Here is a 57,671-nt window from a genome sequence, read left to right as displayed (position 1 = left end):
CAGTTAATATGTGATAAACCCCTTATTTGAGTACTACAACCCGCCACAGCTTATAAGTTGTTGTTTATTGCAACAACTTATCGGGATATAATCACCCATTATTTACATTGGTTTAACAGTTGCTCTTTGCTGGTTAAAGCCAAAACACCCTTCCAACACTATAAATTGGTAAGCATGTACTTACCTTGGGAATGTAAAGTGAGTTTAATGGATATGTCTCGTCGAATTTTAAGCGTTGTCATCGCAGTTTTAACCTTTTCAACTGGCGCAATGGCTGCAGGCCTTAGCGAAGCGGAGCAAGATGCAATTGCTGAACGCATCAAACCAGTTGGCCAAGTTTACCTAGTCGGCAGCGAGCCAGTAGCCGCAGAACCAACAGGCCCTCGTGATGGCGCAGCAGTTTACGGTACCTTTTGTATCGCTTGTCACGCATCTGGCGTAAGTGGCGCACCTAAAACAGGTGATGCTGGAGATTGGGGCCCTCGTATTGCTCAAGGTCGCGACATCCTAGCTGACCACGCAATCAACGGTTTCAATGCGATGCCAGCGAAAGGTTCATGTATGGACTGTTCAGACGATGAAATCAAAGATGCTATCGAGCACATGATTGCCGGTCTGTAATTTACCGATCTGTAATTAAAAATGCCAGATTCAAAAAAGGTGACCTCATGGTCACCTTTTTTATTGGCTTCTAATATAGTGCTATTAAAGCTGAGCTTTATTTCTTGTTGAACATCGCACGAATATTCGCAATGTGTGCCTGCCCTTTTTCCATTCTTTCTTCAGCGGATTGAGGCTTCTTAACGCTTTCCCACTCAACGTCCTCATGTGGCAACTCGTCTAGAAAGCGGCTTTGTGTTGGCTTAATCAATTCACCATATTGACGACGTTCACGACACTTAGTAAAGGTCAGCTCTTTCTGAGCTCGAGTAATCCCAACGTACATAAGACGACGTTCTTCTTCTACGTTGCCTTCATCGACACTGGTTTGGTGTGGCAAGATGCCCTCTTCTGCACCCATCAGAAATACATACGGGAACTCTAGGCCTTTCGATGCGTGCAATGTCATTAATTGAACTTGGTCTGCGTCGTCATCATCTTCACCACGCTCCATCATGTCACGCAGCGTTAAACGTTGAACCACCTCACGTAGGGTTTTCTCTTCTTTATCGTAGTTGTCACCCTCAAGATCGGCCACAATCCAACCATAGAGATCAGAGACGTTCTTCATTCGCATTTCAGCGGCTTTCGGGCTCGCTGAGGTTTCGTACAACCAATCTTCGTAGTTGATGTCACGAACCAAAGAGCGAACGGCTTCAACCGTATTACCACGCTCAGCATTATCTGAGATACGAACAATCCAGTCACCGAAACGGCGCAGGTTTTCTAGACCACGTCCCGTCAGGGTCTGCTCCAAGCCCATCTCAAAGCTGGCTTCAAACAGGCTCTTACCACGCATGTTGGCGTAGCTGCCTAACTTCTCAAGCGTCACCGGACCAATCTCACGACGCGGTGTGTTTACAATACGTAGGAAAGCGTTGTCATCATCAGGGTTCACCAACACACGTAGGTAAGCCATGATGTCTTTAATTTCTGCTCTAGCAAAGAAAGAAGTACCGCCAGAGATCTTGTAAGGCACACGGTTCTGCATCAAGGCTTTTTCAATCAAGCGAGATTGGTGGTTACCGCGGTAAAGCACTGCGTAATCTTTGTATTCTGTACGATTCAAAAACTTGTGTGCGATGATCTCACCGGTAATACGCTCGGCCTCATGCTCTTCATTCTTAGCATTCAGTACCTTGAGCTTTTCACCGTCTGGGATCTCTGAGAACAGTGACTTTTCATAAACGTGTGGGTTGTTGGCGATCAAGATGTTCGCCGCACGTAAGATTCGACTGGTTGAGCGATAGTTTTGCTCGAGTTTGATCAAGCGTAGGTTCGGGTAGTCCTCACCAAGCAGCACCAAGTTTTGCGGTTTTGCACCACGCCATGAATAGATAGATTGGTCATCGTCACCTACGACCGTCAAACGACCACGCTCTCCCACCAGTAAACGAACCAACTCATATTGGCTGGTATTGGTATCTTGGTATTCATCGACCAGTAAATAGCGGATACGCGACTGCCAGCGCTCACGCACCTCTTGATTAGTTTTCAGTAGTAATACCGGCATCGCAATCAAATCATCAAAATCGAGCGCGTTGTATGCCTTCATCTGTTTCTGGTACATCTCAAAACAGAATGCAAAAAGCTGTTCTTGTTCGCCTTGAGCTCGAGCCTTCGCCTGATCTGGCGTCAGCATGTCATTCTTCCAATTCGAAATCGCACTCATCAATGCACGCAATAAATCTTTATCGCCATCGATCTGTCTCTCTGTTAGCTCTTTTAACAGAGCTAACTGGTCTTGGTCATCAAACAGAGAGAAGCCAGCTTTTAAGCCCAGTGCTTTGTACTCGCGACGAATAATAGTTAGGCCCATGGTGTGAAACGTCGAAACAATCAGTCCTTTCGCTTCCCCTTTACCCAGAGTTTGTCCAACACGCTCTTTCATCTCACGTGCCGCTTTATTGGTAAAGGTTACCGCTGCAATATTACGCGCCTTATAGCCACACTCTTTAACCAAGTAAGCGATCTTATTCGTGATAACACGTGTTTTACCGGATCCAGCGCCCGCTAATACTAAGCAGGGGCCCGAAACATATTTCACGGCTTCATCTTGTCTTGGGTTCAGTTTCATTTGATTCTCAGTTTGGTCTAGAGGGGCGAATTCAATTGCGCGCCTATAATAATGCTGCAACAGCACGAATGCTACGTTCTCTTATACAAGATTTTTACGCTGAGTATGTAAAACTTTGTTGCACATGTGTGTGGTTATTAGGCTATAATGAATGAACGTTCATTCATTGGTGGTTGAAATATGACAACTCATGCACCTCGGGATAAACGCCAGCAAATACTTTCTGCAGCTGAAAAGCTAATTGCAGAGGTCGGTTTCCAAGGCCTTTCAATGCAAAAATTAGCCAAAGAAGCGGGAGTGGCTGCAGGCACTATCTATCGCTACTTCGATGATAAAGAGCACTTGATAGAAGATGTTCGAATGCTCGTGACTCAAAGAGTAGCTGATGCTGTTCAAGAAGGGGTTAATGATTCGGATCCAATTAAACAACGCTACCGTACTATGTGGTTGAACATATGGAACTTAGCAGGAACGAATTTAGCCGCAATAAAAAATCGAGTTCAGTATGACTCTCTACCCATCACAAATAGCCTAAACTTCAGGGAACTAGAACGTAAAATGTTTGCCCAAGTTGAGCTGCTATTTAATGAGGGTAAAGAACAAGGATTGTTTAAACCACTTAACAATGAAGTATTAGGTGGATTGAGCTTGGCGGCTAGTGTTTCTCTAGCACGCAAGCATTCTTTAGGATTTTACCAACTTGATGAGGCAGAACTAGAATCTGCAATCGAAGCCAGTTGGGACGCAATAATTAAACACTAGATCGGAGTTTTGACCATAATGAAAAAGTGGACTTTCTTCATGTTACTCATCGCTGTACTACTTTTCGGCAGCGTTATTGGGTTTAACATGTTCAAACAACAAAAAATTGCTGAGTATATGGCCAACCGCCCTGAACCAGAGTTTCCAGTAACGGTAACTGAAGTTCAGCCGATCGACTGGGTTCCAGTGATTGAAGCTATCGGCTTCATCGAACCTAACCAAGGTGTGACACTAGCGAACGAGACCAGCGGTGTTATTGACCAGATCTCTTTCGAGTCAGGTACTGATGTTAAGAGTGGTCAGCAACTGGTGCGTCTTGATTCTGACGTAGAGAAAGCAAACCTAAAGAGTTCTGAAGCTCGTTTGCCTGCTGCGAAAGCAAAATACAAGCGTTACCAAGGTCTATTCAAGAAAGGTTCTATCTCTAAAGAAGCGTACGATGAAGCAGAAGCGAACTACTTCTCTCTATCTGCTGACATTGAAAGCCTAAAAGCATCGATCGAGCGTCGTGAAATTCGCGCGCCATTCGACGGTACTGTTGGTATTCGTAACGTATACCTAGGCCAATACCTACAATCGGGTACAGATATCGTTCGTTTAGAAGATACCAGTGTGATGCGCCTGCGCTTCACAGTTTCTCAAACTGATATCTCTCGTATCAATGTTGGTCAGGCTATCGACATCTTTGTTGATGCTTACCCAGAGACACCGTTTGAAGGATCTATCAGTGCAATTGAACCAGCTGTAAGCATCCAAAGTGGTCTTATCCAAGTTCAAGCAGACATTCCAAACAATGATGGCAAGCTTCGTAGCGGTATGTTCGCTCGCGCTAACATCATTCTGCCTAAATTAGAGAACCAAGTAACTCTGCCTCAAACAGCGATTACTTTCACTCTATACGGTGACAATGTTTACATCCTGACTGAAGAAGACGGCGTTCAACGTGTTGCTCAACATGTTGTTAAAGTAGGTGAACGTACAGCTGATATTGCACACATCCTTGAAGGCGTTAAAGACGGCGATACGGTTGTAACTTCTGGCCAAGTACGTCTAAGTAACGGTGCCAAAGTTAAGGTTGTTGAAAGTGATGCAATCACTCCACCATCTGAAACACCTAAGCTGTAACTGGAGGCACAATGCGCTTTACTGATGTTTTTATTAAACGTCCAGTTCTAGCGGTATCCATCAGCTTTTTGATTGCGCTGCTTGGCTTACAAGCAATCTTCAAAATGCAGGTGCGTGAATACCCTGAAATGACGAATACCGTCGTAACCGTAACCACGAGTTACTACGGTGCAAGTGCCGATCTTATCCAAGGCTTTATCACCCAGCCCCTCGAACAGGCTGTGGCTCAAGCGGATAACATCGACTATATGACTTCTTCTTCTGTGCTCGGTAGTTCTACTATTACCGTGAACATGAAGTTGAACACCGACCCGAATGCGGCGCTGTCTGACATACTAGCCAAGACTAACTCGGTGCGTTCTCAGCTTCCTAAAGAAGCCGAAGATCCAACCGTAACCATGTCTACCGGTTCAACGACAGCTGTACTCTACATTGGTTTTACCAGTGATGAGTTGGTGTCGAGCCAAATTACCGACTACCTAGAGCGTGTAATCAACCCGCAACTATTCACGGTAAATGGTGTATCTAAAGTCGACCTTTATGGTGGTATGAAATACGCACTGCGCGTATGGCTAGATCCATCAAAAATGGCAGCTGTTAACCTAACTGCTACTGATGTTATGTCGGTATTGAATGCCAACAACTACCAGTCAGCGACAGGTCAAGCTACTGGCGAATTCGTTCTTTATAACGGCAGTGCCGATACACAAGTATCAAACACTGAAGAGTTAGAGAACTTAGTCGTTAGAAGTGGTGAAGGTGAGATTATCCGTCTGTCTGACATCGCTAAGGTTTCTCTAGAGAAAAGCCACGACGTTTATCGTGCAAGTGCGAACGGTCAGGAGGCGGTTGTTGCAGCAATTAATGCGGCACCAAGTGCGAACCCAATCAACATCGCTGCAGATGTACTTGAGCTTCTTCCTCAGCTAGAGAAGAACCTTCCAAGCAACATCTCAATGAACGTAATGTACGATTCAACCATTGCGATTAACGAGTCAATTCAAGAAGTTATCAAGACAATTCTTGAAGCGGCATTAATCGTATTGATCGTAATTACCTTGTTCTTAGGTTCATTCCGAGCGGTACTGATCCCTATCGTTACTATCCCACTGTCGTTGATTGGTGTAGCAATGGTAATGCAGGCAATGGGCTTCTCTTGGAACCTGATGACGCTACTGGCAATGGTACTCGCCATCGGTCTGGTGGTTGATGATGCGATCGTAGTACTTGAGAACGTCGACAGGCATATCAAGCTCGGGGAGTCCCCTTTCCGCGCTGCGATCATCGGTACTCGTGAAATTGCGGTCCCTGTTATCGCAATGACACTCACGCTAGGTGCGGTATACGCTCCAATCGCGATGATGGGCGGTATCACGGGCTCGCTATTTAAAGAGTTCGCATTAACCCTAGCCGGTTCTGTATTTGTATCGGGTATCGTGGCACTTACGCTGTCGCCAATGATGTGTTCAAAAATGCTAAAAGCTCACGCTGAGCCGAGCAAATTTGAGCAGAAAGTTCATAGCGTTTTGGATGGCATGACTAACCGTTACGAGCGTATGCTTGGCGCGGTTATGAACCACCGCCCAGTATTCATTGGTTTTGCGATCATCGTATTTGCAAGCTTGCCGATGCTGTTTAAGTTCATCCCTAGTGAATTAGCACCTTCAGAAGATAAAGGTGTAATCATGCTGATGGGTACGGCACCATCTAATGCGAACTTAGACTTCATGCAAAATACCATGAACGACGTAAACAAGATTCTGTCTGATCAGCCAGAAGTAGCTTACGCGCAGGTGTTCACAGGTGTTCCTAATGCAAACCAAGCGTTTGGTATTGCATCTATGGTTCCTTGGAGTGAGCGTGAAGCAAGCCAATCTGAGGTAGCAAACCGGGTTGGTGGTTTGGTGAAAGATGTACCTGGAATGGCAGTAACAGCCTTCCAAATGCCAGAGCTTCCAGGTGCGGGTTCAGGTCTTCCAATTCAGTTTGTTATTACAACGCCAAACAGTTTTGAGAGCTTGTTCCAAATCACCACTGACATCTTGACTGATGTAGCGACAAATCCACTATTCGTATACTCGGATCTCGATCTAAACTACGACTCAGCAACGATGAAAGTACACATCGACAAGGATAAAGCGGGCGCATACGGCGTAACCATGCAAGATATCGGTATCACGCTAGGTACCATGATGTCAGATGGCTACGTAAACCGTATCGACTTGAATGGTCGTTCTTACGAGGTTATCCCTCAGGTTGAACGTAAATTCCGTTTGAACCCAGAATCGATGAATAACTACTACGTACGTGCTGCGGACGGTAATGCTGTACCACTAGGCAGTTTGATTACGATTGATGTTGTGGCAGAGCCTCGCTCTCTTCCTCACTTCAACCAATTGAACTCAGCTACGATTGGTGCAGTACCTGCTCCAGGCGCTGCAATGGGTGATGCAATTGCATGGTTTGAAGACACGGCGGCGAATAAGCTTCCAAGTGGCTACAACCACGATTACATGGGTGAAGCACGTCAATACGTAACTGAAGGTAGCGCACTTTACGCGACCTTTGGTCTAGCACTGGCTATCATCTTCTTGGTACTAGCGATTCAATTCGAATCTCTGAAAGATCCATTGGTTATCATGGTATCTGTTCCACTGGCGATCTGTGGTGCCCTAATCGCTCTGGCTTGGGGTGCGGCAACGATGAATATCTACTCGCAAGTGGGTTTGATCACCTTAGTCGGCCTAATTACCAAGCACGGTATCTTGATCTGTGAAGTTGCAAAAGAAGAACAGTTGCATCATCACAAGACTCGTATCGAAGCGGTAATGGAAGCTGCGAAGGTTCGTCTTCGTCCAATCCTGATGACAACAGCTGCGATGATCGCGGGTCTAATCCCACTGATGTACGCAAGTGGTGCGGGTGCAGCTCAGCGCTTTAGTATTGGTATCGTAATCGTTGCTGGTCTAGCGATTGGTACTATCTTCACGCTATTTGTACTGCCAGTGATTTACAGCTACTTGGCTGAAAAACACAAACCTCTACCTGTATTTGTAGAAGACAAAGACCTAGAAAAGCTAGCTCGCGTCGATGAAGCAAAAGCAGCACACAGAGAATTAGCTGATAATAAGTAATCGCTAAGTCGTATTAACAATAAAAAGGCTACTTCGGTGGCCTTTTTTTATACGCCATAGGCGACATCTCAAGTGTGATTAAATAGAATAGTGGTAAATATTCAGGAGTTTTAATTGATATGTTTGATCCAAAAAAACTAGAGCAGATTGCTAAGCAGATCCACGATTCTATGCCTCAACCAGTAAAAGAGCTTGGTTCAGACGTAGATCAAAAAGTTCGCCAAGTTATCCAAGGCCAACTAAACAAGCTAGACGTTGTGAGCCGTGAAGAGTTTGATGTTCAAACACAAGTACTGCTTCGCACTCGCCAAAAGCTAACTGAAATGGAACAAAAGCTAGCTGACTTAGAAGCAAAGATTGCCGATAAGTAAGCGCAAAGCAAGAAAACTGAAAGGGTTGGTGTGAAAACGCCAACCCTTTTGTATTTCTGAGGATCAATCAAGACCTGAAAGTCGACGAAGACTGATCAAACAATATTCATTTGATTGATTTTTAAGACTTTGTTACTAAAAGCAAAAAGGCTTGGTCAACGGCGACCAAGCCTTTTTATTAGATGTTGTGTTGCTTATTTATAACTCAAACCTGTAAGGAGTTAGTGATACTGCTTCGCTTTTTCTGCAAATTTATCAGTATCTAAGCGACTAATTAACCGCCTACAGCGATACGCTTCATGTCGCTCATGTAGCTACGTAGCTCTTCACCAATGTACTCTACAGGGTGGTTACGGATAGCTTCGTTTACTTCAATTAGCTTAGCGTTATCAACTTGGTTAGATGCTTCACCTAGACCGCGGCCGATTACGTCAGTTGCTACTGAAGGCATGAACTTCTCACGTAGTAACGGTGTTGCTACGTTAGCGAATAGGTAGTTACCGTACTCAGCAGTATCTGAGATTACAACGTTCATTTCGTAAAGACGCTTACGAGCAACTGTATTTGCGATTAGTGGAAGCTCATGTAGAGATTCGTAGTAAGCAGACTCGTCGATGATACCTGATGCAGTCATAGCTTCGAATGCTAGCTCAACACCTGCACGAACCATAGCAACCATTAGGATACCGTTGTCGAAGTACTCTTGCTCTGAGATTTCTACGTCAGAAGCTGGGTAGTTTTCGAATGCCGTTTCGCCTGTCTCTTCACGCCAGCCTAGTAGGTTCACGTCATCGTTCGCCCAGTCAGCCATCATTGTGCTAGAGAAGTGACCAGAGATGATGTCATCCATGTGCTTGTTGTAAAGCGGACGCATTAGATCTTTAAGCTCTTCAGAAAGCTCAAACGCTTTAACTTTAGCTGGGTTAGATAAACGATCCATCATGTGAGTTACGCCACCAAACTTAAGTGCTTCAGTGATCGTTTCCCAACCGTATTGTAGAAGTTTGCCTGCGTAGCCAGGTTCGATACCGTCAGCAATCATCTTCTCGTAAGATACGATAGAACCCGCTTGTAGCATGCCACAAAGGATAGTTTGCTCACCCATAAGGTCAGATTTAACTTCCGCTACGAAAGAAGACTCTAGGCAACCTGCACGGTGACCACCAGTACCTGCAGCCCAAGCTTTAGCGATATCCCAGCCTTCACCTTTAGGGTCATTCTCTGGGTGAACAGCAATCAGTGTTGGTACACCGAAACCACGCTTGTACTCTTCGCGAACTTCAGAACCAGGACACTTAGGAGCAACCATTACAACCGTAAGGTCAGAACGTAACTGCATGCCTTCTTCAACAACGTTAAAGCCGTGAGAGTAACCAAGTGCAGCACCTTCTTTCATTAGAGGCATTACAGTTTCAACAACATTTGTATGTTGCTTGTCTGGAGTAAGGTTGATTACTAGGTCTGCTTGAGGGATTAGCGTTTCGTAGCTACCTACAACAAAGCCATTTTCATCAGCATTTTTGAATGATTGACGCTTTTCATCAATTGCTGCTTGGCGTAGAGCGTAAGATACGTCTAGACCAGAATCACGCATGTTTAGACCTTGGTTTAGGCCTTGAGCACCACAACCAACAATTACGATTTTCTTACCTTCAAGAAATTCAGCTTCTGTCGCGAATTCTTCACGATCCATAAAGCGGCAACGACCTAGTTGGTCTAGTTGTTCACGAAGGTTTAATGTATTGAAATAGTTAGCCATTCTAGGGCACTCCTTTAAAAATAAGTCCGTAAGGTCGATATCTCTCTATCGAATGACTTCATACTAAAACAGACACTCCATTGCTGAAAGTGATATATTCACAATTAGTTATTGCAATAAATGCAACATGGAAACGATCGCAAAACATGAACATAAAATCTCTACAATTATTTATACATTTATGTGATAGCAAGAGTTTCAGCAAAACCGCTGCTGCTATGCATGTCAGTCCTTCAGCGCTGAGCCGTCAGATACAAAAGCTTGAAGAAGAAACAGGACAAGAACTGCTTATCAGAGACAACCGCAGTGTTGATCTCACCCCAGCAGGAAAACACCTATTGCCTGTAGCATTACGCATCGTTGGAGATTGGCAGCAATACAATCTTCATTTGAAAGGTGGAGAGCAAGAGCTTAAAGGTGAGATCCGTATATTTTGTTCAGTAACAGCTAGCTACAGCCACTTACCCGAACTAATTACTGAATTCAGAGCCATTCACCCGTATATTGAATTCAAGCTCTCTACGGGCGATCCTGCTCAATCTATCGACAAAATATTAAATGATGAAGCGGATATTGCTATCTCGGCGAAGCCGGACATCCTTCCTTCAAGGTTAGAATTCGAAACGATTAGCGATATACCACTATCCGTCATAATTCCATCAGGTGTCAGCAGCTTTAGCCAGCAACTTCAGTCTGACAAGCCAAACTGGAATGAAGTGCCTTTTATCATCCCTGAAGCGGGCACGGCGCGTGAACGTGCCAATGCATGGTTCAAAAAGATGAAGATAAAACCCAATATTTACGCTCAGGTTTCAGGGCATGAGGCGATAGTGAGTATGGTGGCGCTAGGTTGTGGGGTAGGAATTGCACCTGATGTGGTAATTAACAATAGCCCTGTAAGAGATAAAGTCGACCGTTTAAAGATAGAACCCATCAAACCCTTTGAGTTGGGTGTTTGCTGCAAGAGAGCACAGTTAGATAACCCATTAATTAGAGCATTTTGGCAGGTCGCCGAAGGAAAATATCTGCAAGACTAAAGAATATATAAGTGGTAACAAACGGGGATAGAGTCACAGATAAAGAGCACGTTAGTGCTCTTTTTGTTTTTCTCGACAGATATGAAAAAAGCCCGCTGATTTCTCAGCGGGCTTTTCAATGGTGGTGGAGGGATAGGGATTTGAACCCTAGAACCGCTATTAACGGTTGCCGGTTTTCAAGACCGGTGCTTTCGACCACTCAGCCATCCCTCCAACAAATTGTCATCAACAGATTTGCGCACTGTTGAGGTTGTTACTTGCTATGCAAATAACGAAATTAAAGCCTGGCGATGTCCTACTCTCACATGGGGAAGCCCCACACTACCATCGGCGCTATTGTGTTTCACTTCTGAGTTCGGCATGGAATCAGGTGGGTCCACAATGCTATGGTCGCCAAGCAAATTTTGCTTTTACTTTCAGTTTTTAAAAAACTGAAGGCAAAATAATCTGGAAAACTGATTTAAAAGTCTCTTCAAACTCATTCAAGCGTTTGGTATTTCTTTGAGTCCACAAAACCCCTTGGGTGTTGTATGGTTAAGCCTCACGGGCAATTAGTACAGGTTAGCTCAATGCCTCGCAGCACTTACACACCCTGCCTATCAACGTCGTAGTCTACGACAACCCTTTAGGACGCTTATAGCGCCAGGGAAAACTCATCTCAAGGCTCGCTTCCCGCTTAGATGCTTTCAGCGGTTATCGATTCCGAACTTAGCTACCGGGCAATGCCATTGGCATGACAACCCGAACACCAGAGGTTCGTCCACTCCGGTCCTCTCGTACTAGGAGCAGCCCCTTTCAATTTTCCAACGCCCACGGCAGATAGGGACCGAACTGTCTCACGACGTTCTAAACCCAGCTCGCGTACCACTTTAAATGGCGAACAGCCATACCCTTGGGACCGACTTCAGCCCCAGGATGTGATGAGCCGACATCGAGGTGCCAAACACCGCCGTCGATATGAACTCTTGGGCGGTATCAGCCTGTTATCCCCGGAGTACCTTTTATCCGTTGAGCGATGGCCCTTCCATTCAGAACCACCGGATCACTATGACCTGCTTTCGCACCTGCTCGAATTGTCATTCTCGCAGTCAAGCGGGCTTATGCCATTGCACTAACCACACGATGTCCAACCGTGTTTAGCCCACCTTCGTGCTCCTCCGTTACTCTTTGGGAGGAGACCGCCCCAGTCAAACTACCCACCAGGCACTGTCCGTAATCCCGATTCAGGGACCAACGTTAGAACATCAAAACTACAAGGGTGGTATTTCAAGGACGACTCCACCACATCTAGCGACGCGGTTTCAAAGTCTCCCACCTATCCTACACATGTAGGTTCAATGTTCAGTGCCAAGCTGTAGTAAAGGTTCACGGGGTCTTTCCGTCTAGCCGCGGGTACACTGCATCTTCACAGCGATTTCAATTTCACTGAGTCTCGGGTGGAGACAGCGTGGCCATCATTACGCCATTCGTGCAGGTCGGAACTTACCCGACAAGGAATTTCGCTACCTTAGGACCGTTATAGTTACGGCCGCCGTTTACCGGGGCTTCGATCAAGAGCTTCGACCGAAGTCTAACCCCATCAATTAACCTTCCGGCACCGGGCAGGCGTCACACCGTATACGTCATCTTACGATTTTGCACAGTGCTGTGTTTTTAATAAACAGTTGCAGCCACCTGGTATCTGCGACTCTCGTCTGCTCCATCCGCAAGGGACTTCACTGATAAGAGCGTACCTTCTCCCGAAGTTACGGTACCATTTTGCCTAGTTCCTTCACCCGAGTTCTCTCAAGCGCCTTGGTATTCTCTACCCGACCACCTGTGTCGGTTTGGGGTACGATTCCTTACAATCTGAAGCTTAGAGGCTTTTCCTGGAAGCATGGCATCAATGACTTCACTACCGTAGTAGCTCGACATCGTATCTCAGCGTTAGTAGCGGTCCGGATTTACCTAAACCACCCGCCTACGTACTTGAACCTGGACAACCGTCGCCAGGCCCACCTAGCCTTCTCCGTCCCCCCATCGCAATTGTAAGAAGTACGGGAATATTAACCCGTTTCCCATCGACTACGCCTTTCGGCCTCGCCTTAGGAGTCGACTTACCCTGCCCCGATTAACGTTGGACAGGAACCCTTGGTCTTCCGGCGAGGGAGTTTTTCACTCCCTTTATCGTTACTCATGTCAGCATTCGCACTTCTGATACCTCCAGCAGCCCTTACAGACCACCTTCAACGGCTTACAGAACGCTCCCCTACCCCACATACCCTAAGGTACGTAGCCGCAGCTTCGGTGTATAGCTTAGCCCCGTTACATCTTCCGCGCAGGCCGACTCGACCAGTGAGCTATTACGCTTTCTTTAAATGATGGCTGCTTCTAAGCCAACATCCTGGCTGTCTGAGCCTTCCCACATCGTTTCCCACTTAGCTATACTTTGGGACCTTAGCTGGCGGTCTGGGTTGTTTCCCTCTCCACGACGGACGTTAGCACCCGCCGTGTGTCTCCCGGATAGTACTTACTGGTATTCGGAGTTTGCAAAGGGTTGGTAAGTCGGGATGACCCCCTAGCCTTAACAGTGCTCTACCCCCAGTAGTATTCGTCCGAGGCGCTACCTAAATAGCTTTCGGGGAGAACCAGCTATCTCCAGGTTTGATTGGCCTTTCACCCCTAGCCACAAGTCATCCGCTAATTTTTCAACATTAGTCGGTTCGGTCCTCCAGTTGATGTTACTCAACCTTCAACCTGCCCATGGCTAGATCACCTGGTTTCGGGTCTAATCCTAGCAACTGTACGCCCAGTTAAGACTCGGTTTCCCTACGGCTCCCCTAAACGGTTAACCTTGCTACTAAAATTAAGTCGCTGACCCATTATACAAAAGGTACGCAGTCACACCACGAAGGTGCTCCTACTGCTTGTACGTACACGGTTTCAGGTTCTATTTCACTCCCCTCACAGGGGTTCTTTTCGCCTTTCCCTCACGGTACTGGTTCACTATCGGTCAGTCAGTAGTATTTAGCCTTGGAGGATGGTCCCCCCATATTCAGACAGGATATCACGTGTCCCGCCCTACTCGTTTTCACTGATGATGAGATGTCGATTACGGGGCTATCACCCTTTGTTGCGGCACTTTCCAGAGCCTTCATCTGTCTCATTAAAAGCTTAAGGGCTAATCCAATTTCGCTCGCCGCTACTTTCGGAATCTCGGTTGATTTCTCTTCCTCGGGGTACTTAGATGTTTCAGTTCCCCCGGTTTGCCTCCTGTTGCTATGTATTCACAACAGGATACTTACTTATGTAAGTGGGTTTCCCCATTCAGGAATCCCAGACTCAAAAGGTTATTACTACCTAATCTGGGCTTATCGCAAGTTATTACGCCTTTCATCGCCTCTGACTGCCAAGGCATCCACCGTGTACGCTTAGTCACTTAACCATACAACCCGAAAGGGTCTTAGTGTATGGCAACTAACCAAGGTTTTTGGTTGTCATTAAGAAGGGTTAATTCTCAATGACTGTTTGCCGGACTCAATTGTGAATCAAACTATGTTTGATTCGAATACAAGACACTTGAATGTGTTTGTTGTGTTTACCATAAAGGTAAACATTGAGAACTTTTAAATTTGATTGAATTACTCGTAAGTAATCAATCAGTCAGCTTTCCAAATTGTTAAAGAGCAAGAGTTTTTCAAGTTTTAAACTTTCAAAACCATTTTTAAAAACTCTCCGAAGAGAATGCTTAAAGATGGTGGGCGATACCGGGCTCGAACCAGTGACCCCCTGCTTGTAAGGCAGGTGCTCTCCCAACTGAGCTAATCGCCCATAAAGTTTCCTTTTGTCTTCACTTTTTAAAAGTGAAAATAAAAGCCATTCTTATGGAAGGAATGGTGGAGCTATGCGGGATCGAACCGCAGACCTCCTGCGTGCAAGGCAGGCGCTCTCCCAGCTGAGCTATAGCCCCATATTTTTATTTCCTTGGGAGGAAATGGTGGGTCGTGCAGGATTCGAACCTGCGACCAATTGATTAAAAGTCAACTGCTCTACCAACTGAGCTAACGACCCAATGGTATCCCGTAGGGGAGTCGAACCCCTGTTACCGCCGTGAAAGGGCGGTGTCCTAGGCCTCTAGACGAACGGGACACTGGATTGAAGAACTTGGGAGTTCTTCGTCTCTTTGCTTTTCTAAACCTAATCAATCTGTGTGGACACTTATCGTGAATATCTTCGTATAAGGAGGTGATCCAGCCCCAGGTTCCCCTAGGGCTACCTTGTTACGACTTCACCCCAGTCATGAACCACAAAGTGGTGAGCGTCCTCCTCGAAAGGTTAAACTACCCACTTCTTTTGCAGCCCACTCCCATGGTGTGACGGGCGGTGTGTACAAGGCCCGGGAACGTATTCACCGTAGCATTCTGATCTACGATTACTAGCGATTCCGACTTCATGGAGTCGAGTTGCAGACTCCAATCCGGACTACGACGCACTTTTTGGGATTCGCTCACTATCGCTAGCTTGCTGCCCTCTGTATGCGCCATTGTAGCACGTGTGTAGCCCTACTCGTAAGGGCCATGATGACTTGACGTCGTCCCCACCTTCCTCCGGTTTATCACCGGCAGTCTCCCTGGAGTTCCCGACATTACTCGCTGGCAAACAAGGATAAGGGTTGCGCTCGTTGCGGGACTTAACCCAACATTTCACAACACGAGCTGACGACAGCCATGCAGCACCTGTCTCAGAGCTCCCGAAGGCACACCTGCGTCTCCGCTGGCTTCTCTGGATGTCAAGAGTAGGTAAGGTTCTTCGCGTTGCATCGAATTAAACCACATGCTCCACCGCTTGTGCGGGCCCCCGTCAATTCATTTGAGTTTTAATCTTGCGACCGTACTCCCCAGGCGGTCTACTTAACGCGTTAGCTCCGAAAGCCACGGCTCAAGGCCACAACCTCCAAGTAGACATCGTTTACGGCGTGGACTACCAGGGTATCTAATCCTGTTTGCTCCCCACGCTTTCGCATCTGAGTGTCAGTATCTGTCCAGGGGGCCGCCTTCGCCACTGGTATTCCTTCAGATCTCTACGCATTTCACCGCTACACCTGAAATTCTACCCCCCTCTACAGTACTCTAGTTCACCAGTTTCAAATGCAGTTCCGAGGTTGAGCCCCGGGCTTTCACATCTGACTTAATGAACCACCTGCATGCGCTTTACGCCCAGTAATTCCGATTAACGCTCGCACCCTCCGTATTACCGCGGCTGCTGGCACGGAGTTAGCCGGTGCTTCTTCTGTTGCTAACGTCAAGAGATAGCGCTGTTAACACTACCCCCTTCCTCACAACTGAAAGTACTTTACAACCCGAAGGCCTTCTTCATACACGCGGCATGGCTGCATCAGGCTTTCGCCCATTGTGCAATATTCCCCACTGCTGCCTCCCGTAGGAGTCTGGACCGTGTCTCAGTTCCAGTGTGGCTGATCATCCTCTCAGACCAGCTAGGGATCGTCGCCTTGGTGAGCCATTACCTCACCAACTAGCTAATCCCACCTAGGCATATCTTGACGCGAGAGGCCCGAAGGTCCCCCTCTTTGGCCCGTAGGCATTATGCGGTATTAGCCATCGTTTCCAATGGTTATCCCCCACATCAAGGCAATTTCCTAGGCATTACTCACCCGTCCGCCGCTCGACGCCCATTAACGCACCCGAAGGATTGTTAGTGTCGTTTCCGCTCGACTTGCATGTGTTAGGCCTGCCGCCAGCGTTCAATCTGAGCCATGATCAAACTCTTCAATTTAAGATTTTGTGACTCAACGAATACTGACTTCAAAACTAATATTCATGTAAACATGAACATGTAATTCTAAAGCTATTACCATTCCAACAGAATGATAATGAATTGACTGTGCCGAATAACTACAAGTAGTTAAACGTATTGGTCACTCAGTTCATTGAAATCAATTTTGATTCCGAAGAATCTGTTTTATCTAACGATAAAACGTTTTGATATTCATCAACGAGTGCCCACACAGATTGATAGGTTTAAATTGTTAAAGAGCTTTTCCTTTTTGAGCTTCGCTCAAATCGGACGGCCATTTTAGCGATTTAAGTTTTAGTGTCAACCACTATTTTCAAAACTTTTTTCAAGCGCTTAGCTTGGCTAATTTGACCTACTGATTCGTTTTGGTTTCTGTTGAAGCCATCCCGTGTCAGCGAGGTGGCATTATAGAGATTTCGATCACACTGGCAAGCCCTTTTTGAAGTTTTTCTCGTTTTTTTATTCGTTCGATTAAAAAGAACTCAAAACGCCTCAAAAGTAGGCTTTTCTCTTACATCTCTTGCAGTTTCTTAGAGAATAAAGAGACTTTTTCCCAGTTTGTGTACTCAACTTCCTTGGTTGTATCCGTTTCTCCGCCTGTCATATTCATAATGAAGCGAATCATAGTTCTATCGAACCAGTTATAACGTGGGTAATAGAGGGCACCCGCGAATACACCGATCAAAGTTGGCTGCCACGGTGACTTAAGAAGAAACTTCTTAATATAAGCGCTACCTTCAGGGGTATCTTTACCTTGGTCTTCTTTACGAGCCGTTAAGTTAACGCAGAAGAAAGCGACCTTGTTTGATTGTAACTGAGTAAGGTTGGCATCAATGAACTGATATAGCTTCTTATTAAGGTGGCCATAGCGAATAGATGCGCCAATCAATACTCTGTCGTATTGAGCAAAATCGACACTAGTAATAGTGTGCAGATCTTGAAGCTCACATTCGAACTCATTCATTTCTTCTTTTATATAGTTCAAGATTTTCTTGGTCTGCCCTTCACGGCTTGAATACAAAAATAGAGCTTTTGCCACAATGTTGTCCTTAGCTACGCCAAAACGTAGGGGTCAATAAAATTAATAAGGTGAATATCTCTAAACGACCAAACAGCATAGATACGATCAACACCCACTTAGCCTTGTCATTCACATCACCGAAGTGCATTGCCACTTCACCTAAGCCTGGGCCAAGGTTATTCAATGTTGCGGCTACGGCAGAGAAGGCGCTCAGCTCATCCATACCGGTTGCAATAAGCGCCAACATACAAACCACAAACACCAATGCGTATGCAGAAAAGAATCCCCAAACCGCATCCACGACACGTTGTGGTAATGCAGAACCGCCAACCTTAATGGTATAGACAGCGCGCGGGTGAACAAGACGCTTCATTTCACGAGCACCTTGCAGCGTAAGGAGTAATATTCGGATGACTTTCATACCGCCACCGGTTGAACCTGCACATCCCCCTATAAAAGAAGAGAACAAAAGCAGAACCGGTAAAAATAGCGGCCACTCGGAGAAACCAGTAGTAGTGAAGCCTGCTGTCGTAGATATAGATACAGTTTGGAACAATGCTTGGTCAAAGGCATCGTAATACGAGTCATAAGAGTGATGGTTAAGCAGCAATAAGAAGCATACTAAAAACAGTAGCGCTTGAATAAAGATAAAGGCGCGGAACTCAGGATCTTTCCAATAGTATTTAGGGTGCACACCACCTGAAGCAAAAGCGGCAAAGTGAAGAGAGAAGTTACATGCTGATATAAGCAGGAACACGACGGTAATCATGTTGATCGCCGGGCTATTGAAATAACCCATACTCGCATCGTGAGTCGAGAAACCACCAATCGCAATAGTAGAGAAGCTATGGCTGATCGCATCAAAGAAACTCATCCCTGCTAGCCAGAACGCCACTGCACAAGCAATCGTTAGACTCAAATAGATGTACCAAAGTGCTTTTGCCGTTTCAGCAATACGCGGAGTCATCTTACTGTCTTTTACTGGACCTGGAATTTCAGCACGGTACAGCTGCATGCCACCGATGCCCAGTACAGGAAGAATGGCTACTGCCAATACGATGATACCCATACCACCAAACCACTGCAGAAACTGGCGATAAAACAAGATCGCTTTAGGTAAATCATCAAGGCCAACGATCACCGTCGCACCTGTAGTGGTTAATGCAGAGAAAGATTCGAAGAAAGCGTCTGTTACCGAAACGCTCGGGTTATCAGCGATCAAAAACGGTAAAGCACCCGCACTGCCGATTACCGTCCAGAACAAAACAACAATCAAAAAGCCATCACGCGCTTTCAATTCATGCTTATAACGTCGGTTGGGAAACCAGCAAGTTGCTCCACAGAATAAGAGAACGAAGAAAGTCGTCACAAATGGCACACCCGCACCGTCTCGATAGATCAGTGCGACGAGCGCAGGAGCAAGCATTGATACACTAAAAAGTGCTAATAATAATCCGACGATTCGAATAATTGAGCGAAATTGCATGAGCTATTGAACGAAGCGAAATGCTTCACACTTCCTAGTTGTCTTTGACTTTCGTTACCAGTGCCTTAGCACCGCTTTTATTGATCATGGTTTGGGTAAACGAATCTACCTGCAGGAGCTCTATTTCAATAATAAGCTCAACTTGAACACCATAATCCGCTTGGACTTCAACAGCCTGATGCTGAGCCATGATGGATTGTGCGATTGGCACAAAGCCATAGTCTAACTCTAGCCGTAATTTTGTGGTTATTTTTTTCTCGATAGTTTGAAGCAGCTTGAGAGCTTGTTGCACTCCACCACCGTAAGCCTTGACTAAACCACCGGTACCAAGCTTGATTCCACCAGAATAACGAGTGACGACAGCCGTTAACTCTCCAACACCAGACCCAGACAGTTGTGCCAATATGGGCTTACCAGCAGTCCCAGAGGGTTCACCATCGTCACTAAAGCCCCATAGCATTGAATCTTCAGGTCGCCCAACCACAAACCCCCAACAGTTATGTCGTGCTGAAGAATGCTCTTTTTTTACCTGCTCTACGAACTGTTTAGCAGTTTCTACACTTGGAGTATGAGCAAGATGCGTAATAAAGACGCTCTTTTTTATCTCTTCTTCAAACAGAGCTGACGCTGACGGTATTAAATAGGGCTGTTCATTCATATCGTTAACTTAGTAAATAAGAGCGGAGAAGTGTATCACGCGTGAATAATAAGGGTTAGAGGATCTGTGCTATCGCACAATGTTAAACAATTGTTTAAAAAATGTATTGAAATTAATCTGGCAGAGGTACAGACTAAGATAACTGGTCTTACCAGGTATTCTACAATAATAGAAAGATAACAAGATTCTCTCAAACAATCGTGGATTGTATGTCATGGAGATAGACAATGATTTACCAAGCTAACACCCTACAGGTAAAGGAATTACAAGATGGTATTGCGGAATTAAGCTTCTGTGCTCCAGCCTCTGTAAACAAACTCGACCTTGCTACTTTAGAATCACTAGACAAAGCGTTAGATGCTCTTAATGCTCACGCAGGATTACGTGGTTTAATCTTAACTTCAAACAAAGACGCGTTCATTGTAGGCGCAGACATCACTGAATTCCTTGGCTTATTTGCTAAGCCAGAAGCAGAACTTGATGAATGGTTAAGATTCGCTAATTCAATCTTCAGCAAGCTAGAAGACCTTCCTGTCCCAACTCTTTCAATGATGCGTGGCCATGCCCTTGGCGGCGGCTGTGAATGTGTACTCGCTACCGATTTCCGTATAGGTGACAAGACCACCAGCATAGGTCTGCCTGAAACCAAACTCGGTATCATGCCTGGTTTTGGTGGTTGTGTGCGCCTGCCTCGTGTTATCGGAGCAGACAGCGCAATGGAAATTATCACTCAAGGCAAAGCATGCCGTGCTGATGAAGCGCTAAAAGTTGGCTTGTTAGATGCGATTGTAGAAACAGACCAGCTGCTAGAGTCGGCAATCAACACCGTATCTCTGGCTGCCAATGAAAAACTAGACTGGCAGTTACGCCGCAAACAGAAAACATCAGCATTGTCGCTTAGCAAACTAGAAGCGATGATGAGCTTTACCATGGCTAAGGGCTTAGTCGCTCAAAAAGCCGGACCTCATTATCCAGCGCCAATCACTTCTGTGATTGCAATTGAAGAAGCGGCACGAAGCGATCGTGATGCTGCACTCGATATCGAACGTAAGCACTTCGTCAAGCTAGCGAAATCAGAAGAAGCTAAAGCACTAGTCGGCTTATTCCTAAATGACCAATACATCAAAGGCCTAGCGAAGCAAGCGGGTAAGTCAGCAAATAAAGCAACTGAACGTGCTGCGGTACTTGGCGCAGGCATCATGGGCGGCGGTATTGCTTACCAATCAGCGTTAAAGGGCGTGCCAGTGATGATGAAAGACATCGCACAGGCGTCTCTTGACCTTGGTATGAACGAAGCTTCTAAGCTGTTGAATAAACGCTTATCACGCGGTCGCCTAGATGGATTCAAGATGGCAGGCATTCTGTCTTCTATTACTCCAAGTCTGCATTATGCAGGTGTTGAACAATCAGATGTGATTGTGGAAGCGGTTGTAGAAAACCCTAAAGTAAAAGCAGCAGTGCTGAGTGAAGTTGAAGGTCTCGTGGGTGAAGACACAGTTCTTACATCAAACACCTCAACGATTCCGATCAACCTGTTAGCGAAATCTTTGAAGCGCCCAGAAAACTTCTGTGGCATGCACTTCTTTAACCCAGTGCATCGCATGCCTTTGGTTGAGATCATCCGTGGCGAGCATACTTCAGAAGAAACCATTAATCGCGTAGTCGCTTACGCAGCGAAGATGGGCAAATCCCCTATCGTTGTTAACGACTGCCCAGGCTTCTTCGTAAACCGTGTACTTTTCCCTTACTTTGGCGGTTTCAGCATGTTGCTACGTGACGGTGCTGATTTCACTAAGATCGATAAAGTGATGGAGCGTAAGTTCGGTTGGCCAATGGGCCCAGCTTACTTGCTAGACGTTGTGGGTCTAGACACAGCACACCACGCACAAGCTGTAATGGCACAAGGTTTCCCTGAGCGTATGGGTAAAGAAGGTCGTGATGCGATCGACGCACTTTACGTTGCTGAAAAATACGGTCAGAAGAACGGCAGCGGTTTCTACACATACAGCGTAGACAAACGCGGTCGTCCTAAGAAGACCTTCTCTGAAGACATTCTTCCTATCTTGGCTGACGTATGCCAACAACCGCAAGACTTTGATGACCAAACAATTATCCAGCGCGTGATGATTCCAATGATCAACGAAGTGGTGCTTTGTCTAGAAGAAGGCATTATCGCGACACCGCAAGAAGCGGATATGGCACTGGTTTACGGTTTAGGCTTCCCTCCATTCAGAGGCGGCGTATTCCGCTACTTAGACAGTGTGGGCATTGGTAACTTCGTTGAAATGGCGAAAGGCTACCAAGACTTAGGTGCAATGTACCAAGTACCTCAGCTATTGCTTGATATGGCAGCGAAGGGCGAAAGCTTTTACGACAGCCAACAAGCCAGTTCTCTGTAACCCACATTTGGAAAAGGAATAGCAAAATGAAAAATGTAGTTGTTGTTGATTGCCTTCGTACCCCAATGGGACGTTCCAAAGGTGGAGCTTTCCGTCACACTCGTGCTGAAGATCTGTCGGCACATTTGATGAAAGGCATTTTAGAGCGCAACCCAGAAGTAAACCCTGTCGAAATTGAAGATATTTACTGGGGTTGTGTACAACAAACGCTAGAGCAAGGCTTCAACGTTGCACGTAACGCTGCCTTGCTTGCTGGTCTACCGATTGAGATTGGTGCGGTGACGGTCAACCGTTTATGTGGTTCATCTATGCAAGCTCTGCATGATGCAACTCGCTCTATCATGGTTGGTGATGCTGAAATCTGCCTGATCGGTGGTGTGGAGCACATGGGCCACGTACCAATGAACCACGGTGTTGATTTTCACCCTGGCATGTCGAAACACGTAGCGAAAGCTGCCGGTATGATGGGCCTAACCGCTGAGATGCTAGGTAAAATGCACGGTATTAGCCGTGAAGACCAAGATGCATTCGCAGCACGCTCACATGCTCGCGCTCAAGCAGCAACAGTTGAAGGTCGTTTCAAAAATGAAATCCTGCCAACCGAAGCTCACGCAGCAGATGGTTCTCTATTTACCCTAGACTACGACGAAGTGATTCGTCCTGAAACCACGGTTGAAGGCCTATCCCAACTGCGTCCTGTATTTGACCCAGCAAACGGTACGGTAACAGCAGGTACTTCATCAGCATTGTCTGATGGTGCTTCTGCAATGCTTATCATGAGCGAAGAGAAAGCCAACGCACTTGGCCTTAAGATTCGTGCTCGCGTGAAGTCGATGGCTATCGCAGGCTGTGATCCTTCAATCATGGGTTACGGCCCAGTACCAGCAACCCAAAAAGCACTAAAACGTGCGGGCCTAACCATTGAAGATATGGGTGTAATTGAGCTAAACGAAGCGTTTGCTGCTCAATCTCTTCCATGTGCGAAAGACCTAGGTCTACTGGATGTGGTTGATGAGAAAGTAAACCTTAACGGCGGTGCGATTGCTCTTGGTCACCCACTAGGCTGTTCTGGTTCTCGTATCTCGACGACCCTAATCAACCTGATGGAAGCACAAGATGTGAAATACGGCTTAGCGACCATGTGTATTGGTTTAGGCCAAGGTATTGCAACGGTATTTGAACGCCCATAGCGATCACTGACGGTAATACTTGAAGGGTAATCTTTTGTGCAGCTATATTTATATAGCTGCACTTTTTATTACTCGACATCCAACAATACATTGATTCGTTCAGCGAACTTAGCGAAAGAAAATCACTACTTACATCTATGCATAAAACGCATAGATTCAATGTTGATGTTTCATTATTTTTTCTCGGATGATTCAACTAAAGTTACTTCAGTTTCCTAATATTCCTCCACGGAGCAGATCATGTTTAAAGCACTTGTACTAAACCAAGAAGACAAAAAAACTATCGCGTCAGTTTCTCAAATTGAAGAGTCTCAATTACCAGAAGGTAACGTGAAGATTGATGTTAGCTACTCTTCTTTGAACTACAAAGATGGTTTGGCGATTACAGGTAAAGGGCGCATTGTTCGCAACTTCCCTATGGTTCCGGGTATCGACCTTTCTGGTGTGGTTTCACAATCTGATGACCCACGCTACAAAGCGGGCGACGAAGTTGTTCTAACGGGTTGGGGTGTTGGTGAAGGTCACTGGGGCGGCATGGCTGAGAAAGCAAGCCTAAACGGTGATTGGTTAGTACCAATGCCTGCAGGTCTTGACGCTAAGAAAGTAATGGCGATTGGCACAGCTGGTTTCACTGCGATGCTTTGTGTGCAAGCTATCGTAGATGCAGGCATCAAACCTGAAGACGGTGAAATCCTAGTAACAGGCGCAAGTGGCGGTGTAGGCAGTGTATCTATCACTCTACTAAACCAACTGGGTTACAAAGTCGCAGCAGTTACTGGCCGTGCTTCTGTAAACGGTGAACTACTTAAATCATTAGGCGCGACACGTATTGTAGAGCGTGCTGAACTAGAAGAACCAGCGAAACCACTAGAGAAACAACTGTGGGCTGGCGCTATCGATACCGTAGGCAGCAAAGTGCTTGCGAAGGTATTGGCGCAAATTGATTACAACGGTGCAGTTGCGATGTGTGGTCTAGCAGGCGGTTTTGACTTACCAACAACGGTAATGCCATTCATTCTGCGTAACGTTCGCCTACAAGGTGTGGATTCAGTAATGTGCCCTCGTGAAAAACGTATTAAAGCGTGGGAGCAACTGGCTGAGCTACTACCAGAATCTTTCTACGCTCAAGCAACCAAAGAAGTGCCTTTAGACGGTGCAATTCAAGCCGCAGAAGACATCACTAACGGTCAAATCACTGGTCGCGTAGTCATTAAACTATAGATTCTCAATCACAAAGTTATCAAACCTTAAGCGCCAGCGTTAGGCTTGGATAACCCAAAACAACAAAGGGCTGATTTATATCAGCCCTTTTGCGTTTTTGTCATTTGGGTCGAGTGAATCTAAACCAAGTCTTAGCTAACCCAAGCCGACATCCGCAATCCGTTTTTGAATCAACTCACCACATTCCTCTTTGACCACTCTTCTCAACCATTGTTGTGAAGCAGAAGAGTCGCAACGCGAGTGCCAGATCAGTGAGTAATCAAACGGCATAAACTCGAATGGCAGCGGCTTGACGACTAAGTCATAACGCTCAGCCACCAAATAAGCCAAATCAGCAGGTACAGTGATCACCAACGGCATTCTATCAACAATCGCCAATGCGGCTTCAAGGTGATAAGCACGCAACACCATTTTTCGAGGCTGTTGATTAGCTAACGCGTTGTCTAATAAAGCCTTAACACCATCACTGATCGCAATCATCGCATGCGGGAGTGATACATAGTCTTCAAGGCTTAAAGGCTGGTCCGCCAATGGATGGTTTTTAGATAACAGACACGACACACCAACCGGCCCTAAGACCTCTTGATGAAGTGGTGCAATGCTGCCACTCGGACGACAGATCGCCATATCAACGCGTTCGGTGCTGAGTTGCTTAAACAAATGTTCATGCTGCAGCGGTGCAAACTCCAAAGAGATGTTCGGCGCTTGCTCATAAATCTTCGGTAGTGCATAAGGTAGGATGGTTTGCATCGCGTAGTCAGTGGTCGCAATCAGGAAACGCTCGCTACAATAATAAGGGTCGAAATCACTCGGGCTAAGCAGTTGACGGAATGATTCTAAAGGCTGATCAATGCGTTGGCTGATCTCAAGTGCTTTTTTGGTGGGGATAAGGTGCTGACCTTGGCGCGTAAACAAAGGATCGTTGAGTAACTCTCTTAAGCGCCCTAATACTCGGCTGGTTGCCGACTGACTTAAGTTAAGACGAATCGCGGCCTGGCTAACACTACCCTCTTCAATCAATACCTTTAAAGCGACCAATAAATTCAGGTCTCTACGATAGATGTCTTCTAATTCCACACCACTTACCTAGCTGTATACGATTGTCATTGATCACTAAGTTGTTTATAGCATGCTTTAGATAAAAAAAATCCCGCAATTACGCGGGGAAGCCCAAGAAAATCTGGGGATAGTGTCGGAATGTTGTCGTATCGGAATTTGCTTGTTGTATTCGGGTTAGTGCTCTCGCTCTTCGGCTATACCTTGCCAACGGCGCATCTCCACCCAAATACCAATAATCGTTGCTACTATGCCAAAAATAGGCATCAGTGAGGTCTCTGTCGATGAACGTAGTACTAACGCACAAAAAGAAATAAAACAGAGAACCGAATAAATTGTTAATCTATCTAATCCTGTCAACATCGCCACTCCTTAGCTAGTTGCCTTTGTTTCAAGTTGTTATCAACTTGTTAACTAAGTTATAGGAAATGATTCTGTTTGCCAAGCACTTATTGCATATTTTTTCTGCAGACGTATTATTCACTCGTTAGATAGATATAGAGATACAAACCATGACATTCAAACCTGAACTGGCAACCCATACTTTAGAAGCTGAAGGCCTGCGTTGCCCAGAACCAGTAATGATGGTCAGGAAGACAATTAGAAACATGCAGGATGGCGATGTGTTACTGGTAAAGGCTGACGATCCTTCGACAACTCGAGATATTCCGAGCTTTTGTCGATTCATGGATCACCAGTTGGTAGGCCAAGCAACAGAAACGTTGCCTTACCAGTATTTGATCAGAAAGGGATTGGAGGCGTAGCGCCCCACCGACTATCAAGTATCAAAAAAGCCGCTGGTACCTTATGTTCTTAAATAGAACTCAGAGTACCAGCGGCTTTTTGTTTATTCGCTTCTAGACTTGTTTTGCAGATGCTCCAGCTGATGCTGAATTTCTCGGATATCTTTGCGCATCGGAATAATATGCGCGACCCGAATCCAAGCCTCTACCGCAAGCGCAGTCATGATGATGGCACCCGCGACCATTGGTAGCCACATGTCCGTCAACACCATGCCTAATAGTGTAAGTGCAAGACCAAAGGTAAATAGATAACTTTGGCTTTGTGGAGTAATACCCATATAACGCGTCAACATAATCATGCCCTCGTGTTCTTAACTCACAAGATTAAAATATCATGACAAGTATGACAGTTATATGTCCGTTCGCTCGATAACCCCCACAATACTGTAAGAGTATGACCTACAACACATTACTCTACTAATTGAGTATAATTAGCCTCAATACCACCTATTAATAGAAAGCCGCAGCAATAGCCAAACCAACGAACAACAAGGCCGTGATCTTACGAATCAGGTCAAGCGGCATCTTATCCGCCGACAACTTACCGATGATCACCACAGGCACATTCGCCAGCAACATACCAATGGTTGTACCCAGAATCACCCACGCTAATGCATCCGCATATTGAGCCCCTAGGATAGAGGTCGCAATCTGGGTTTTATCACCGATCTCAGCAATAAAGAAAGCGATAAAGCTGGCGACAAACGGGCCTCGGTTTGAGATCTGTTCATCGTCATCTAACTTATCCGGAATCAGAATCCACCCCGCCATCGCAATGAAACTGACCACCAGCACCCACTTTAAGACTTCAGGAGATAAGTAATCTGCGACCACAACCCCGAGCCATGCTGCAAGGGCATGATTGGCAATGGTGGCAAAGAAGATAGCCGCGATGATAGGTATCGGCTTGCGATATCGACTGGCTAATAAAAGAGATAGCAACTGAGTCTTATCACCGATCTCGGCTAAGGCGACAGTTGTAATTGAAATTGCTAAAACGCTCACGACATGCTCATTTGGGATGGAGATTATTATATTTAACCAAAGACAAACCTCGCGCCCCATCCCGGTTCACGATGCTTGTCTAAGGTCTTGCTAAGCGCCACCAAGGTGGTGGTTGCCTCGAACGCCATGATGATTTTGCATCAATTATGTTGACGAACGAACTCATTCAATAGGATATGAATAAGTAAGCTACTCCCCAAAGACCGCGAGATTTTAATCACCCACGCTTTCAAACACAAGTGTCAAACTTATCAAAATATCCACTTGTGCCGAAAAACAAACATTAAAGGCAAAAAAATCCACTAAACGACATTTTAGACCACTAATTAAACAAGATTACCCCTACTCGCTTTACGAATATCTCGGTATACTCAGAGGTTATTTTTCTCATTCATTTAAAAGAATCGCGCGAACCTGACTATGCAAAAATACGATATCAAAACCTTCCAGGGAATGATCCTCGCGCTGCAGGATTACTGGGCTCAAAACGGTTGTACCATTGTTCAACCTCTAGATATGGAAGTAGGTGCAGGCACCTCTCACCCAATGACATGTCTACGAGCACTTGGCCCAGAGCCAATGTCTACAGCTTACGTTCAACCTTCTCGTCGTCCGACCGATGGCCGTTACGGTGAAAACCCTAACCGTCTGCAGCACTACTACCAATTCCAAGTAGCGCTAAAACCATCGCCAGACAATATCCAAGAGTTGTACCTAGGCTCCCTAGAGGTTCTTGGTGTTGACCCACTTGTTCACGACATTCGCTTCGTTGAAGATAACTGGGAAAACCCAACACTAGGCGCATGGGGCCTTGGTTGGGAAGTATGGCTAAACGGCATGGAAGTAACACAGTTTACTTACTTCCAACAGGTTGGCGGCCTTGAGTGTAAACCTGTAACAGGTGAGATCACTTACGGTATCGAGCGTCTAGCAATGTACATCCAGGAAGTAGATTCTGTTTACGACCTAGTATGGAACGTAGCACCAGACGGTTCTAACGTGACTTACGGTGACATCTTCCACCAAAACGAAGTTGAGCAATCAACCTACAACTTCGAGCACGCAGACGTAGATTTCCTATTCACTTTCTTCGATCAGTGCGAAAAAGAGTGTAAAGAGCTACTTGAGCTTGAGAAGCCACTTCCGCTTCCTGCTTACGAGCGCATTCTAAAAGCAGGTCACGCATTCAACATCCTTGATGCGCGCAAAGCTATCTCTGTAACAGAGCGTCAACGTTACATCCTTCGTATCCGCAACCTGACTAAATCAGTTGCTGAGGCGTACTACGCGTCACGTGAAGCGCTTGGCTTCCCAATGTGTAAGAAGGACAAATAATCATGGCGAAGAATTTTCTAATTGAACTGGGTACGGAAGAGCTTCCACCAACAGCACTTCGTTCTCTAGCAGAAGCATTTGCTTCTAACTTTGAAGCAGGTCTTAAAACAGCTGAGCTTTCTCACGAAGGCATCAAGTGGTACGCAGCACCTCGTCGTCTAGCACTTAAAGTAACTGCACTGGCTGAAGGCCAAGCGGACAAAGTGGTTGAGAAACGTGGTCCTGCTGTTTCTGTAGCATTCGATGCAGAAGGCAACGCGACTAAAGCAGCACAAGGTTGGGCTCGTGGTAACGGTATTACTGTTGAGCAAGCTGACCGTCTGAAAACAGACAAAGGCGAGTGGCTTCTTTTCAAACAAGAAGTAGCTGGCAAACCTGTTCAAGAATTGGTGATGGACATCGCTGCGAAAGCACTAGCTGGCCTACCAATCCCTAAAGCAATGCGCTGGGGTAACTCAGACATTCAATTTATCCGTCCAGTGAAAACACTGACAGTACTACTAGGTGATGAGCTTGTTGAAGGCGAAATCCTAGGCGTAGCATCTGCTCGTACTATCCGTGGCCACCGTTTCATGGGCGAACAAGAGTTCACAATCGATTCTGCTGACCAATACCCTGCGATCCTAGAAGAGCGCGGTAAAGTAATGGCGGATTACGAAGCGCGTAAAGCGATCATCCTTGCTGACTCTCAAAAAGCGGCAGCAGCGGTTGGCGGTAAAGCTGACCTAGAAGATGACCTTGTTGAAGAAGTAACGTCTCTGGTTGAATGGCCAGTAGTACTTACAGCGAAGTTTGAAGAAGAGTTCCTAAAAGTACCTTCAGAAGCTTTGGTTTACACCATGAAAGGTGACCAAAAGTACTTCCCTGTTTACGACGAAAACAAGAAGCTACTTCCTAACTTTATCTTCGTATCAAACATCGAGTCTAAAGAGCCTCGTCACGTTATCGAAGGTAACGAGAAAGTGGTACGTCCACGTCTTGCTGATGCTGAGTTCTTCTTCAACACAGACCGTAAGCGCCCGCTGATCGACCGTCTTGCAGAGCTAGACCAAGCTATCTTCCAGAAGCAGCTTGGTACTATCAAAGACAAAACAGACCGCATCACAGAACTTGCTGGCTACATCGCTGAGCAAATCGATGCTGACGTTGAGAAATCTAAGCGCGCAGGCCTACTGGCTAAGTGTGACCTAATGACATCTATGGTATTCGAATTCACGGATACACAAGGTGTAATGGGCATGCACTACGCGACTCACGATGGTGAAGACGAGCAAGTTGCACTAGCACTTTACGAGCAGTACATGCCTCGTTTCGCTGGTGACGACCTACCAAGCACGGGTATCTCTTCAGCAGTTGCAATGGCAGACAAGCTAGACACTATCGTAGGTATCTTCGGTATTGGCCAAGCACCAAAAGGTTCTGACCCATTCGCTCTACGTCGTGCATCACTAGGTGTGCTACGTATCATCGTTGAAAACGGCTACAACCTAGACCTAACGGATCTGATCGGTAAAGCGAAAGAACTACTAGGCGACAAGCTGACTAACGAAAACGTAGAAGCTGACGTTATCGACTTCATGCTAGGTCGTTTCCGCGCATGGTACCAAGATGCTGGTTTCAGCGTTGATATCATCCAAGCGGTACTAGCACGTCGTCCAACTAAGCCAGCTGACTTTGACCAACGTGTTAAAGCGGTTTCTCACTTCCGTGAACTGGAAGCAGCAGAAGCACTAGCAGCAGCGAACAAGCGTGTAGGTAACATCCTTGCGAAATTCGATGGCGAGCTACCAGCTGAAATCGACCTAACGCTTCTTCAAGAAGACGCAGAGAAAGCACTGGCTGAAAACGTTGAAGTAATGACGGAAGCACTAGAACCAGCATTCGCGACAGGCAACTACCAAGAAGCCCTAAGCAAACTTGCTGACCTACGTGAACCCGTTGATGCATTCTTCGATAACGTAATGGTTATGGCTGATGACGAAGCGCTTAAGAAGAACCGTCTAACGCTACTGAACAACCTACGTAACCTGTTCCTACAGATTGCTGACATCTCTCTACTGCAAAAATAAGCACGAGTGAGACAGTTGCTCTCAGTCATACTCTGAGCAACCAAAGGTAAATACCCAAAGGGAAGCGAAAGCTTCCCTTTTTGTTTTTGTGAACCAAGCATTTGTTTGTAGAGGTGTTATTGATTATCTGAATGAATCAGCGCTCAGACTGTAGAGGGCATTGTTTGCTATAACTGACCTGTTTATTCAGGGGAAGGGAACAATGAAAAAAACAGTACTCGCGCTTTCAATACTCGCACTCAGCGCATGCAGCCAAACCAGTGATGACAGCTTATTGCTGACGATCGATAACAACACTGTCGTATTTGAATCGACAGGAAAAGGCACTGTTATCGCTGAACAGGAACTCGCTAAAGGTAGCTATACCTTCTCTATCAGCGATACTCAAAATACCTGTGGCACTAACTATGCGCTGGCCGAAGAGAGTCGTATCAAGTTCAATAAACCCCTTCGCCTAGACGACTGCACCGATAAATCTGAAATCGCTATTAAAGTCTTTCGCGCTAACACCTATCAATTTACGCTCAACCCACAGACCAATGAACTCACGGTTCAGGTAAAGCCAAAGCAGAAGCAAGTACAAAGCTTTGCCTGTCCAGTACCCAGTGACCAACCAACCACCATAGATGTTACTCAAACCTTTGATGATGGCACCGTGGTAAGAGACGCTCTTTCAGGCAAACAAGTCACAGTGACTAATGGCAGCGTCACCATGCAACCTGCAGAAAACAGCCAAGGTGTTCTGCTGCTGGAGAGAGTAGAACCAGAAACCAAGGCTGACTTTAGTTGGGACAACGCTACGGTCTACTTCGTCATGACCGACCGTTTCCACAACGGCAACCCTGATAACGACAACAGCTATGGTCGCAGCCAAGACGGACAAGACGAAATCGGCACCTTCCACGGTGGTGACTTGGCAGGCTTAACCGAAAAACTCGATTACATAGAATCACTCGGTGCTAATGCTATCTGGATAACGTCTCCGTTAGAGCAAATTCACGGCTGGGTTGGCGGCGGTGATCGCGGTGATTTCAAACACTATGGCTACCATGGTTACTACCACCAAGATTGGACCAAGCTTGATGACAACATGGGTACCGAAGACGAGCTGAAAACCTTCATCGATACCGCGCACAGCAAAGGCATTCGTGTTGTTTGGGACGTGGTAATGAACCACACGGGATACGCGACGCTTGCCGACATGCAAGAGTTCGACTTTGGCAAACTCAACCTAACTGATGAAGAAGCCAAACAAACGCTTGGCGAAAACTGGACGGACTGGCAACCAGAAGCTGGCCAGAACTGGCACTACTTCAACAACTACATATCTTACAGCGACAAAGAAGCGTGGGAAAAGTGGTGGGGCAAAGCTTGGCTGCGCAGCGATATTGGCGCTTATGACTCTCCAGGTTACAACAACCTCACCATGTCTTTGGCGCACCTGCCCGATTTCAAAACAGAATCGACAGAGACAACCGGGCTGCCTAACTTCTATCGCAATAAACCCACCAGCGCGACTGATGAACTCAAAACACCTCGTGAACATCTGATCACTTGGTTGTCTGACTGGGTGCGCGAATATGGTGTTGATGGATTTAGGGTCGATACTGCCAAGCACGTTGAACTGGACGCCTGGGCAGAGCTTAAAGAGAGCACTAACCAAGCACTAGCTGAGTGGAAACAGAACAACCCAGACAAAGCCTTAGATGATTTACCTTTCTGGATGACTGGCGAAGTGTGGGCACACAGCGTAGTCAAATCAGATTACTTTGCTAACGGCTTTGATTCGATCATCAACTTTGAATTCCAGAGCGACATCGCCCCTAAGGCGCTGAAGTGTCTATCCGATCTTGATGCTGATTACCTTCGCTACGCAGACAAGATCAACAGTGACAGCGAGTTCAATGTGTTGAGTTATCTCTCGTCTCACGACACCTCACTATTCTGGACACAGCACGGCAGCGACTTTGCCAAGCAGACCAAAGCCGCGAATGCACTGATGCTTGCTCCGGGCGCGGTACAGATCTATTACGGTGATGAAATAGCCCGTGACTTTGGCCCAACAGGTTCCGATCCAATGCAAGGCACCCGTTCAGACATGCCTTGGGATCAAATCTCCGGCGAACGTGCAGAGTTGCTAGAACATTGGCAAGCGCTTGGCCAATTCCGCCAACGCCACCCAGCTGTCGCGCAAGGTAAGCACATCACCCGTAACAGCAAGGGTTATTACGCCTTCGAACGCCAATACAAAGATGACAAAGTATTGGTTGTTTATACCGGTTCTAAGTAAACGCCGAGTGACATAAAACAGCAGAAACTCAAGGAGAAGCTTAGGCTTCTCCTTTTTTTTATCCTAAGCTAGTGTAAGCTCTATGTAGTTGAATCTTATTGTATATAGGGATATTGAATGCTGGTTGTTTTGGTTGAAGATAATGAGATATTAAATCATCACCTCTCGTCTCAACTTGGTGATCTTGGCCATACCATTTACGCAGAGAAAACTGCATCAGCCTGTCTACAAACCATTCAAAAACAACCCAATACCGATGTCATGATCATCGATCTTGGCCTGCCAGATTTCGACGGCTTTACGCTGATTAAGCAGATACGCCGCAAAGAGATTACAGTTCCTATTCTGATTTTAACCGCTCGCGGTGACTGGCAGGATAAAGTTGAAGGGCTCAACTGTGGCGCCGACGATTACCTAACCAAGCCATTTCAATTTGAAGAACTGCTCGCCAGACTTGAAGCACTTGTACGTCGAAATCAAGGATTTGCAGCCTCTCAAATCAAGGCGCAATCACTGACTCTTGATACTCAAGCCAAAAGCATTACCTACAATGAAATGCTGCTCGACCTCACGGCACTCGAATACCAAATCTTCGAGTATCTAATTCGTCATAGTTTGAAGATCGTCTCCAAGCAACAAATCTTGGACTCGCTATACGACCAAGGAGAAGGCATTCAGCTTAATAACATTGAAGTGATCGTTTCGCGGCTGCGTAAAAAGCTTGCTCAACATACCGAAGAAAAACTGATCAGCACGGTTCGAGGACAAGGCTATCGATTCGAAATAGAAGCGAAATGATATGAAAAGACTGTATAAAACCCAGTTTAGACGACGTACCTTTGCCACTGCTGCTTCCATTCTTTTTACTATGGTACTGACTAGCACTTGGTTCTATTACAACACCCAAAAACACCAGCTGTTTGAAGACTATTCTAAAAACACGCTCCGAGAGTTACCTTCAATTGTCAACGAACTCCTCTCCTCGGGTGAGATCCCGCCACTCACTGAGTGGAATAGCTTTTATGCCAAAGAGTCACCTAATACCAGCGTCATCTTATGTGACCACAACAGCCATCAAGTTTGGACTTCAATCGACGTTGAGCGAAGAACCAAACAGCTGGCAAAGTTAGGTATCTCACGTCCTCAAATAGACAACCTGTGTACTGATCTCAATTTTCCAATCGATACAATTCGGCTAGTAGAGAAACCGAGTGGGGCCGCGTTTATCGTCCACACAATGCTTTGGAAAGGGTTTAAAGATCAAGAAGATGGAAAGGTAATCCTTACTCAAAGAGTCGAACATAAGATGGAACCAATAAAGCAACTAAAATACACCACGATAGGTGTATTGATAGTAGCCCTGACATTAATCAGTGCCCTGCTTTTACTCTTCTATCGCATCAGCTTTGCCCCCTTTGTTCGCTTAGAAAAAGAGCTGCACGAAATAAAACAGGGTAAGCAGAACCAGCTAGCAGAAAGCTACCCAGAAGACCTGCACAATGTGACTAGTGCACTGAATGAGCTATTGTTCCAGCAAAAGGAAAATCAGGAACGTTATAAACGGTCACTGAACGATCTCGCCCATAGCTTGAAGACTCGTGTTGCTGTATCCCAAGCACTACTAGACGATTCATCACCCACTAAAAACCATCAAATCAATCAACAATTACTCGAAATGGATAGCCTTATCCAAGGTCAGCTAAAGCGAGCATCATTAGGAGTGAAAGGTATCACCACCAATGACACCCTACTTAAGCCTGTATTAGATAGCTTGGTTGGTATGTTCACCAAGATTTATACTGACAAGTCGATCCAATTTGTCTCTGACTATCCAGATAACCAAACCCTGCCATTAAGTAAAGATGACCTAATGGAAATAATGGGTAACATATTAGAAAACACCTACCGTTTTGCTGATCAGTCGATCTTGTTCAAGGTTACTAATATTGATAATCAGATTATGGTTGAGATCAGTAATGATGGCCCAGCTATCGACAGTAATACTAGCCAGAGCTTATTTCAACGAGGTGTAAGAGCTGACCAACAAAACCCAGGCACAGGGTTAGGCTTGGCACTATGTGATGAGATAATTCACAGCTACAAAGGGGCAATTTGGTTTGAGACACCAGAAGACCCATCCATGGGTGTCTCGCTGAGGATTTTACTTCCGCAGCCCTAGCTATAAGCCATAAATTAAAGATAGGTTAAGATTGAATATCGACTCTACGATTCAGATGACGGCCAGTCTCCAAGTCATTACTTTGAATCGGAGCTTTCTCACCTTGCGAGGTTACCGTAATTTGTTCAACAGGAACCCCATGCTCACGCAGATACGTAACAACTGACTCTGAACGCTTTAAACCCAAGCTCAAATTGTATTTCCCCGATCCTTTCGAGTCGGTGTTACCCACAACACTCAATTCGGGCACCTGTTGCTCTAACTTCGCTCCGAGCTTAAGTAACAAATAGCGCGACTGTTTATTCAGTTCATCCTTATCAAAGTCAAACAACACTCTGGCAACCAGATCACGGGTTTGATTTTCATCTTCGATGACGGCTCTGCTCAACAGAAACTGAGTACAGCTATTGCTGAGATCAGATTGAGTAAGCTTGCCTTGAATTAACTCAACCAGAGCCTGATTATCAACCGTTGCCGATACCTGCATGAAAGGCCCCTGATGGTACATAACCTTAGTACCTTGCCCAACCGTAACCGACTGCTCAAATTCGGAGCTGCCAGTATCACAGTATTGGTAAAGCAGTTCGTTCGTATCGAGTTTCGGTGTTGCTGCCATAACCGAAAAAGGCAGTGCCAATAACAATGTTATCGATATAAATTTGTTCATTCTAATTCTCTGGATATTCATCAACTATCTGATCGACCAGACACAACATTACTGCGCCAAGTGACCTACTTCTTCAGTTATCAGGGCTAAGATCTTATTCAAGATATCTTGCTTATTTTCAGCCTTAAAAACGTTGTCTTTACCAACGCAATTAAGTAGTCCTGTGTTGGCATGCAAATCATAATCAAAGCCGATCACCGACATGCGCGCATTCATCGCCTCGCCCCAACTCGTAAACTTACCCGGGCTCACTCCATCAACAACAGCGACATCATCATTAAGATTATCTGCTGAGACCTTGCCGCCATTTATCATATTCTTAATGTTGGTACACATACCCTTGTTCACGAGCTTGTTCGTTTGTCCTGCGTAGTGATTCCAATCCTCACCATCCGACAAGATGATAATCAGTTGGTTCGGGTTCTTGGCCAATGACGTCACAATCTGCCCTGCGCGAATGATTCCTTGTAGTGAGGCAGTACCACCAGACGCCTTGAAGGTTCTGACTTTTTTCATAAATCCATCAAAATCCTCGGTATAGAAAATATCGGTAAACACCGCGTCACCATCACCATTGGGGATTCGTTTGGCAGCACCCTTCACCTTAAATTGTTGCTCAATGGTCTTGTTAAAGTTCACAACATCATCTTTGTCATACTCACCCATTTTGGTAACGATGCGTTGATCTCGAAATACCAGTTTGCCAGCAGTATTAGCGTTCACGGTACGTCGGTTATACCCTGTGAGAGAAACTCGGTGCTTTATACCTGGCGTCACCGCATTAAATTTTCCTAGTTCATCAGTCACCAGTTCTAGCGTGTCTTTGAGGTCTTCAATCTTACTTTTTTTACCGCCACTCCAGTCATCGTTCATTGATGCAGAGAAATCGACGACAAAGGTGATATCAACAATCTTGCTTTGAAACTTTCGAGCCTTTGAAGAACCAGTCACATCAAAGGTGTCACCAAATCCCACGATCACACCTTGCCCCGGAAACCACGATTGGTGCTGCGTTCGACCGGCAACTCGGTATTCAAAATAGCGAGCTCCACCTTGTTCAGCCTGCTGGGTACAATCTGCAATTTGATCGCACGAGAGCTTATTGACCTCAACATCAAGCAAGGTATCCATATCGTAGAGGTAGTGATCGATATAAGACTGAGCCAACGAGTGGTTTTCACTGTCTTCTGCAGATACCGCCAATACTGCCGCTTCTGCTGCTTCTTCTAATCTCGCTTTTGTCTGTAAAGCACGTGCGCCATCAGAGCCCAACATAAACACACCAAATAACACGGGGATACATATCGCGAACAAGATCGCAGCATGGCCAGACTGTTTAGCCAAAGATAGACTCATGTTTACCTCCCAATCACGACAGAATCTGACATCACGTCGGTAAAGTCAGTACCAACCAGTTCACCAAACCAGTTATTAGTTCGATAGCAGAGCGTTACACGATAAAGAGGCATCTGGTGCCCCCAAACACTCACCACAGACAGATGCTGTAATTCACTAATGGGCTTGGCAACACTGCAGCTTAGATCTCCACGACGTTCCCGAATGCTCGGTGAAGCTTGGCCAATCCCAGTAAAGCTTTGCTCTTCAACCAACAAGCCATAACGCGAAGCGTCATAATTACCAAAGGTACGTTGTAAGGAGTGACGAGCTATCGTGTCTATTTCATCAACCTGCTTAGAGGTTAAGAGCACACTAGAGTCATAAAGCTGCGTGCGTTCTTTGACAACATTCACCAGCGAATAGGACAAACGATCCAACTTACCTTTAACGGAAAGCTTGATGATCACGTCACCACTGAATACCAACAGCAAACTAAAAAAGAACCCTACAATGGCAAACTCGATACTGAATATGCCTTGCTGACACTTTCGCGAGTTAGACTTCAAACTTAGATCTTTCATACTCTTGAACCACGACCATTTCTCGGCTTAGTAATCCGTCTAGACCTAAGAAGTAACTAAAAATTGGGGTGAATGGATAGGTGAGTCGATAAATAGCCAACGACGAGTTCTGCTCATCACCACACTCTTTATAGGACTCACCCGGTGCTATCTGGCACTGATTGGTGACTTTCACCAACTCATCCACCGATGTGAGATAGTGCATGGTTACCTGAAAATCATCACCATCAATCACACTATTCCACATGCTGCCGTCTCTATGTAAAACTTGCTCTACCGTAGCCAAATAATCGTGTGAGCCTTTCTTGGCTTCACGGGCAACTTCCGATATAGCAAGATCGTTAATAGATGAAATGTAAGACATATAGCTCATCTCCACCCACGCCATACACATCAGCCAGAAGGCAAAGAAGCCCATAACAAACTCTATGCTAGCGACACCACGCTGCTTATTTTTCATATTGAATGCTCGACAGCGTATCTAAGCGGCTATCAGCACTCATAGGTTCGAACTTCTGCAGTGAACGATAGATCTTTTCTATTTGGTGCTGACTGTAGGTATCACTTAAGACCTGTTGTACAAACGCATAATGGCCTTGTTTAGCCATGCTAAGCGTCAGATTTGCCATAACCATTTCATCCGCTTGGTGACTCTTATACAACGGCATTAAACGCTTGGCCGCAGTAAGATAATCACCTTCAGCGATGTCCAGTACAGCAAGGTTATTGTTTACTGTGACACCGTCATAGAAGTGATCACGAGCGCGTTCAAAGTAGCGTCTCGCTAGCATCGTTTGAAAGCTGTAACCATAGTAGGTGCCGAGTAAATTCTCAGTGCGGCTATTACTCGGATCTAACTCCAATGCCAGTTTCGCTGCAGCGATTGCTGCTGGATATTGGCCCATATCACCGTATGCCTGCGCTTGGATTTGGTAAGCTTCAAGTGAGGCTTTCTCACTCTCTATAACAGGAGTTATGTAAAAAAGAGCGGATTCTGCATCGGCCAATTTTAAATAGCTACTCGCCAGTTTTTGCCTAATTTCGGCGATATCTTCACGTTGGAGCTGAACTTTATACAGAGCAACCAGTTTTGTGTGATTATTGGTTTGTTGGTAAATCGCTTCCTTCGATTCTTCTTGCTGCCAGTTATTAGCAGTTGAACTACATGCCATTAACCACAATGGCAGCATACATATCAGAAATTGTTTAAACACTTTGCATTAACCTCATCACCCCAGGAGCGGCGATAACGAATACGATCGGAATCAAGATGAAGACAATCAATGGTATCGACATCTTGGCGGCTAACTTCCCTATCTTTTCTTCCAGTTCGAGCATTTGTACTTCACGCACATCACTCGCCAATACAGTTAACATGCGATAAATCGACGAGCCGTGTTGAATGCTTTGAGTCAACGTCATCACAAAGCTACGCATTTCACTGCTTGGCACCTGTTGATAAAGCTCTTCAAGCGCCTCTTCCATCCCAACAACTCGAGCGCGATGATTGGTTTTATTCAGTAGATAAGCCAAGTCACGATCAAAGCCTTGCATCTCTTGTGCTAAATACTTCAGTGAAGCTTCAATCGTCATCCCGCTTTGCACACAGATCGCCGTTAGGTCGATCAAGTAAGGCAACTGACCCACTAATTTTTGATGTCGCCACTTAGTTCGCTGAGCGAGTACCATATCGGGCAGCGCAATAGAAACCATTGCCCAACCACATATCAGAGCGACAGCCTGATTAATAGCGACACCGGACCACCAGCACACACCAATGACCACCACTTCACCTATCGCAAGAACCAGATATTTGAGTGGCATATACATGGAGCTATAGCGTGTTTGATAAATACCCGCACCAATAAAGCGCTGCTGCATCTGTTGGTCGGACGCATTAACCAATTGTGTCAGCGGACATAAGAGGCTATCGATTTGTAACTGTCGTTGACTGCGTTGTTGAGTCATCGATTTAAACTGGCTAGCGATACTAGCCAGCTTTTGCTGCGCGATGTACTGCGTGATTAACCAATAACAGAGCAACAACACACCAAATGACAGGCAAGTCCAAATCAACAATGACTGCAACTGAGGCTTGATTAAAATCGAAATAATATTGGCCATTACCTCACCCTCTTCATCAACATCCAAATGATCGCTAAACCAATACTTTCGCTGATCAACAGGTAATATAGAACCGGGCGACCTTCGTCGGTAAACATCAAGAAATCAAAATTCTCAGGGCTCAGTATTGGCAGCATTGAGATAAAGACAAACGGCGTTGCACTGACTATCTTTGCTGAAATACGCGCCTCTGAAGTCATCGCAAACTTCTTTCTTTCCATCGCTCTAGCTTCGAACATCTGACGGTTCAGACGCGACATGACCTCTTTCAATTGCCCACCACGCTGCATGTTGGCACGTAGGGTAATCACAAAGAAATGAAATGACGGATAAGGAAATCGCTGGCAAGACTTACGAAAAACATCGTCCAGCGGCTCACCTAGCTTCAAGCGTTCTGCCATTCTTTTAAACTCTTTGCCAACCTCACCAGGAAGCTTGTTGCCGACAAAACCAATTCCTCGACCAATACTCTCTCCGGCAGATAGAGAGCTAGCCAACATGTTCAATGCATCAGGAAAGCTCTCTTCAAATTGCTTACGGTCACGCTGTTTTAACCACAAGAAGCCCCATACCCAAGTTACAACCAATGCGCTACCAAGGACTAGCCAAGCTGGGAAACCGAATAGGTAGCGGTTCACTGCACCAGCTAAAACACTCACACAACCACTAAGTAAAACCACCTTTACACCAGCAAAAGAGCCCAACTGTCGCTTAACTTGATGAAAAAGGCTTGCTATCGAAGACCAACCTAAGCCATTGGATATCTGACTAAGTTGAATCGCTTGGCGAGGGGCTGTTGACGCTGTTTTTGTCTTATCATTTGATGGAAAATAATCATCAATTGAGTGACTCTTATTAGAAAAAATTACAACCAGCAGCAGGACAACGCCCCAAAACATTAATAGCCAATACACACTGCTACCCCACTAATTCGATCGCATGAATCAACTGCTGTAGTTGTTGTTCACACCCAAAAAAGTGCGCTTTTTTAAAGAGTACCGAGCGGCTCATGACCCCTGAAGTGACATAGCGTCCCGACAACTTTCCATCACTCAACGCACCCTCGATTTGGAAGGTAAATAGTTCTTCAAGCACCACGCTCTCTCCCTCAAGGCCTACAACTTCGGAGATACTGATAATTTTTCTTGAGCCATCATGCAATCGAGTAACTTGCACGATGATATCGACTGCACTCACCACAGAGCGACGAATCGCATCGATAGGCAAATTGTTGGTCGCCATCATTACCATCGCCTCAACACGTGATATTGCGTCTCGAGGACTATTGGCATGCAATGTCGACATCGAACCATCGTGTCCCGTATTCATCGCTTGCAGCATCTCAAAAGCTTCCGGGCCACGGCACTCACCAACAATGATGCGATCAGGACGCATACGCAGTGAGTTAATCACCAAATCTCGAGAAGTGATGGCACCAGTGCCTTCGGTTCCTGCAAGTCGAGTTTCCATTCGAGCAACATGAGGCTGCTGTAATCTTAGTTCTGCGGTATCTTCAATCGTGACAATTCGCTCAACCTCAGAGACGTGCTGTGACAACGCATTGAGCAAGGTTGTTTTACCAGAACCCGTACCGCCAGAGATTAAGATATTCAAGCGACAACGAGCAGCCAATGCCAATAGTTGCGCCATCTCTTCACTAAGCGCTCCTAGCTCCGTTAACTTGTCCAAGTTAATCGCTTGATGGCGAAACTTACGAATAGAAATCAAGGTTCCATCAAGAGCAATCGGCGCGATCACGATATTAACGCGACTGCCATCTTCCAAGCGGGCATCACATGTTGGTGAAGACTCATCAATACGACGCCCTACTCGACTTGCAATGCGCTTAGCAATCTCGATTAACTGTTGTTCATCAATAAACTGCACCTGTGCACGCTCTACCAAACCATTGCGTTCAATAAAGACCTGTTGATGGCCATTGATCATAATATCGCTGATGCTGTCGTCATCCATCAGCACTTGAAGTGGCCCTAAACCAACGAGCTCATTGATTAAACTGGTGACATACTCTTGCTTAGCCAATGTTGAAACAGGAAGCTGTTCACGATTAACCAACACCTCAATGGCGTGGCTCAGCTGCTTCTCTAACTCTTGAGTGGATAAAGACTCAATTGCACTCGCGTCCAAAGCTTCAAATATTTGCTGACGAAGTTGAAGATAGACTTGTTTTGACTGTTGCATGCGAACTACCTCTTAAGCCAAGAGAGCCATGACGTTTTGCTTTTCTGGACGACTTGCTCACCAAGAAGTATCGCCACCAACTGCGTTAAACCCAATTGCATCTCAGATCGAGTTTCAGTGATCAATTCGCCCTGAAGAAGGTATTGATTGGCCTTGTGATCGAACTCAACGTGGCAATTAGCGGCTTGTCCAAAGTGCTTCTCAACATCGGCTTTTGATACCGAGGCGGCATTACTCGGACGAGTGTGATTCATTACCGTCACTATGGTCATTGTTGGCAATTCAGCTTGTACACTGCCAACAATTCGATTGAGCTCTCTCAACGATGAAACGGTAGCATCAAATAGGCTTTGTTGCGTAATTCAATGGAACTAAATCCAGAGCCTACGATCTGATCAGTTACATCCACTATCTCTCGTAGCCTCATGCCTAAACCTCTTTACAAAACAACCAACTGGAAGCAATACAACCAATCACTCATTAATCGAGGCTCTCTGACCTTTTGGATTGATGAAGAGGCGATAAGCGGGTGGGCGCAAAGCAAACAGAATAAGCGCGGGAGACCACGTCGATTCAGTGACTTAGCTATCACGACAGCGCTCATGGTAAAACGAGTTTTTTCTATGCCACTGAGAGCGCTGCAAGGATTTATCGACTCGGTATTTAGACTTGCCCATGTTCCATTGAGTTGTCCACATTACACCTGCATCAGTCGTAGAGCCAAGCAAGTTGAGGTCTCATTTAAGAGTAAAACGAGAGGAGCGATACAGCACTTAGCCATTGATGCGACTGGCCTTAAGGTTTATGGCGAAGGTGAATGGAAAGTCAAAAAACACGGGGCAGATGGCAAGCGGAGAGTTTGGCGAAAGCTGCATATTGCAGTCGATACAAGCACTCACGAGATCATTGCAGCCGAGCTAAGTTTATCGACGGTTACAGATGGAGAGGTCCTCCCGAATTTACTGAAACAAACACGCCGAAGTATCCTTGAGGTGTCTGGTGATGGCGCTTACGACACGAGAGCGTGTCACGCTGCTATTAAGATTAAGCGAGCCGTTGCGCTTATTCCCCCAAGAGAAGGGGCAGCCTTCTGGGAGCGCGGTCATCCTCGAAATCTCGCAGTGGGTTGCCAGAAGTTATACGGCTCAAATAAGTATTGGAAAGAGCGGTATGGATACCACAGACGTTCACTCTCAGAAACCGCGATGTATCGAGTTAAACAGTTACTAGGAGGACGATTGAGCTTAAGAAATTACAATGCGCAGGTGGGTGAGACTTACGCGATGATAAAAGCGTTGAACAAGCTCACTGGGTTAGGGATGCCTGAAACTTGTCGTATTGACTAAGAAATACCCGAAACGGGGTAGCTCTATCTTTAAATATAATTACGCAACAAAGCCCATCAAATACCAAAACTAATGAATCAACATCAGCCAGTGCTCGAGACAACTCTTGTTGGGTCAGCGCACTGTGCGAATAGTCTTCAATGATGAATGAACTGTTCTGCTCTACTTGCTTAGTCAGTGCTTGAGTGTATTCATGCAATTCGCCACGACTGAAGTCTTGGGACTCGACCGCCAAAATAGAAAGATTGTTCTCTAAGCTCTGCACCAAATTCGAAGCCAAAGCCGTATCAACCGCAGAAACTAACGTCCCTTTTTGTACGTTACGCTTTTGGAATTTTTTCAAACCGAGCATTACGTCTAGGTTGCTGCCGGTATAGGTGTGGTCAACCAACAAAGTTGGTAGTGAGTGCTGCTTGGCTAAACAACGAGAAACTTCACTCGCAATCAATGAGGTGCCCACTCCGCCTTTCACCCCAACAAAAGCAATTTGCTTAGCCTTACGGTTTCGAGCCACACCTTGACGCTGCATATGATTGTGCAAAACACTTCGGTAAAAATCGGTCACCTCGACTTCGCTGGCAGGCCAAAATAGATAGTAGAAACCTAAGTCCTTTAAAGCACGAATAGTCGTGATCGCATCTTCACTACCAATAACCACAACCGACAAGTGTGTCGGAAGTTGTAAGGCGATCTGCTGAGCATCTCGAACCACATTGTCGCTATCGTTGAGATCAATCATCACCACTTTTAAATTCACGAATTCAGCCAGCTTTAAAGCACTTGCCGGTTGGTTTTCAAAAGCGACAGGCTCAGGCAGGCCTTCAAAACGAAAGGCTTTGTATAAATGAGCTCGGCAATCTTCGCTCTGAAACAGCACGGCACAATGGTTATCTACTTGAGGAGTTTGCTCATCCTTAGCACTCAACTTATCGACTAAATTAAACATATTCGTAAACCTAAAACTTATTCAAGGAGCTGTAGTAAACGGAGTTACAGTGATTTTTCAGGGTTAACCATTGATTGCCAGCGGTTACCGTCGGTATAGCAACCAAGTTTGCTATACCCATAATGCCCGACCTTTTGTTGCTGACAGACCTCTAGACGAACCTGCATATCCGTTGCAATCACAGACACGCTAAAACGATTTGATGTGTTGTTAACTTGATGCTCCACCTGTGACAGAGCTATATGGTTATTGGCAAGTACCTCATCCAGCACTGACACTAGCGGTTGAGGTAATGAACCATTCACGATAATTTGCCACTGAGCAGTACTGCCCTCTAATTGATAACGCTGAATAAAGGCTTCAAAGCGCTGCTCAACTAAAGTGTGATCCTGACTCTGTGCATTAAATTGATAGTGAATCGGCACCACTTCGATAGAAGTACCTTCAGGTTCAACAACATGGTCAGCGCATCCGTTGATGCCAAAGGCACATAACATTCCTAGTAAATAACGTTTCACTGTTTAAAGCCTCCGGCAGATAAAATTTCGCTCGCCCAACGCTGTTCGGCTTTGTCATATTCACTGTCTAGCGCTAAGAAGCGCTTCAAAGTACCCGTTTTTTCCATTATCGGCAGTTGGATCTGATTCGCTTTAACGGGTTGAACTAAGTTGACCGTCGCCACTATTACGAGCTCGGTCTTATTACGTTCCGTTCCTGTGTGTCGGAATAACGCACCAAGAATTGGGATGTCGCCAATAAACGGGATTCGAGTCAGCGATTCGCGCTCTTCACTATTCAGCAAACCACCCAGTACAAAACTTTGCCCATCCCCCAGCTCAACCGTCGTTTGTGCGCGTCGAGTCTTTAGAGCCGGTAAATCGTAGAGTTCGTTACTGTATTGAGCATCTAAAGAGCTCACCTCAGGGGTCAGTGCTAGCTTAATTTTGTCGTCTCTTAGCACCTTCGCCATCAACTCCAATCGAACACCAAACTCTTTATAGTCCACATTGGTGCCACCATCATTACTGGTCACGACCGGTAACTCTCCACCGACAAGAAAGCTCGCTTTCTCACCAGAGATCACCGATAGATTAGGCTCCGCTAGAATCTGACCAACCTGATCCGATCCCACCGCAGAAATCACAGAGACAATATCGCTAGCACTAAAATGGGTAAGCTGATCAACAAACATTCCTGCATTACCTGCAGTGCCCACTTTGATGCCGAAGTCTTGGATAAAAGAGTGAGATACTTCAGCAATAGTCAGCTTTACATTGACCTGCTTGGTAGCGTTCACTTCAATGTTATTCACCACCCCTCGATAGCGACGCTTGGTCATAAACTCAATGCTTAAGTCATCAACTGGCGCTTCATTTTCAGAAGAGAAGTTTTGTTCAACCTCTTCCTTTCCCAATAATTCACCGACCATCTGGTAAATATTGTCTTTCTCTAGTTCGGAAGATACAGGGCCACTCAAGATGATGTTTTCACCAATGCCATAAACAGTCACTTTGGCTTGTGGATACTGAATTTTTATCTGCTGCTCGATATCGGTATAGCTGCGATTCACAACCAGTTGCTGATTCACCAGTTCATTGCCTTGTTGATCAAAAGCGATGAAAGTCGTAGTTCCTAGATGACGGCCAAACACCACAATTTTGTGTTCATCTATCACCTGATAGTCCGCGACCTTTTGGTCAGAAATGAAGACTGAAGCCACATCACCAGTAACCTTCACGGTTGTAGCCTGCCCCTCAGCAAGGTTGATTAAGCTAGCCGCGACTACTAGAGGCGATAGCAACCAAAGCCCAGCAAAGGCTAATATTCGTTTTGTCATCATGATTCGCCCTACTTAAACCGATATTCGCGTATCTCGTCACGTTGACCAGACAAACTGATCACATCACTTGAATCTGCTTCCAGGTCGTCCGAAAACTCTTCACCAATTGATTTATGCACTTCAATCTCAGCAATGCGCTTGGCTATCGTTAATTGAGCAACCTGTCTATTGGTAACTTGTAGTACCAAGGTCACCTCGGTCACTTTTTCACTGCTTAAAGTACTCACCGAACGCTGTCGACTGACCATATCCAAAACAGGAACCAGAGCGAGCAGCGGAGTCATAGTCAGGTGTTGAATGTCATCGACTCTCTTATCATTGGCCAAGTTTTGCTTAGGTGCCGACAACACTGAAATATCGACCAAGTCTCCAACACTGATCGTGCCACCAACGACATCCTCTCCCGGAACCGTCACGTTAAAAGGCACAAACCCTGGCTCAATCACTGTATTCAAGTAATCGGCTTGACCTGGGGAGGTCAATAACTCAGGAGTAACAATGCCACCTTGTTGCAAGGCCTGTTTGGCAAACAAGCTTTGCTGCCAATTAAAGCGAGTATCTTCAGTTAAGCCATGTGAACCAGCTTGCTGGCGCGTCAGGTACACTGCTTCAAAGTCGCGACGTGCAAGCTTGTCACCTTGCACGACGTTCCGCTTCAACTGCCAAGCAAGTATCTTCGGTTCCACTTGATTGACTGACTGCGTAGGAAATTCTTTCGTAGAAGGCGTTTGTGTCACGCCATAAAGCCCAATAGATATAGCAACAACTGCTAGACCAAGAATGATTTTTGAATTCATTGTTTAACCTATAATGATGCAGCTATAGCTAATAAGCTTGCCAAACAGATTGGTACTGCATAGGGGACGCCACGCTGTGTCCACCGAATATCGGCAGTCATTCGTCCTAACCACCACTGACTAATCGCTAATACACCACCTAAAAAGCCAATAAGTAGCAGCGTAACGGCTATAAATTTAGAGTCGATCGCTAAGCTCAGTACCGCGAATAGTTTGCTGTCGCCTGCCGCGAGTATATTCATCTGAAATAACACACCACCAGCAAGTAGCACGGCAATCGGATGTATTAGGTGTTGAGCCTCACTGTGAAACTCCAGTCGCGATAAGGTCCATAACGCCATGCACAACGCCAAACGGTTGCTGATCTCTCGGTATCGACAATCCGTGTAACAGGCGTAGATTGCCATGGCGGCTAAAATAATTAGCCACCATAAGTTTTCCACTAAAAGCCTTCAGAGCCAGCAGTAGAAAGTTCAACTGTATTTGCATCTGTAATGTTTTGAGAAATAGCAGCAACAGCATCGTTCAGAGCTGCTGTTAAACCGTCACCAAATACAGCAAGCACGATTGCAGACATGCACACACCAAGAATTGCGTATTCAATCGCAGTAACACCACGTTGGTCGTTTTTAAATGCCGCAGTAAACAATTGAGCTTTAACAAATAATTGAGTAATCATTACTTTCTCCAAAAAAGATAAATAGGTTGTTTTGTCTTCGGGAGAGAGAATATTCATTGCGCTATTTTTGAGCAATAAAAGAGTGACCAACTTCACGTTGTTCTGGCGTTTACTGTCGTTCTATTCAGTTTGGGTTCAGTTTGAGGATGTTAAATCGTGATATTTAGCCTAGGTAACAAGAAAAGTTTTTTCCGTGTTAGAGCATTTGGCGCTATGCGTCGCAAAAACATTGCGGTATGTTCAAGGAATACACTGATGGCAGACATAAGGTCTGCCTTAATGACACGTAACAAGCAATCACAATGAATTAGGTAAAATAAGTAATGCAGTTCTCTAAGTTTGGTGAAAAGTTTAATCGTTACTCTGGAATCACTCGTTTAATGGATGATTTGAATGATGGCCTGCGCACTCCTGGCGCAATCATGCTTGGTGGTGGCAACCCAGCCGCTATCCCTGCCATGCTCGATTACTTTAACCAAGCCAGTGCAGACATGCTCGCCAGTGGAGAACTCATAGCCGCCCTCGCCAACTACGATGGTCCGCAGGGCAAAGACAGCTTTATTAAGTCTTTAGCCGCAATGCTAAAAGAGACCTATGGTTGGGACATCAGCGAAAAGAACATCAGCCTGACTAACGGCAGTCAAAGTGGCTTCTTTTACCTGTTCAACCTTTTAGCAGGTCAACAGCCTGACGGCTCACATAAGAAAATCCTACTGCCTATCGCACCGGAATACATCGGCTATGGCGACGCGGGTATTGATGACGATATCTTTATCTCTTACCACCCAGAGATCGAGCTGCTAGAAAACCGCCAGTTCAAATACCACGTCGATTTTGAACAACTAAAGGTTGATGACTCAGTCGCGGCTATCTGTGCATCTCGTCCAACCAATCCAACAGGCAACGTACTGACCGACGATGAAGTACGTAAACTGGACAAGCTCGCGCGTGAAAACAACATCCCGCTACTGATCGACAATGCTTACGGCCTGCCGTTTCCAAACATCATCTTTGAAGATGTCGAACCGTTCTGGAATGAAAATACGATTCTGTGCATGAGTTTATCTAAGCTTGGTTTGCCGGGTGTGCGTTGCGGTATCGTGATTGCGAGTGAAGAAGTAACCCAAGCACTAACCAACATGAATGGCATCATCAGCTTAGCACCAAGCAGTGTTGGGCCCGCTATCGCCAACCACATGATTGAGAACGGTGACCTGCTGCGCTTGAGCAGTGAAGTGATTAAGCCTTTCTATAAAGAGAAATCTTTACGTGCAGTAGAACTACTACAAGACGCTATCGATGACCCACGCTTCCGTATCCATAAACCTGAAGGCGCTATCTTCTTATGGTTATGGTTTGATGAGCTACCAATCACCACAATGGAACTGTACGACCGCCTTAAAGCTCGCGGCGTATTGATTGTTCCGGGCGAATACTTCTTTATCGGCCAAGAAGATGAGTGGGATCATGCTCACCAGTGCTTACGCATGAACTACGTACAAGATGATGAAGCGATGCAGAAAGGTATTGCGATCATTGCTGAAGAAGTGAAAAAGGCTTACAGCGAAAGCAAATAGAGATTCCCTACTCGGTCGTTCCTCCCTCTATGGAATGACACTGATAGAACAAACAAAAAGAGCACCTCATGAGGTGCTCTTTCACTTTTACTTCCCGATATTTTTTAGCTCTAAGGAGCTAACAGTAATTAACCTTCTAGTAGGCTATTACCATTAATAGCAATCTTACGTGGTTGCATCGCTTCTGGGATTTCGCGTTCTAGGTCGATGTGAAGAAGACCATTTTCCATGCTTGCACCTACCACTTTTACGTAGTCAGCCAGTTGGAATTTTCGCTCAAAATCGCGCTCTGCAATACCTTGATATACGAAGGTTTTCTCTGCTTCTGCTTTACGCTCACCTTTCACAATTAGCATGTTCTCTTTCTGAGTCAGATCTAATTGATCATCAGCAAAACCAGCAACGGCCATAGTAATACGGTAGTTGTTCTCGTCTTTTTGCTCGATGTTGTATGGAGGGTAACCGCCAGAAGAGTTCTTCGATGTGTTCGCTTCCATCATGTTGAATAGACGATCGAAGCCGATTGCGTTGCGGTAAAGTGGAGTGAAATCTACAGTTCTCATAATGCTATCCTTTTAGTAAGCAATAGTCTTAGCTGCGAATTTTACTGAGATCGAACCTGTGTGTGACCCAGTAAACAGCTAAGAGATTCAATTCGCATTCCTCGGGTTTCACCTCTATTGGCAACAACGCTGGGACATGACAATGAATCAATTTTTAAGTTGTGTGCTGCTAAAGTTATCCTCTGTTGAGCGATACTTCGTCAGCGGTAATGAAGGTTCTGTTTCTTCTCTTTTGAGCAAGACAGTCATCCTCTTCATAAATAGATATGTGGTGCCACAAAGCGCTTTTCAAGCGGCGTGATTCAACTTTTTAGTTAAGAAAAACCAAACGCTATATAAATATTACTTAATTTTAATTAACCACCATTGGTCATATCCTAATCAGGTTGAATCCTTTTCTATAGCTTTTGGTGGCAATCCTGATGTCTTCTACGCATATTTCTTACGCACTCCACTCTTACGATGCCTTAGCGCACCTAGATATCCACATAGATAAAGTGGCTCTGGTGACGGAAGGCGGCGGCCAACGCGGAATTTTTACAGCGGGCGTGCTGGATGCTTTTCTCGAACAAAATTTTAATCCGTTTTCATTGATGATTGGCACATCAGCGGGCTCTCTTAACCTAGCATCCTATATATGCGGGCAACATCGCCATGCTTACCGCGTCATAACAGAAGCAACAGCCAGTCCTGAGTTCTTCGATACCTATAAGTTCTTACTGCAAAAGAAAGGATTAGACCTAGATTGGTTACTTGAACAAACCGAAACCAGCTTACCGCTCAACTGGCAGTTAGGTCATGACAATATGAAGAGTTGTAAGGTGCTTGCCTGTGCATCCCATGCGACTCGTCACGAGCCAGCCTATTTTGACTTAGACTCACACACTTGGCAGGACGCTCTCAAAGCCTCATGTGCCGTTCCCTTTATCAGCACAAAGGCAATTCAAGCGAATGATGAAGAGTGGCTTGATGGTGGTGTTACCGCCCCCATCCCAGCACAAGAAGCCTATAACCAGGGTTATAAACATATTGTTGTGATTCGGACAGTACCTATCTCAACGTCTTTTGATCACCGCTGGATGTGCAAATACAGTAAGTTGTTAGGGAAAACAAAAGCCAAAGCGATGATTGAGCTGTTACTCAAACACGAAGCCCATTACCGCGCGACACAAGACTTTCTGAGTAACCCGCCAGAAGACGCCACCATCTATGAAATTCATCCAGACAAAGCGCTGCACTCAACATTGCTGGGAAGTCCACAGCATGCACTTGAACATGACTACGAGGTAGGACTTTTATCCGGAAAGTACTTCCTCGCTACGGCGGGTCGTCATATCGAACAGGCATAAAAAAGCACCGCCAATGGGCAGTGCTTTTATCGTTTTGAGTTTCTTTATTACTAAAGAAATCTATACATCAAGGTTAGCAACCTTCAATGCGTTCTCTTCGATGAAGTTACGACGAGGTTCAACTTGGTCACCCATTAGCGTCGTAAACAACAGATCAGCACCAACAGCATCTTCAATCGTTACTTGCATCATACGGCGAGTTTCAGGATCCATCGTGGTTTCCCAAAGTTGATCAGGGTTCATCTCACCTAGACCTTTGTATCGCTGTAGGCTTAGACCACGACGAGACTCTTTCACTAACCAGTTCAGAGCATCAACGAAGCTAGAAACTTCTTGAGTACGCTCACCACGCTTAATGTAAGCGCCTTCTTCAATCAAGCCATCAAGTGCTTCAGAAAGATCCGCTAGCTTACCGAACTCTTTAGAGTTAATAAGATCGATGCTCAGTAGGTGTTCATGAGTCACACCATGAGTACGAACCACAATCTTAGGAACGCTTAAATCTAGCTCTTCGTGTTTTTCAACTTCAAGGCTGTATTGGCTCGCACCCACTTCTTTCGCGTTTAGTTGCTCAACAAGCTGCTTACCCCAAGCTTCAACTGCCGCGTCATCATGACACTGCTCAGCCGTTAGACGAGGAACGTAAATCAGTTCGTGAACCAATGCACGTGGGTAACGGCGGCTCATACGATCAACAAGCTTGATGCCTGCATTGTATTGCTGAACAAGCTTCTCTAAACCTTCACCTGCAAATGCTGGCGCTTCAGGGTTAACGTGCAGTTCTGCATTGTCTAAAGCCAAAGATACTTGATACTGGTTCATTGCATCTTCATCTTTAATGTACTGCTCTTGCTTACCCTTCTTCACTTTGTAAAGTGGCGGTTGAGCAATGTAGATGTAGCCACGTTCAATCAGCTCTGGCATTTGACGGTAGAAGAACGTCAGTAGCAGAGTACGGATGTGAGAACCATCGACATCGGCATCGGTCATGATGATGATGTTGTGGTAACGCAGTTTATCTGGGTTGTATTCGTCACGGCCAATACCACAACCAAGAGCTGTAATTAGCGTTGCTACTTCTTGAGAAGACAGCATTTTATCGAAACGTGCTTTCTCTACGTTAAGGATTTTACCTTTCAGCGGTAGGATTGCTTGGTTCTTACGGTTACGACCCTGCTTAGCTGAACCGCCAGCAGAGTCTCCTTCCACAATATATAGTTCAGACAGTGCAGGATCTTTTTCCTGACAGTCAGCAAGCTTACCTGGAAGACCCGCTAAATCTAATGCGCCTTTACGACGAGTCATTTCACGAGCTTTACGCGCTGCATCACGAGCACGTGCTGCATCAATAATTTTAGAACAAACTGTTTTCGCTTCACCTGGGTTCTCAATCAGGAACTCAGACAACTTCTCACCCATTGTAGATTCAACGGCAGACTTCACTTCTGAAGAAACCAGCTTATCTTTAGTTTGGCTTGAGAACTTAGGATCAGGCACTTTAACAGAAACAATCGCTGTCAAACCTTCACGAGCATCATCACCAGAGGTCGCAGTCTTCGCTTTCTTAGAGAAGCCTTCCTTGTCCATGAAGCTGTTCAGAGTACGCGTTAGCGCCGCACGGAAACCAGCTAAGTGAGCACCACCATCGCGTTGAGGGATGTTGTTGGTGAAACAGTAGATATTTTCTTGGTAGCCGTCATTCCACTGCATCGCAACTTCAACGGTAATACCGTCTTCACGCTCAGAGTTGAAGTGGAAGATTTTTTGGATGATTGGCGTTTTGTTGGTATTAAGGTGTTCAACAAACGCTTGGATACCGCCTTCGTATTCGAAGTGATCCATTTTGTCTTCTTCGCGCTCATCAATTAGCTTAATTGATACACCTGAGTTCAAGAATGATAGCTCACGTAGACGCTTAGCTAAAATGTCGTAATGGAACTCGATGTTAGTGAAGGTTTCTTCACTCGGCCAGAAACGAATCTCTGTACCTGTTTTATCCGTGTCACCGATAACCGCTAGTGGCGCTTGAGGCTCACCGTGGCTGTAGGTTTGAGTGTGGATTTTGCCACCACGGTGGATAGTAAGAGTAACTTGCTTAGAAAGTGCGTTAACTACTGAAACACCAACACCGTGCAGACCACCAGATACCTTGTACGAGTTATCATCGAACTTACCACCAGCGTGAAGAACCGTCATGATTACTTCTGCTGCTGATACGTTTTCTTCTGGGTGCAATTCTGTTGGAATACCACGGCCGTCATCGCTTACAGACACAGAACTATCTTCATGGATAGTTACAATGATGTCATTACAGTGACCAGCTAGCGCTTCATCAATAGAGTTATCTACCACCTCAAAAACCATGTGGTGCAGACCGGTACCATCATCCGTGTCGCCAATGTACATTCCAGGACGCTTACGTACCGCATCCAGACCCTTCAGTACTTTAATACTCGATGAATCGTAATTATCTGACATAGTTACTCTCTGACTAATTATCCTTGCTCTATTTTGCCATGTTCCACATGAAACATCCTGCTATTTTCGTCATGCATATCTGCAATCTGATCAGCGGTAATAGAGCTTACAAAAACTTGAGCCTGGGTCGCCTTCAAACACTCAGCAAGACGTGCTCGGCGTTGGCTATCTAATTCGGAAGCGAAGTCATCTATTAAATAGATGCACTGCTTACCTGTCATTTGAGTGAGGTGTTGCCCTTGTGCTACTCGTAGCGCGCACACCATCAACTTCAATTGACCTCGTGACAAGACATCTTCCACTGGAGTGCCGTTCACTTTTATCTTCAGATCCGCTTTGTTGGGTCCACTAAAGGTGTAACCAAGTTGCTGATCCCTTTCAAAATTCTTTTCTAATATCTCGGCGTATGGGGTGTCTTTGTCCCAGCCACGATAATAGTTAATCTTTATCTCAAACTCAGGAAGGAAGGTCGCACAGATCTCTTCGGCGACTTCTTTGAGCTGATCAACGTAGGTGGCACGCCACTGACTGATGCTTTCAGCTAAACGGGCCAGTTCTTGGTCCCAATAGCTCAGCTCTCGATAGTGGGTTGCCGTTTTCAATAAGGCGTTTCGCTGCTTATTGAGGCGCTTTACCCTGCCCCACGCATCATAAAAGCCCGACTCACTGTGGAAGACTCCCCAATCAATGAATGCTCGGCGATGCTTAGGTCCATCTGTCAGTAAATCAAACCCTTCGGGGTGAATCAACTGCAAAGGTAAGACTTGAGCTAACTGAGCCAACTTTTGCCCAGTTTGACCGCTTATTTTAACCTCTGTCGTGCCATCGCGCTGCTTATTAATGCCAATTGGCAGCTCAAATTGATCCGAGGTCATAAAACGGCCGTGTACAAACAGCTCACTACACTCGTTTTGTATGATACGACCGGTAAGTGAACTCTTGAATGAGCGACCGTGTCCGAGCAGATACACCGCTTCAAGGACGCTGGTTTTGCCGCTTCCGTTAGCCCCTATAAGAAAGTTAAAGCCTGATGACGGTTGAATGTCACAGGCTTCAATATTTCTAAACTGCTTAACGATTAAGCGCGATAAAGGCATAACGTCTTCATATTAATCTTCAATCACGACTCGGTAGGTCAACATGGGGCAGCTTATAAGCGAATTGGCATAACAACGTACATCGCGCTGTCATCTTGTGCGTTCTCAATAAGAGCACTCGCATTGGCGTCTGACATTGAGATACGAACCTGTTCACAACGCAGTGTGTTCAGAACATCCAATACGTAGCTTACGTTAAAGCCAATCTCTAGAGCATCACCGTCGAAGTTAACATCGAGTACTTCTTCTGCTTCTTCTTGCTCTGGGTTGTTCGCGGTAATACGCATCTCGCTATCCGCAAGATTAACGCGAACACCACGGAATTTTTCATTCGATAGAATCGCAGCACGAGAAAATGCTGAACGTAATTCATCACAGCCAGCTTCAAGTGTCTTGGTGGTATTTTGCGGCATTACGCGGCGATAATCAGGGAAACGACCATCTACTAACTTAGAAGTGAAGACATAGTTGTTCACTTCCGCACGCACGTTAGAGTTACCGATTTGTAGTGTTACTGGCTGTTCAGGTGCATCCAATAGCTTCACTAGCTCTTGCACACCTTTACGAGGAACAATGATCTGCTTCTGAGCAAAATCCGCACCCAGTTGTGCTTGAGATACTGCCATACGGTGACCATCGGTCGCCACGCTGCGCAGGATAGAGCCTTCAATCTCAAACAACATACCGTTGAGGTAGTAACGAACATCTTGGTTCGCCATTGAGAATTGCGTTTTCTCGATAAGACCGCGAAGTTCAGCTTGTGTCACTGACACTTCAACTTCACTGCTCCAGTCTTCAATATTAGGAAAATCTGCCGCAGGTAATGTTGCTAATGAGAAGCGGCTACGACCAGAGCGAACCTGAATACGGTCACCATCCAATACCACAGTGATCACTGAGTTATCTGGTAATCCACGGCAGATATCTAGGAATTTACGTGAAGGTACGGTAATGCTGCCCGCTTCGAAATCACCTTCAAGCGTTACACGGCTGATCAGTTCAACTTCTAGATCCGTCGCTGTCATCGACAACACGTTATCTTCTACTTTAATCAGTAGGTTTCCTAGAATTGGAAGCGTTGGCCTGCCACCGAGTGCGCCAGATACTTGTTGTAATGGCTTAATCAGGTGACTACGTTCAATGGTAAATTTCATATCTTGCTCTTACGGTCTAAATGGCACTGCGTAATAGTACGTGGCCAAGATTCTGCTTATTAAGGTTAAGAATACTGTGTATTAAGAAGAAAGGGTACGAATCAGGTTCGAATAATCTTCTTTAATGTCGTGGCTCTCTTCACGCAGCTGAGCAATCTTACGACAAGCATGCAGTACCGTCGTGTGGTCACGACCACCGAATGCATCGCCAATCTCAGGCAAGCTGTGGTTTGTTAGCTCTTTCGCCAGTGCCATCGCCAATTGGCGTGGACGAGCAACAGAACGAGAACGACGCTTAGACAATAGATCAGCGACTTTGATTTTGTAGTACTCGGCTACTGTCTTTTGAATGTTATCAATAGTGACCAGTTTTTCTTGCAGTGCAAGTAGGTCACGCAGTGCTTCACGCACGAAGTCAATCGTGATCGGACGGCCAGTGAAGTTTGCATTGGCAATAACACGGTTCAATGCGCCTTCCAGCTCACGAACGTTAGAGCGCAGGCGCTTGGCAATAAAGAACGCCACTTCATCCGCAAGGTGAATTTGGTGGTCTTCTGCTTTCTTCATCAAGATCGCAACACGCGTCTCAAGCTCTGGCGGCTCAATCGCAACCGTCAAACCCCAGCCGAAGCGAGATTTAAGACGATCCTCTACCCCGTTGATCTCTTTTGGATAACGGTCAGACGTTAGGATGATCTGTTGGTTACCTTCAAGCAGCGCGTTAAAGGTATGGAAGAACTCTTCTTGAGAACGCTCTTTATTGGCAAAAAATTGGATGTCATCGATAAGCAATGCGTCAACACTACGGTAGTAGCGCTTAAATTCTTCGATCGCGTTGTTTTGCAGGGCCTTTACCATATCCTGAACAAAACGTTCTGAGTGCATGTAAACCACTTTCGCATTTGGCTTATTATCAACAATGGCGTTACCCACCGCATGCAACAAGTGCGTTTTACCTAAACCAGTGCCGCCGTATAGGAACAACGGGTTGTAGGCTGTTCCTGGGTTATCAGAAACCTGACGTGCCGCAGCCAAACCCAGTTGGTTCGACTTACCTTCAACAAAGTTATTGAACTTATGTTTTGGGTTCACGTTTGAGCGGTGATTCAAATCAACCGCGACAGGCTCTTCATCACGCCAAATATTATGGACAGGCTTGCGAGCTTGTAATTGCGCAGGTGCTGATGACTCAGCGGCCACATCGGCTGCAGTACGAGTCTGAGTCGGTGCTGGTGTCGCAGGCTTTGGTGCAATCACACGCTTGCTTCCCACTTCAAAATGAAGATGTGGGATATCGTTGCCGCAATATTCTTGCAGCAAACGGTTAATGCTATTTAGATACTTATCACGAACCCAATCGAGTACGAAACGGTTCGGTGCAAATAGAGTTAGAGTATTGTCATTGAGCTCCGCTTGTAACGGACGAACCCACATACTGAATTCTGTAGCTGGTAACTCTTCTTGAAGCTGTTGCAAACACTGCAACCAAAGCGAAGATGACAC

Annotated in this window: 47 protein-coding genes, 5 tRNA genes, 3 rRNA genes and 1 riboswitch; of the genes, 18 read left to right on the top strand and 37 right to left on the bottom strand. The window is 45.7% G+C overall.

Going from position 1 to position 57,671, the window contains the following annotated elements:
- Positions 1 to 207 precede the first annotated feature (207 nt).
- A complete protein-coding gene (locus OC193_RS00275; protein WP_017069626.1) occupies positions 208 to 621 on the top strand; it encodes a c-type cytochrome in 414 nt (137 codons plus the stop codon).
- A gap of 97 nt (positions 622 to 718) precedes the next feature.
- Here the strand turns inward: OC193_RS00275 and rep are convergent, their stop codons facing one another.
- Positions 719 to 2,737: a DNA helicase Rep gene (gene rep / locus OC193_RS00270; RefSeq protein ID WP_048665052.1), complete on the bottom strand. Its 2,019-nt coding sequence runs from the start codon at positions 2,735 to 2,737 to the stop codon at positions 719 to 721.
- A 180-nt stretch (positions 2,738 to 2,917) separates the two neighbouring features.
- Between rep and OC193_RS00265 the strand changes: the two genes are divergently transcribed.
- From OC193_RS00265 to ubiK, 4 genes are all read left to right on the top strand, one after another.
- Entirely contained in the window at positions 2,918 to 3,499 is a 582-nt protein-coding gene (locus OC193_RS00265; RefSeq protein WP_017629442.1) for a TetR/AcrR family transcriptional regulator, read from the top strand.
- An 18-nt stretch (positions 3,500 to 3,517) separates the two neighbouring features.
- Complete coding sequence (locus OC193_RS00260) at positions 3,518 to 4,624, top strand: efflux RND transporter periplasmic adaptor subunit (protein ID WP_048661259.1); 1,107 nt, start codon at positions 3,518 to 3,520, stop codon at positions 4,622 to 4,624.
- A gap of 11 nt (positions 4,625 to 4,635) precedes the next feature.
- Complete coding sequence (locus tag OC193_RS00255) at positions 4,636 to 7,758, top strand: multidrug efflux RND transporter permease subunit (protein WP_048661258.1); 3,123 nt, start codon at positions 4,636 to 4,638, stop codon at positions 7,756 to 7,758.
- A gap of 119 nt (positions 7,759 to 7,877) precedes the next feature.
- Positions 7,878 to 8,129, top strand: a complete 252-nt coding sequence (ubiK, locus tag OC193_RS00250) for a ubiquinone biosynthesis accessory factor UbiK (protein WP_009848085.1) — start codon at positions 7,878 to 7,880, stop codon at positions 8,127 to 8,129.
- 274 nt (positions 8,130 to 8,403) lie between these two features.
- Here the strand turns inward: ubiK and ilvC are convergent, their stop codons facing one another.
- On the bottom strand, positions 8,404 to 9,888 hold the full coding sequence (ilvC, locus tag OC193_RS00245; RefSeq protein ID WP_048661257.1) for a ketol-acid reductoisomerase: 1,485 nt from the start codon (positions 9,886 to 9,888) through the stop codon (positions 8,404 to 8,406).
- Positions 9,889 to 10,034: 146 nt separating this feature from the next.
- Between ilvC and ilvY the strand changes: the two genes are divergently transcribed.
- Positions 10,035 to 10,925 carry an HTH-type transcriptional activator IlvY gene (ilvY, locus tag OC193_RS00240; protein WP_048661256.1) on the top strand — a complete coding sequence of 297 codons (891 nt, stop codon included), beginning with the start codon at positions 10,035 to 10,037 and terminating at the stop codon, positions 10,923 to 10,925.
- Positions 10,926 to 11,047: 122 nt separating this feature from the next.
- Here the strand turns inward: ilvY and OC193_RS00235 are convergent.
- From OC193_RS00235 to OC193_RS00185, 11 genes are all read right to left on the bottom strand, one after another.
- Positions 11,048 to 11,138, bottom strand: a tRNA-Ser gene (locus tag OC193_RS00235).
- Between the two features lie 69 nt (positions 11,139 to 11,207).
- Positions 11,208 to 11,323, bottom strand: a 5S ribosomal RNA gene (gene rrf, locus OC193_RS00230).
- Between the two features lie 132 nt (positions 11,324 to 11,455).
- Positions 11,456 to 14,349, bottom strand: a 23S ribosomal RNA gene (locus OC193_RS00225).
- A gap of 310 nt (positions 14,350 to 14,659) precedes the next feature.
- Positions 14,660 to 14,735: transfer RNA gene (locus OC193_RS00220), tRNA-Val, on the bottom strand.
- Between the two features lie 63 nt (positions 14,736 to 14,798).
- Positions 14,799 to 14,874, bottom strand: a tRNA-Ala gene (locus OC193_RS00215).
- Positions 14,875 to 14,899: 25 nt separating this feature from the next.
- A tRNA-Lys gene (locus OC193_RS00210) sits at positions 14,900 to 14,975 on the bottom strand.
- 2 nt (positions 14,976 to 14,977) lie between these two features.
- A tRNA-Glu gene (locus tag OC193_RS00205) sits at positions 14,978 to 15,053 on the bottom strand.
- Between the two features lie 89 nt (positions 15,054 to 15,142).
- Positions 15,143 to 16,697: ribosomal RNA gene (locus OC193_RS00200) — 16S ribosomal RNA — on the bottom strand.
- Together the 16S, 23S and 5S rRNA genes with 5 tRNA genes alongside form the textbook arrangement of a ribosomal RNA operon.
- Before the next feature lie 532 nt (positions 16,698 to 17,229).
- Positions 17,230 to 17,757 (bottom strand): menaquinone-dependent protoporphyrinogen IX dehydrogenase, encoded by a 528-nt coding sequence (gene hemG / locus OC193_RS00195; protein ID WP_048657781.1) that lies wholly within the window; start codon positions 17,755 to 17,757, stop codon positions 17,230 to 17,232.
- A gap of 10 nt (positions 17,758 to 17,767) precedes the next feature.
- Positions 17,768 to 19,225, bottom strand: a complete 1,458-nt coding sequence (locus OC193_RS00190) for a TrkH family potassium uptake protein (protein ID WP_048657784.1) — start codon at positions 19,223 to 19,225, stop codon at positions 17,768 to 17,770.
- Positions 19,226 to 19,259: 34 nt separating this feature from the next.
- Positions 19,260 to 19,883, bottom strand: coding sequence for a YigZ family protein (locus tag OC193_RS00185; protein WP_048657786.1), 624 nt, complete (start codon positions 19,881 to 19,883; stop codon positions 19,260 to 19,262).
- Between the two features lie 227 nt (positions 19,884 to 20,110).
- Between OC193_RS00185 and fadB the strand changes: the two genes are divergently transcribed.
- The 3 genes from fadB (at position 20,111) to acuI (ending at position 24,693) form a co-directional block, all read left to right on the top strand.
- Complete coding sequence (fadB, locus tag OC193_RS00180) at positions 20,111 to 22,282, top strand: fatty acid oxidation complex subunit alpha FadB (protein ID WP_048611252.1); 2,172 nt, start codon at positions 20,111 to 20,113, stop codon at positions 22,280 to 22,282.
- Positions 22,283 to 22,308: 26 nt separating this feature from the next.
- Positions 22,309 to 23,472 carry an acetyl-CoA C-acyltransferase FadA gene (gene fadA / locus OC193_RS00175; protein ID WP_017058821.1) on the top strand — a complete coding sequence of 388 codons (1,164 nt, stop codon included), beginning with the start codon at positions 22,309 to 22,311 and terminating at the stop codon, positions 23,470 to 23,472.
- Between the two features lie 240 nt (positions 23,473 to 23,712).
- Positions 23,713 to 24,693, top strand: coding sequence for an acrylyl-CoA reductase (NADPH) (acuI, locus tag OC193_RS00170; RefSeq protein WP_048657789.1), 981 nt, complete (start codon positions 23,713 to 23,715; stop codon positions 24,691 to 24,693).
- 135 nt (positions 24,694 to 24,828) lie between these two features.
- Here the strand turns inward: acuI and OC193_RS00165 are convergent, their stop codons facing one another.
- Both OC193_RS00165 and OC193_RS00160 read right to left on the bottom strand, forming a co-directional pair.
- Positions 24,829 to 25,770: a LysR family transcriptional regulator gene (locus OC193_RS00165; RefSeq protein ID WP_048657790.1), complete on the bottom strand. Its 942-nt coding sequence runs from the start codon at positions 25,768 to 25,770 to the stop codon at positions 24,829 to 24,831.
- A gap of 156 nt (positions 25,771 to 25,926) precedes the next feature.
- Positions 25,927 to 26,112, bottom strand: a complete 186-nt coding sequence (locus OC193_RS00160) for a hypothetical protein (RefSeq protein WP_048657791.1) — start codon at positions 26,110 to 26,112, stop codon at positions 25,927 to 25,929.
- Between the two features lie 149 nt (positions 26,113 to 26,261).
- On the opposite strand from OC193_RS00160, the gene tusA reads away from it, so the two are divergent.
- On the top strand, positions 26,262 to 26,513 hold the full coding sequence (gene tusA, locus OC193_RS00155; protein WP_004736675.1) for a sulfurtransferase TusA: 252 nt from the start codon (positions 26,262 to 26,264) through the stop codon (positions 26,511 to 26,513).
- A gap of 83 nt (positions 26,514 to 26,596) precedes the next feature.
- On the opposite strand, the gene OC193_RS00150 is transcribed toward tusA, so the two are convergent.
- Together OC193_RS00150 and OC193_RS00145 are read right to left on the bottom strand one after the other, a co-directional pair.
- Entirely contained in the window at positions 26,597 to 26,851 is a 255-nt protein-coding gene (locus OC193_RS00150) for a hypothetical protein (protein WP_017058818.1), read from the bottom strand.
- Positions 26,852 to 27,002: 151 nt separating this feature from the next.
- The gene (locus OC193_RS00145; protein ID WP_017058817.1) at positions 27,003 to 27,557 is read right to left on the bottom strand and encodes a TMEM165/GDT1 family protein; all 555 of its coding nucleotides are present in this window, start codon (positions 27,555 to 27,557) and stop codon (positions 27,003 to 27,005) included.
- Between the two features lie 34 nt (positions 27,558 to 27,591).
- A riboswitch (yybP-ykoY riboswitch) is annotated at positions 27,592 to 27,767 on the bottom strand.
- Between the two features lie 210 nt (positions 27,768 to 27,977).
- On the opposite strand from OC193_RS00145, the gene glyQ reads away from it, so the two are divergent.
- The 5 genes from glyQ (at position 27,978) to OC193_RS00120 (ending at position 35,430) form a co-directional block, all read left to right on the top strand.
- Positions 27,978 to 28,892, top strand: coding sequence for a glycine--tRNA ligase subunit alpha (gene glyQ, locus OC193_RS00140; protein ID WP_017632669.1), 915 nt, complete (start codon positions 27,978 to 27,980; stop codon positions 28,890 to 28,892).
- 2 nt (positions 28,893 to 28,894) lie between these two features.
- A complete protein-coding gene (gene glyS, locus OC193_RS00135) occupies positions 28,895 to 30,961 on the top strand; it encodes a glycine--tRNA ligase subunit beta (protein WP_048662708.1) in 2,067 nt (688 codons plus the stop codon).
- A gap of 202 nt (positions 30,962 to 31,163) precedes the next feature.
- The gene (locus tag OC193_RS00130) at positions 31,164 to 33,251 is read left to right on the top strand and encodes an alpha-amylase (RefSeq protein ID WP_048662707.1); all 2,088 of its coding nucleotides are present in this window, start codon (positions 31,164 to 31,166) and stop codon (positions 33,249 to 33,251) included.
- Between the two features lie 117 nt (positions 33,252 to 33,368).
- A complete protein-coding gene (locus tag OC193_RS00125; RefSeq protein WP_048657794.1) occupies positions 33,369 to 34,049 on the top strand; it encodes a response regulator in 681 nt (226 codons plus the stop codon).
- 1 nt (position 34,050) lies between these two features.
- Positions 34,051 to 35,430 (top strand): ATP-binding protein, encoded by a 1,380-nt coding sequence (locus OC193_RS00120; protein WP_048657795.1) that lies wholly within the window; start codon positions 34,051 to 34,053, stop codon positions 35,428 to 35,430.
- Between the two features lie 25 nt (positions 35,431 to 35,455).
- On the opposite strand, the gene OC193_RS00115 is transcribed toward OC193_RS00120, so the two are convergent.
- The 9 genes from OC193_RS00115 to OC193_RS00075 are packed head-to-tail and all read right to left on the bottom strand — an operon-like array spanning position 35,456 to position 42,596.
- Positions 35,456 to 36,097 carry an OmpA family protein gene (locus tag OC193_RS00115; protein ID WP_048657796.1) on the bottom strand — a complete coding sequence of 214 codons (642 nt, stop codon included), beginning with the start codon at positions 36,095 to 36,097 and terminating at the stop codon, positions 35,456 to 35,458.
- A gap of 48 nt (positions 36,098 to 36,145) precedes the next feature.
- A complete protein-coding gene (locus OC193_RS00110; RefSeq protein WP_048657797.1) occupies positions 36,146 to 37,453 on the bottom strand; it encodes a TadE/TadG family type IV pilus assembly protein in 1,308 nt (435 codons plus the stop codon).
- Positions 37,454 to 37,455: 2 nt separating this feature from the next.
- Positions 37,456 to 38,016, bottom strand: coding sequence for a tight adherence pilus pseudopilin TadF (gene tadF, locus OC193_RS00105; RefSeq protein ID WP_048657798.1), 561 nt, complete (start codon positions 38,014 to 38,016; stop codon positions 37,456 to 37,458).
- Positions 37,991 to 38,476, bottom strand: coding sequence for a TadE/TadG family type IV pilus assembly protein (locus tag OC193_RS00100; RefSeq protein WP_048657799.1), 486 nt, complete (start codon positions 38,474 to 38,476; stop codon positions 37,991 to 37,993). Before OC193_RS00100 ends, tadF begins: the two co-directional genes overlap by 26 nt.
- Positions 38,466 to 39,230, bottom strand: a complete 765-nt coding sequence (locus OC193_RS00095; protein WP_048657800.1) for a tetratricopeptide repeat protein — start codon at positions 39,228 to 39,230, stop codon at positions 38,466 to 38,468. Before OC193_RS00095 ends, OC193_RS00100 begins: the two co-directional genes overlap by 11 nt.
- A complete protein-coding gene (locus tag OC193_RS00090; protein WP_048662706.1) occupies positions 39,223 to 40,140 on the bottom strand; it encodes a type II secretion system F family protein in 918 nt (305 codons plus the stop codon). The genes OC193_RS00095 and OC193_RS00090 overlap by 8 nt, the downstream gene beginning before the upstream one ends.
- Positions 40,140 to 41,054: a type II secretion system F family protein gene (locus OC193_RS00085; protein WP_228761237.1), complete on the bottom strand. Its 915-nt coding sequence runs from the start codon at positions 41,052 to 41,054 to the stop codon at positions 40,140 to 40,142. Before OC193_RS00085 ends, OC193_RS00090 begins: the two co-directional genes overlap by 1 nt.
- Before the next feature lie 4 nt (positions 41,055 to 41,058).
- Positions 41,059 to 42,342, bottom strand: a complete 1,284-nt coding sequence (locus tag OC193_RS00080) for a CpaF family protein (protein ID WP_048657803.1) — start codon at positions 42,340 to 42,342, stop codon at positions 41,059 to 41,061.
- Between the two features lie 5 nt (positions 42,343 to 42,347).
- The gene (locus OC193_RS00075) at positions 42,348 to 42,596 is read right to left on the bottom strand and encodes a hypothetical protein (protein WP_048666355.1); all 249 of its coding nucleotides are present in this window, start codon (positions 42,594 to 42,596) and stop codon (positions 42,348 to 42,350) included.
- Between the two features lie 171 nt (positions 42,597 to 42,767).
- Here OC193_RS00075 and OC193_RS00070 point away from each other — a divergent pair, with 171 nt between their 5' ends.
- Entirely contained in the window at positions 42,768 to 43,688 is a 921-nt protein-coding gene (locus OC193_RS00070; protein WP_048661579.1) for an IS5 family transposase, read from the top strand.
- On the opposite strand, the gene OC193_RS00065 is transcribed toward OC193_RS00070, so the two are convergent.
- From OC193_RS00065 to OC193_RS00040, 6 genes are read right to left on the bottom strand one after another with little or no spacing between them, the layout of a single operon-like run.
- Positions 43,648 to 44,634, bottom strand: coding sequence for a ParA family protein (locus OC193_RS00065; RefSeq protein ID WP_261978660.1), 987 nt, complete (start codon positions 44,632 to 44,634; stop codon positions 43,648 to 43,650). The two genes, OC193_RS00070 and OC193_RS00065, sit on opposite strands and share 41 nt — an antisense overlap.
- Before the next feature lie 44 nt (positions 44,635 to 44,678).
- Positions 44,679 to 45,152, bottom strand: coding sequence for a hypothetical protein (locus tag OC193_RS00060; RefSeq protein WP_123923618.1), 474 nt, complete (start codon positions 45,150 to 45,152; stop codon positions 44,679 to 44,681).
- Positions 45,149 to 46,474, bottom strand: a complete 1,326-nt coding sequence (locus OC193_RS00055; protein ID WP_230682705.1) for a type II and III secretion system protein family protein — start codon at positions 46,472 to 46,474, stop codon at positions 45,149 to 45,151. Before OC193_RS00055 ends, OC193_RS00060 begins: the two co-directional genes overlap by 4 nt.
- A gap of 8 nt (positions 46,475 to 46,482) precedes the next feature.
- Positions 46,483 to 47,271, bottom strand: a complete 789-nt coding sequence (locus tag OC193_RS00050; protein WP_048662703.1) for an RcpC/CpaB family pilus assembly protein — start codon at positions 47,269 to 47,271, stop codon at positions 46,483 to 46,485.
- 8 nt (positions 47,272 to 47,279) lie between these two features.
- A complete protein-coding gene (locus OC193_RS00045) occupies positions 47,280 to 47,714 on the bottom strand; it encodes an A24 family peptidase (RefSeq protein WP_080967309.1) in 435 nt (144 codons plus the stop codon).
- Complete coding sequence (locus OC193_RS00040) at positions 47,714 to 47,950, bottom strand: Flp family type IVb pilin (protein WP_048662701.1); 237 nt, start codon at positions 47,948 to 47,950, stop codon at positions 47,714 to 47,716. Before OC193_RS00040 ends, OC193_RS00045 begins: the two co-directional genes overlap by 1 nt.
- Positions 47,951 to 48,273: 323 nt before the next feature.
- Between OC193_RS00040 and OC193_RS00035 the strand changes: the two genes are divergently transcribed.
- Complete coding sequence (locus OC193_RS00035) at positions 48,274 to 49,527, top strand: valine--pyruvate transaminase (protein ID WP_048662700.1); 1,254 nt, start codon at positions 48,274 to 48,276, stop codon at positions 49,525 to 49,527.
- A 128-nt stretch (positions 49,528 to 49,655) separates the two neighbouring features.
- On the opposite strand, the gene OC193_RS00030 is transcribed toward OC193_RS00035, so the two are convergent.
- Positions 49,656 to 50,090, bottom strand: a complete 435-nt coding sequence (locus OC193_RS00030) for an Hsp20 family protein (protein ID WP_009848140.1) — start codon at positions 50,088 to 50,090, stop codon at positions 49,656 to 49,658.
- A gap of 422 nt (positions 50,091 to 50,512) precedes the next feature.
- On the opposite strand from OC193_RS00030, the gene OC193_RS00025 reads away from it, so the two are divergent.
- Positions 50,513 to 51,439 (top strand): patatin-like phospholipase family protein, encoded by a 927-nt coding sequence (locus OC193_RS00025; RefSeq protein WP_048662699.1) that lies wholly within the window; start codon positions 50,513 to 50,515, stop codon positions 51,437 to 51,439.
- A 60-nt stretch (positions 51,440 to 51,499) separates the two neighbouring features.
- On the opposite strand, the gene gyrB is transcribed toward OC193_RS00025, so the two are convergent.
- The 4 genes from gyrB to dnaA all read right to left on the bottom strand — a co-directional run bounded on the left by gyrB (position 51,500) and on the right by dnaA (position 57,671).
- Positions 51,500 to 53,917, bottom strand: coding sequence for a DNA topoisomerase (ATP-hydrolyzing) subunit B (gene gyrB, locus OC193_RS00020; protein ID WP_048662698.1), 2,418 nt, complete (start codon positions 53,915 to 53,917; stop codon positions 51,500 to 51,502).
- A gap of 17 nt (positions 53,918 to 53,934) precedes the next feature.
- Positions 53,935 to 55,014 (bottom strand): DNA replication/repair protein RecF, encoded by a 1,080-nt coding sequence (gene recF / locus OC193_RS00015; RefSeq protein WP_019825571.1) that lies wholly within the window; start codon positions 55,012 to 55,014, stop codon positions 53,935 to 53,937.
- Between the two features lie 53 nt (positions 55,015 to 55,067).
- On the bottom strand, positions 55,068 to 56,168 hold the full coding sequence (gene dnaN, locus OC193_RS00010; RefSeq protein ID WP_017058809.1) for a DNA polymerase III subunit beta: 1,101 nt from the start codon (positions 56,166 to 56,168) through the stop codon (positions 55,068 to 55,070).
- Positions 56,169 to 56,249: 81 nt separating this feature from the next.
- Positions 56,250 to 57,671 carry a chromosomal replication initiator protein DnaA gene (gene dnaA / locus OC193_RS00005; protein WP_019825569.1) on the bottom strand — a complete coding sequence of 474 codons (1,422 nt, stop codon included), beginning with the start codon at positions 57,669 to 57,671 and terminating at the stop codon, positions 56,250 to 56,252.

The sequence above is a fragment of the Vibrio crassostreae genome, assembly GCF_024347415.1.
Taxonomy (GTDB): Bacteria; Pseudomonadota; Gammaproteobacteria; order Enterobacterales; family Vibrionaceae; genus Vibrio; species Vibrio crassostreae.
Note: the sequence above shows the minus strand (reverse complement) of the source record. Positions and strands in the feature narration are given on the sequence as shown.

Coding starts and splice junctions, on each gene's coding strand:
- ilvC (WP_048661257.1), bottom strand. CDS start 9,888: ATGGCTAACTATTTCAATACATTAAACCTTCGTGAACAACTAGACCAA.
- OC193_RS00120 (WP_048657795.1), top strand. CDS start 34,051: ATGAAAAGACTGTATAAAACCCAGTTTAGACGACGTACCTTTGCCACT.
- OC193_RS00065 (WP_261978660.1), bottom strand. CDS start 44,634: ATGTTTAATTTAGTCGATAAGTTGAGTGCTAAGGATGAGCAAACTCCT.
- OC193_RS00070 (WP_048661579.1), top strand. CDS start 42,768: ATGCCTAAACCTCTTTACAAAACAACCAACTGGAAGCAATACAACCAA.
- OC193_RS00100 (WP_048657799.1), bottom strand. CDS start 38,476: ATGAAAAATAAGCAGCGTGGTGTCGCTAGCATAGAGTTTGTTATGGGC.
- OC193_RS00035 (WP_048662700.1), top strand. CDS start 48,274: ATGCAGTTCTCTAAGTTTGGTGAAAAGTTTAATCGTTACTCTGGAATC.
- OC193_RS00115 (WP_048657796.1), bottom strand. CDS start 36,097: ATGAACAAATTTATATCGATAACATTGTTATTGGCACTGCCTTTTTCG.
- dnaN (WP_017058809.1), bottom strand. CDS start 56,168: ATGAAATTTACCATTGAACGTAGTCACCTGATTAAGCCATTACAACAA.
- OC193_RS00190 (WP_048657784.1), bottom strand. CDS start 19,225: ATGCAATTTCGCTCAATTATTCGAATCGTCGGATTATTATTAGCACTT.
- OC193_RS00265 (WP_017629442.1), top strand. CDS start 2,918: ATGACAACTCATGCACCTCGGGATAAACGCCAGCAAATACTTTCTGCA.
- glyS (WP_048662708.1), top strand. CDS start 28,895: ATGGCGAAGAATTTTCTAATTGAACTGGGTACGGAAGAGCTTCCACCA.
- OC193_RS00110 (WP_048657797.1), bottom strand. CDS start 37,453: ATGAGTCTATCTTTGGCTAAACAGTCTGGCCATGCTGCGATCTTGTTC.
- fadA (WP_017058821.1), top strand. CDS start 22,309: ATGAAAAATGTAGTTGTTGTTGATTGCCTTCGTACCCCAATGGGACGT.
- OC193_RS00030 (WP_009848140.1), bottom strand. CDS start 50,090: ATGAGAACTGTAGATTTCACTCCACTTTACCGCAACGCAATCGGCTTC.
- OC193_RS00150 (WP_017058818.1), bottom strand. CDS start 26,851: ATGATTATGTTGACGCGTTATATGGGTATTACTCCACAAAGCCAAAGT.
- acuI (WP_048657789.1), top strand. CDS start 23,713: ATGTTTAAAGCACTTGTACTAAACCAAGAAGACAAAAAAACTATCGCG.
- OC193_RS00255 (WP_048661258.1), top strand. CDS start 4,636: ATGCGCTTTACTGATGTTTTTATTAAACGTCCAGTTCTAGCGGTATCC.
- OC193_RS00090 (WP_048662706.1), bottom strand. CDS start 40,140: ATGGCCAATATTATTTCGATTTTAATCAAGCCTCAGTTGCAGTCATTG.
- ilvY (WP_048661256.1), top strand. CDS start 10,035: ATGAACATAAAATCTCTACAATTATTTATACATTTATGTGATAGCAAG.
- gyrB (WP_048662698.1), bottom strand. CDS start 53,917: ATGTCAGATAATTACGATTCATCGAGTATTAAAGTACTGAAGGGTCTG.
- ubiK (WP_009848085.1), top strand. CDS start 7,878: ATGTTTGATCCAAAAAAACTAGAGCAGATTGCTAAGCAGATCCACGAT.
- OC193_RS00050 (WP_048662703.1), bottom strand. CDS start 47,271: ATGAATTCAAAAATCATTCTTGGTCTAGCAGTTGTTGCTATATCTATT.
- OC193_RS00130 (WP_048662707.1), top strand. CDS start 31,164: ATGAAAAAAACAGTACTCGCGCTTTCAATACTCGCACTCAGCGCATGC.
- rep (WP_048665052.1), bottom strand. CDS start 2,737: ATGAAACTGAACCCAAGACAAGATGAAGCCGTGAAATATGTTTCGGGC.
- OC193_RS00055 (WP_230682705.1), bottom strand. CDS start 46,474: ATGATGACAAAACGAATATTAGCCTTTGCTGGGCTTTGGTTGCTATCG.
- fadB (WP_048611252.1), top strand. CDS start 20,111: ATGATTTACCAAGCTAACACCCTACAGGTAAAGGAATTACAAGATGGT.
- tadF (WP_048657798.1), bottom strand. CDS start 38,016: ATGAAAGATCTAAGTTTGAAGTCTAACTCGCGAAAGTGTCAGCAAGGC.
- OC193_RS00260 (WP_048661259.1), top strand. CDS start 3,518: ATGAAAAAGTGGACTTTCTTCATGTTACTCATCGCTGTACTACTTTTC.
- OC193_RS00080 (WP_048657803.1), bottom strand. CDS start 42,342: ATGCAACAGTCAAAACAAGTCTATCTTCAACTTCGTCAGCAAATATTT.
- OC193_RS00025 (WP_048662699.1), top strand. CDS start 50,513: ATGTCTTCTACGCATATTTCTTACGCACTCCACTCTTACGATGCCTTA.
- OC193_RS00185 (WP_048657786.1), bottom strand. CDS start 19,883: ATGAATGAACAGCCCTATTTAATACCGTCAGCGTCAGCTCTGTTTGAA.
- OC193_RS00040 (WP_048662701.1), bottom strand. CDS start 47,950: ATGATTACTCAATTATTTGTTAAAGCTCAATTGTTTACTGCGGCATTT.
- glyQ (WP_017632669.1), top strand. CDS start 27,978: ATGCAAAAATACGATATCAAAACCTTCCAGGGAATGATCCTCGCGCTG.
- OC193_RS00125 (WP_048657794.1), top strand. CDS start 33,369: ATGCTGGTTGTTTTGGTTGAAGATAATGAGATATTAAATCATCACCTC.
- tusA (WP_004736675.1), top strand. CDS start 26,262: ATGACATTCAAACCTGAACTGGCAACCCATACTTTAGAAGCTGAAGGC.
- recF (WP_019825571.1), bottom strand. CDS start 55,014: ATGCCTTTATCGCGCTTAATCGTTAAGCAGTTTAGAAATATTGAAGCC.
- OC193_RS00075 (WP_048666355.1), bottom strand. CDS start 42,596: ATGAATCACACTCGTCCGAGTAATGCCGCCTCGGTATCAAAAGCCGAT.
- OC193_RS00275 (WP_017069626.1), top strand. CDS start 208: ATGGATATGTCTCGTCGAATTTTAAGCGTTGTCATCGCAGTTTTAACC.
- OC193_RS00160 (WP_048657791.1), bottom strand. CDS start 26,112: ATGTTGACAGGATTAGATAGATTAACAATTTATTCGGTTCTCTGTTTT.